At 39.3% G+C, this 57671-nt stretch carries 59 protein-coding genes and 1 other annotated feature (2 of these 60 cut by a window edge); of the genes, 13 read left to right on the forward strand and 46 right to left on the reverse strand.

Annotation, left to right across the window (positions count from 1 at the left end):
• From rny to yfmF, 7 genes are all read right to left on the reverse strand, one after another.
• Positions 1-170, reverse strand: partial view of a ribonuclease Y gene (rny, locus tag IGL70_RS12220; protein WP_002287336.1) — the beginning only. It extends 1387 nt beyond the left edge of the window; only the first 170 of its 1557 coding nucleotides appear in the window; it begins with the start codon at positions 168-170; its stop codon lies off the left edge, out of view.
• 410 nt (positions 171-580) lie between these two features.
• Positions 581-1627 (reverse strand): recombinase RecA, encoded by a 1047-nt coding sequence (gene recA, locus IGL70_RS12225; protein WP_002298208.1) that lies wholly within the window; start codon positions 1625-1627, stop codon positions 581-583.
• A 108-nt stretch (positions 1628-1735) separates the two neighbouring features.
• A complete protein-coding gene (locus IGL70_RS12230) occupies positions 1736-2977 on the reverse strand; it encodes a competence/damage-inducible protein A (RefSeq protein ID WP_002337397.1) in 1242 nt (413 codons plus the stop codon).
• A 239-nt stretch (positions 2978-3216) separates the two neighbouring features.
• The gene (pgsA, locus tag IGL70_RS12235) at positions 3217-3795 is read right to left on the reverse strand and encodes a CDP-diacylglycerol--glycerol-3-phosphate 3-phosphatidyltransferase (protein ID WP_002298210.1); all 579 of its coding nucleotides are present in this window, start codon (positions 3793-3795) and stop codon (positions 3217-3219) included.
• Positions 3796-4003: 208 nt separating this feature from the next.
• Positions 4004-4927: a RodZ domain-containing protein gene (locus IGL70_RS12240; RefSeq protein ID WP_002287423.1), complete on the reverse strand. Its 924-nt coding sequence runs from the start codon at positions 4925-4927 to the stop codon at positions 4004-4006.
• Between the two features lie 738 nt (positions 4928-5665).
• The gene (gene yfmH / locus IGL70_RS12245; RefSeq protein WP_002287425.1) at positions 5666-6952 is read right to left on the reverse strand and encodes an EF-P 5-aminopentanol modification-associated protein YfmH; all 1287 of its coding nucleotides are present in this window, start codon (positions 6950-6952) and stop codon (positions 5666-5668) included.
• A complete protein-coding gene (gene yfmF / locus IGL70_RS12250; protein WP_002287428.1) occupies positions 6945-8213 on the reverse strand; it encodes an EF-P 5-aminopentanol modification-associated protein YfmF in 1269 nt (422 codons plus the stop codon). The genes yfmH and yfmF overlap by 8 nt, the downstream gene beginning before the upstream one ends.
• Positions 8214-8464: 251 nt before the next feature.
• On the opposite strand from yfmF, the gene mscL reads away from it, so the two are divergent.
• Positions 8465-8926, forward strand: coding sequence for a large conductance mechanosensitive channel protein MscL (gene mscL, locus IGL70_RS12255; RefSeq protein ID WP_002287431.1), 462 nt, complete (start codon positions 8465-8467; stop codon positions 8924-8926).
• A gap of 58 nt (positions 8927-8984) precedes the next feature.
• Here mscL and IGL70_RS12260 read toward each other — a convergent pair whose 3' ends face one another.
• From IGL70_RS12260 to IGL70_RS12315, 12 genes are all read right to left on the reverse strand, one after another.
• Positions 8985-9431, reverse strand: a complete 447-nt coding sequence (locus IGL70_RS12260) for a GNAT family N-acetyltransferase (protein WP_002297374.1) — start codon at positions 9429-9431, stop codon at positions 8985-8987.
• A gap of 92 nt (positions 9432-9523) precedes the next feature.
• Positions 9524-9769 (reverse strand): Veg family protein, encoded by a 246-nt coding sequence (locus tag IGL70_RS12265; protein ID WP_002287434.1) that lies wholly within the window; start codon positions 9767-9769, stop codon positions 9524-9526.
• 114 nt (positions 9770-9883) lie between these two features.
• Entirely contained in the window at positions 9884-10462 is a 579-nt protein-coding gene (locus IGL70_RS12270) for a sigma-70 family RNA polymerase sigma factor (protein ID WP_002287436.1), read from the reverse strand.
• Positions 10463-10538: 76 nt separating this feature from the next.
• The gene (locus IGL70_RS12275) at positions 10539-11069 is read right to left on the reverse strand and encodes an NYN domain-containing protein (protein ID WP_002318843.1); all 531 of its coding nucleotides are present in this window, start codon (positions 11067-11069) and stop codon (positions 10539-10541) included.
• 3 nt (positions 11070-11072) lie between these two features.
• Positions 11073-11933 carry a 23S rRNA (guanosine(2251)-2'-O)-methyltransferase RlmB gene (rlmB, locus tag IGL70_RS12280; RefSeq protein WP_002318842.1) on the reverse strand — a complete coding sequence of 287 codons (861 nt, stop codon included), beginning with the start codon at positions 11931-11933 and terminating at the stop codon, positions 11073-11075.
• Complete coding sequence (locus IGL70_RS12285) at positions 11926-12321, reverse strand: Mini-ribonuclease 3 (RefSeq protein ID WP_002293091.1); 396 nt, start codon at positions 12319-12321, stop codon at positions 11926-11928. Before IGL70_RS12285 ends, rlmB begins: the two co-directional genes overlap by 8 nt.
• On the reverse strand, positions 12318-13730 hold the full coding sequence (cysS, locus tag IGL70_RS12290) for a cysteine--tRNA ligase (RefSeq protein WP_002287445.1): 1413 nt from the start codon (positions 13728-13730) through the stop codon (positions 12318-12320). The genes IGL70_RS12285 and cysS overlap by 4 nt, the downstream gene beginning before the upstream one ends.
• Entirely contained in the window at positions 13727-14263 is a 537-nt protein-coding gene (epsC, locus tag IGL70_RS12295; protein WP_002287446.1) for a serine O-acetyltransferase EpsC, read from the reverse strand. The genes cysS and epsC overlap by 4 nt, the downstream gene beginning before the upstream one ends.
• A gap of 85 nt (positions 14264-14348) precedes the next feature.
• Positions 14349-14588 (reverse strand) — a binding site (T-box leader).
• Positions 14585-16045, reverse strand: coding sequence for a glutamate--tRNA ligase (gene gltX / locus IGL70_RS12300; RefSeq protein WP_002293095.1), 1461 nt, complete (start codon positions 16043-16045; stop codon positions 14585-14587). It overlaps the preceding feature by 4 nt.
• 169 nt (positions 16046-16214) lie before the next feature.
• Entirely contained in the window at positions 16215-17372 is a 1158-nt protein-coding gene (locus IGL70_RS12305) for a PIN/TRAM domain-containing protein (protein ID WP_002287448.1), read from the reverse strand.
• Positions 17373-17405: 33 nt separating this feature from the next.
• Complete coding sequence (radA, locus tag IGL70_RS12310; RefSeq protein WP_002287449.1) at positions 17406-18776, reverse strand: DNA repair protein RadA; 1371 nt, start codon at positions 18774-18776, stop codon at positions 17406-17408.
• A gap of 62 nt (positions 18777-18838) precedes the next feature.
• Positions 18839-19366, reverse strand: a complete 528-nt coding sequence (locus IGL70_RS12315) for a dUTP diphosphatase (protein ID WP_002287450.1) — start codon at positions 19364-19366, stop codon at positions 18839-18841.
• A gap of 229 nt (positions 19367-19595) precedes the next feature.
• Between IGL70_RS12315 and proB the strand changes: the two genes are divergently transcribed.
• The 3 genes from proB to IGL70_RS12330 all read left to right on the forward strand — a co-directional run bounded on the left by proB (position 19596) and on the right by IGL70_RS12330 (position 22066).
• Positions 19596-20402: a glutamate 5-kinase gene (gene proB, locus IGL70_RS12320; protein WP_002287451.1), complete on the forward strand. Its 807-nt coding sequence runs from the start codon at positions 19596-19598 to the stop codon at positions 20400-20402.
• Complete coding sequence (locus IGL70_RS12325; protein WP_002298218.1) at positions 20399-21646, forward strand: glutamate-5-semialdehyde dehydrogenase; 1248 nt, start codon at positions 20399-20401, stop codon at positions 21644-21646. The genes proB and IGL70_RS12325 overlap by 4 nt, the downstream gene beginning before the upstream one ends.
• A 75-nt stretch (positions 21647-21721) precedes the next feature.
• Positions 21722-22066 carry a hypothetical protein gene (locus tag IGL70_RS12330; protein ID WP_002307733.1) on the forward strand — a complete coding sequence of 115 codons (345 nt, stop codon included), beginning with the start codon at positions 21722-21724 and terminating at the stop codon, positions 22064-22066.
• A gap of 254 nt (positions 22067-22320) precedes the next feature.
• Here the strand turns inward: IGL70_RS12330 and IGL70_RS12335 are convergent, their stop codons facing one another.
• Both IGL70_RS12335 and IGL70_RS12340 read right to left on the reverse strand, forming a co-directional pair.
• A complete protein-coding gene (locus tag IGL70_RS12335; RefSeq protein WP_002287453.1) occupies positions 22321-22647 on the reverse strand; it encodes a hypothetical protein in 327 nt (108 codons plus the stop codon).
• Positions 22648-23383: 736 nt separating this feature from the next.
• A complete protein-coding gene (locus tag IGL70_RS12340; RefSeq protein ID WP_002296013.1) occupies positions 23384-24586 on the reverse strand; it encodes an MFS transporter in 1203 nt (400 codons plus the stop codon).
• A 116-nt stretch (positions 24587-24702) separates the two neighbouring features.
• On the opposite strand from IGL70_RS12340, the gene IGL70_RS12345 reads away from it, so the two are divergent.
• A complete protein-coding gene (locus IGL70_RS12345) occupies positions 24703-25218 on the forward strand; it encodes a PadR family transcriptional regulator (protein WP_002325515.1) in 516 nt (171 codons plus the stop codon).
• A gap of 198 nt (positions 25219-25416) precedes the next feature.
• Here the strand turns inward: IGL70_RS12345 and IGL70_RS12350 are convergent, their stop codons facing one another.
• From IGL70_RS12350 to IGL70_RS12380, 7 genes are all read right to left on the reverse strand, one after another.
• Positions 25417-25863 (reverse strand): DUF2798 domain-containing protein, encoded by a 447-nt coding sequence (locus IGL70_RS12350; protein WP_002287457.1) that lies wholly within the window; start codon positions 25861-25863, stop codon positions 25417-25419.
• 46 nt (positions 25864-25909) lie between these two features.
• Complete coding sequence (gene msr(C), locus IGL70_RS12355; protein WP_104873685.1) at positions 25910-27388, reverse strand: ABC-F type ribosomal protection protein Msr(C); 1479 nt, start codon at positions 27386-27388, stop codon at positions 25910-25912.
• A 353-nt stretch (positions 27389-27741) separates the two neighbouring features.
• On the reverse strand, positions 27742-28371 hold the full coding sequence (locus tag IGL70_RS12360; protein ID WP_002287459.1) for a nitroreductase family protein: 630 nt from the start codon (positions 28369-28371) through the stop codon (positions 27742-27744).
• On the reverse strand, positions 28355-28819 hold the full coding sequence (locus IGL70_RS12365; RefSeq protein WP_002287461.1) for a MarR family winged helix-turn-helix transcriptional regulator: 465 nt from the start codon (positions 28817-28819) through the stop codon (positions 28355-28357). The genes IGL70_RS12360 and IGL70_RS12365 overlap by 17 nt, the downstream gene beginning before the upstream one ends.
• Positions 28820-29489: 670 nt before the next feature.
• Positions 29490-30758, reverse strand: a complete 1269-nt coding sequence (locus IGL70_RS12370; protein ID WP_104873686.1) for a glycoside hydrolase family 73 protein — start codon at positions 30756-30758, stop codon at positions 29490-29492.
• A gap of 230 nt (positions 30759-30988) precedes the next feature.
• Positions 30989-31726: an SDR family oxidoreductase gene (locus IGL70_RS12375; RefSeq protein ID WP_002287466.1), complete on the reverse strand. Its 738-nt coding sequence runs from the start codon at positions 31724-31726 to the stop codon at positions 30989-30991.
• Positions 31727-31792: 66 nt separating this feature from the next.
• Positions 31793-32362: a DapH/DapD/GlmU-related protein gene (locus IGL70_RS12380; RefSeq protein WP_002287468.1), complete on the reverse strand. Its 570-nt coding sequence runs from the start codon at positions 32360-32362 to the stop codon at positions 31793-31795.
• Positions 32363-32489: 127 nt separating this feature from the next.
• Between IGL70_RS12380 and IGL70_RS12385 the strand changes: the two genes are divergently transcribed.
• The 3 genes from IGL70_RS12385 (at position 32490) to nagE (ending at position 36531) form a co-directional block, all read left to right on the forward strand.
• On the forward strand, positions 32490-33362 hold the full coding sequence (locus tag IGL70_RS12385; protein WP_002287470.1) for a LysR family transcriptional regulator: 873 nt from the start codon (positions 32490-32492) through the stop codon (positions 33360-33362).
• 341 nt (positions 33363-33703) lie between these two features.
• On the forward strand, positions 33704-34576 hold the full coding sequence (locus IGL70_RS12390; RefSeq protein ID WP_002287471.1) for a PRD domain-containing protein: 873 nt from the start codon (positions 33704-33706) through the stop codon (positions 34574-34576).
• Positions 34573-36531 carry an N-acetylglucosamine-specific PTS transporter subunit IIBC gene (gene nagE / locus IGL70_RS12395; protein ID WP_002287473.1) on the forward strand — a complete coding sequence of 653 codons (1959 nt, stop codon included), beginning with the start codon at positions 34573-34575 and terminating at the stop codon, positions 36529-36531. The genes IGL70_RS12390 and nagE overlap by 4 nt, the downstream gene beginning before the upstream one ends.
• A 250-nt stretch (positions 36532-36781) precedes the next feature.
• Here the strand turns inward: nagE and IGL70_RS12400 are convergent, their stop codons facing one another.
• Positions 36782-37633 carry an SDR family oxidoreductase gene (locus IGL70_RS12400; protein ID WP_002287475.1) on the reverse strand — a complete coding sequence of 284 codons (852 nt, stop codon included), beginning with the start codon at positions 37631-37633 and terminating at the stop codon, positions 36782-36784.
• Between the two features lie 122 nt (positions 37634-37755).
• On the opposite strand from IGL70_RS12400, the gene IGL70_RS12405 reads away from it, so the two are divergent.
• The gene (locus IGL70_RS12405; RefSeq protein ID WP_002287477.1) at positions 37756-38223 is read left to right on the forward strand and encodes an Rrf2 family transcriptional regulator; all 468 of its coding nucleotides are present in this window, start codon (positions 37756-37758) and stop codon (positions 38221-38223) included.
• A gap of 141 nt (positions 38224-38364) precedes the next feature.
• On the opposite strand, the gene IGL70_RS12410 is transcribed toward IGL70_RS12405, so the two are convergent.
• Positions 38365-38847 carry a GyrI-like domain-containing protein gene (locus tag IGL70_RS12410; RefSeq protein ID WP_002287478.1) on the reverse strand — a complete coding sequence of 161 codons (483 nt, stop codon included), beginning with the start codon at positions 38845-38847 and terminating at the stop codon, positions 38365-38367.
• Positions 38848-38946: 99 nt separating this feature from the next.
• Positions 38947-39810 (reverse strand): AraC family transcriptional regulator, encoded by an 864-nt coding sequence (locus tag IGL70_RS12415; RefSeq protein ID WP_002301009.1) that lies wholly within the window; start codon positions 39808-39810, stop codon positions 38947-38949.
• Between the two features lie 597 nt (positions 39811-40407).
• On the opposite strand from IGL70_RS12415, the gene IGL70_RS12420 reads away from it, so the two are divergent.
• Positions 40408-41256: an SWIM zinc finger family protein gene (locus IGL70_RS12420; RefSeq protein ID WP_002287480.1), complete on the forward strand. Its 849-nt coding sequence runs from the start codon at positions 40408-40410 to the stop codon at positions 41254-41256.
• A 170-nt stretch (positions 41257-41426) separates the two neighbouring features.
• On the opposite strand, the gene IGL70_RS12425 is transcribed toward IGL70_RS12420, so the two are convergent.
• Positions 41427-41768 (reverse strand): FGGY-family carbohydrate kinase, encoded by a 342-nt coding sequence (locus IGL70_RS12425; protein ID WP_002301008.1) that lies wholly within the window; start codon positions 41766-41768, stop codon positions 41427-41429.
• An 85-nt stretch (positions 41769-41853) separates the two neighbouring features.
• Here IGL70_RS12425 and IGL70_RS12430 point away from each other — a divergent pair, with 85 nt between their 5' ends.
• Both IGL70_RS12430 and IGL70_RS12435 read left to right on the forward strand, forming a co-directional pair.
• The gene (locus IGL70_RS12430) at positions 41854-42561 is read left to right on the forward strand and encodes an AzlC family ABC transporter permease (protein WP_002287482.1); all 708 of its coding nucleotides are present in this window, start codon (positions 41854-41856) and stop codon (positions 42559-42561) included.
• Positions 42548-42871: an AzlD domain-containing protein gene (locus IGL70_RS12435; protein ID WP_002287484.1), complete on the forward strand. Its 324-nt coding sequence runs from the start codon at positions 42548-42550 to the stop codon at positions 42869-42871. The genes IGL70_RS12430 and IGL70_RS12435 overlap by 14 nt, the downstream gene beginning before the upstream one ends.
• Positions 42872-42959: 88 nt before the next feature.
• Here the strand turns inward: IGL70_RS12435 and IGL70_RS12440 are convergent, their stop codons facing one another.
• The 14 genes from IGL70_RS12440 to IGL70_RS12505 all read right to left on the reverse strand — a co-directional run bounded on the left by IGL70_RS12440 (position 42960) and on the right by IGL70_RS12505 (position 57202).
• Complete coding sequence (locus IGL70_RS12440) at positions 42960-43997, reverse strand: zinc-binding alcohol dehydrogenase family protein (RefSeq protein WP_002287486.1); 1038 nt, start codon at positions 43995-43997, stop codon at positions 42960-42962.
• 446 nt (positions 43998-44443) lie between these two features.
• Positions 44444-45427, reverse strand: coding sequence for a tRNA dihydrouridine synthase (locus tag IGL70_RS12445; RefSeq protein ID WP_002317460.1), 984 nt, complete (start codon positions 45425-45427; stop codon positions 44444-44446).
• Positions 45428-45839: 412 nt separating this feature from the next.
• Positions 45840-46610, reverse strand: coding sequence for an ABC transporter permease (locus IGL70_RS12450; RefSeq protein ID WP_002287492.1), 771 nt, complete (start codon positions 46608-46610; stop codon positions 45840-45842).
• Positions 46603-47538, reverse strand: coding sequence for an ABC transporter ATP-binding protein (locus IGL70_RS12455; RefSeq protein ID WP_002287494.1), 936 nt, complete (start codon positions 47536-47538; stop codon positions 46603-46605). The genes IGL70_RS12450 and IGL70_RS12455 overlap by 8 nt, the downstream gene beginning before the upstream one ends.
• A gap of 315 nt (positions 47539-47853) precedes the next feature.
• On the reverse strand, positions 47854-49503 hold the full coding sequence (locus IGL70_RS12460; RefSeq protein ID WP_002328243.1) for a MutS-related protein: 1650 nt from the start codon (positions 49501-49503) through the stop codon (positions 47854-47856).
• Between the two features lie 194 nt (positions 49504-49697).
• Complete coding sequence (locus IGL70_RS12465; protein WP_002328795.1) at positions 49698-50594, reverse strand: sensor histidine kinase; 897 nt, start codon at positions 50592-50594, stop codon at positions 49698-49700.
• The gene (locus IGL70_RS12470) at positions 50587-51267 is read right to left on the reverse strand and encodes a response regulator transcription factor (protein ID WP_104873692.1); all 681 of its coding nucleotides are present in this window, start codon (positions 51265-51267) and stop codon (positions 50587-50589) included. The genes IGL70_RS12465 and IGL70_RS12470 overlap by 8 nt, the downstream gene beginning before the upstream one ends.
• The gene (locus IGL70_RS12475; RefSeq protein WP_002287500.1) at positions 51268-52050 is read right to left on the reverse strand and encodes an ABC transporter permease subunit; all 783 of its coding nucleotides are present in this window, start codon (positions 52048-52050) and stop codon (positions 51268-51270) included.
• On the reverse strand, positions 52043-52960 hold the full coding sequence (locus tag IGL70_RS12480) for an ATP-binding cassette domain-containing protein (protein ID WP_002287502.1): 918 nt from the start codon (positions 52958-52960) through the stop codon (positions 52043-52045). The genes IGL70_RS12475 and IGL70_RS12480 overlap by 8 nt, the downstream gene beginning before the upstream one ends.
• 2 nt (positions 52961-52962) lie before the next feature.
• Entirely contained in the window at positions 52963-53178 is a 216-nt protein-coding gene (locus tag IGL70_RS12485) for a hypothetical protein (RefSeq protein ID WP_002295987.1), read from the reverse strand.
• Between the two features lie 528 nt (positions 53179-53706).
• Positions 53707-54099, reverse strand: a complete 393-nt coding sequence (gene rpsI, locus IGL70_RS12490) for a 30S ribosomal protein S9 (RefSeq protein ID WP_002287505.1) — start codon at positions 54097-54099, stop codon at positions 53707-53709.
• A gap of 15 nt (positions 54100-54114) precedes the next feature.
• Positions 54115-54543, reverse strand: coding sequence for a 50S ribosomal protein L13 (gene rplM / locus IGL70_RS12495; protein ID WP_002323724.1), 429 nt, complete (start codon positions 54541-54543; stop codon positions 54115-54117).
• 533 nt (positions 54544-55076) lie between these two features.
• Positions 55077-55544, reverse strand: a complete 468-nt coding sequence (locus IGL70_RS12500; protein WP_002297290.1) for a Dps family protein — start codon at positions 55542-55544, stop codon at positions 55077-55079.
• A gap of 119 nt (positions 55545-55663) precedes the next feature.
• A complete protein-coding gene (locus IGL70_RS12505; RefSeq protein ID WP_104873714.1) occupies positions 55664-57202 on the reverse strand; it encodes a gluconokinase in 1539 nt (512 codons plus the stop codon).
• A gap of 79 nt (positions 57203-57281) precedes the next feature.
• Here IGL70_RS12505 and IGL70_RS12510 point away from each other — a divergent pair, with 79 nt between their 5' ends.
• Positions 57282-57671: the 5' portion of a prepilin peptidase gene (locus IGL70_RS12510; RefSeq protein ID WP_002332239.1), read on the forward strand. 297 nt of this gene lie beyond the right edge of the window; the window shows 390 of its 687 coding nt (coding positions 1-390); the start codon lies at positions 57282-57284; its stop codon lies off the right edge, out of view.

Raw genomic sequence — 57671 nt, forward strand, 5'->3', positions numbered from 1 at the left:
AATGCTTCTTTTTTTAGAGTTTCTGCTTCTTTTTTTGCACTATCGATGATTCCAGCAGCTGATGATTGTGCACCAGCTATTTCTTTCTCGTGACGTGACTTTGCGACCATAAACCCTAAACCAAGACCGACAATTAAACCGATGATAGCGAGGAGAATGTTGAATACCATAAAATCCACCTCCATACTATCTTTTTCATTTTTATCATCTATACAGCTTCTATGATAAATTATTCTAAACTTGTCAATATGCATCTTCGCATATATGTGTACAAAAAACATGCACAACTTTATTCTAATGTTTGTACCCCGTAGTGTCAACTTTAAATAAACAAAGAAACGGCTTTCTACTTATTCATTAAACGATGGTTTTTAAAATGAATGACACTAGTTTCATATAGGTAAACCTTTAAATTGAGAAACTTTTCTATTAAATTATTCTTTGTAGATAAACAGATATTTTTATTTTATGTACCCACTCGTATAATTAAATAACTCACGATTTCTTTATTCAATAAAAAAACGGCAGGTCAAGGAGAGTACCTACTCTTCAGACCAGCCGTTTTTGTTTATCATGATTTTTATTCTTCTAAAGGCAATTCTTCTTGTCCTTTTTCATCTTCTGGGACAGCGACTTCTTCGCCAATACCATAAGCTGCTCTAACTAGAGCAGAAACTTCTGCCATCATTTCAGGATGATTAGCCATATAGATTTTAGCGTTTTCCCGTCCTTGGCCAATCCGATCTTCTTTATAAGAATACCAAGCACCACTTTTATCAACGATGTCTTTTTCTACTGCCATGTCTAGAAGTTCTCCTTCTTGTGAGATACCTAAGCCATACATGACATCTACTTCAGCGATTTTGAAAGGAGGTGCTACTTTGTTTTTCACGACTTTGATCTTTGTACGGTTACCAACAATATCTGTTCCTTGTTTCAATTGTTCTGCACGGCGTACTTCTAAACGGATCGTTGCGTAAAATTTCAATGCGCGTCCTCCAGGCGTGATTTCTGGATTCCCAAACATCACGCCTACTTTTTCACGGATTTGGTTGATGAAAATAGCGATTGTTTTTGTTTTGTTAATCGAACCAGAGAGTTTACGCAATGCTTGAGACATCAAACGTGCTTGTAACCCGACATGTGAGTCGCCCATTTCGCCGTCGATTTCTGCTCGTGGAACTAAAGCGGCAACTGAATCGACTACTACGATGTCTACAGCTCCACTTGATACTAAAGCATCAGCGATCTCCAGACCTTGTTCTCCTGTATCAGGCTGTGAAAGAAGTAGTTCATCGATATTCACACCTAATTTTTGTGCATATTGCGGATCTAACGCATGCTCAGCATCGATAAAAGCGGCAGTTCCGCCATTTTTTTGTACTTCTGCAATAGCATGTAGCGCCACTGTTGTTTTACCTGAACTTTCAGGTCCGTATACTTCGATAATACGTCCACGGGGATAACCGCCGACACCTAAAGCGACATCTAACGCAAGAGAGCCACTTGGAATTGTAGAGATTTGCTGGTCGATTTTTTCGCCCAATTTCATAATAGAGCCTTTACCATAGCTCTTTTCAATTTTTTTCAGTGCAGCATCTAAGGCTGCTTTACGATCATCTGCCAATACGATAATCCTCCTTATATTTACAAATCAGAGCAACATTTCATTATCCTTATCATATCTTTTTTAGTGAAAAAAAGCAAGAAAAAACCGAACAAATATTCGCATTTATCATTTTCTTAAAAGCTGTTTTCTCAAAAGATCAAATCCTTGCATAACCGCATTATATCTGATAGCAGCACGATCTCTGGCAAAGTGATATTTTTCCGAAACCACGCCGTCTTTAGATGAAATAGCGATCCATACTGTTCCTGCAGATTGACCTTCTAACGTGTCCGGTCCAGCCACTCCGGTGAAAGCTACACTGTAATCTGTTCTTGCTATCTCACGTGCTTGAATGGCCATCTGCTCCACACATTCTTTGCTGACTGTTCCATATTCTGCTAATAGCTCCGGATCAATCTCCAGAAAACCAGCTTTTGTTTGGAGCGAGTAGGTAACGAATCCGCCTGGAAATACTTCAGATACACCAGCAATGTCGCCTAATGCGGCTTGGAAGGCGCCGGCTGTCAAACTTTCCGCTGCTGTTACAGTCTGCTTGTTTTCTTTCAGTAGTTCCACTACGACTTTTGCTAGCGAATTATCATCGCCGTATCCATAAAAATATTCCCCTACTCGTTCTTGGATTTTTTCTTCTAATGCTAAAAGAGCTTGATTCCCTGCCTGAACATCATTTGTTTTCACTGTCAGTCGTAATGTCACTTCATTTGGTTTGGCATATGGTGCGATCGTTGGATTGATCTGTGTTTCAATCAGATCTTTTAGCTCAGTGACCAGTCGCGATTCACCAATCCCATAAAAGCGCAAAACTTTAGAAATTAGTTTTTCTTCAGAAGGAAAACGTTCCTCTAGTAAAGGACGTACTTGTTCCACAAACATTGGTTTCAACTCATTAGGCGGACCGGGAAGAAGGATATACGCATGTGTATCTGTTTGATAAAAAGTCCCTAAAGCAAGCCCTGTACGATTTGGTAGAGGAATCCCGCCTTCGATGATCTGGGACTGTTGCAGATTGTTTTTGGTCATTTTTCGATGGGTTGTTTCAAAATATGCCAATAATTTTTTGTATCCTTCCGTATTTTGTATGAGAGACTTACCGAGGTGAGCCGCAGTTGCTTCTTTTGTCAGGTCATCTTCTGTCGGTCCTAATCCGCCACATAAGAGTATGAGTTCACTTCTTGTTTCAGCTAGAGCAATCAACTCTTCTAAACGCTGCTGATTATCTCCTACAACTGTTTGATAATAAACTTCGATACCTAGATCAGCTAGCTGTTCTGACAAGAAAGTGGCATTCGTATTCACGACTTGTCCTAGTAAAAGTTCTGTTCCGACAGCTATTATTTCTGCTTTCATTACTTCCCGCTCCCTTATATAGTATACGCTGTATTTTTATATTTTTTTATTTAAAAAGAGGGCAAGGAGCTGTGACAAAAATCTTGTCACAGCTCCTTGTTCCAAATAAACAGTGTTCTCCTGCCAAAACCTCGGTCATAAGTCACAATATACATAAAACATGAAAAGCTGTTTTTTGAAATTATCCCTTGTGACTCAGAGTTAGACGGCAGGCTCACAACCTCTCCACTAAACGATACTTACATTGATCCTTTGAACACACCGCTGTTTTTGATGAAGTAATCCACACCTGAATAGATAGTAAAGATCAGACAAGCATAAAGCATGATTTGATCTACTGGAATACCGATCAGGCTGAATGGGATATTATTGATAAACAGCAAGATAATAGCAACCATTTGTGTAGCCGTCTTGACTTTTCCCGGCCAAGCTGCAGCCATGACTTCTCCATGTTCGACAAGTAGTAAACGCAAGCCTGTGACGGCTAATTCACGACAGACAATGATCGCTACTACCCAACCAGGGGCCTTTCCTTGGTCAACCAACATGATAAAAGCAGTCATAACTAGCATTTTATCTGCCAACGGGTCCGCAAACTTGCCAAAATTAGTGACAAGGCCTCGCGCACGGGCAATTTTTCCATCTAACCAGTCTGTGATACTAGCTAAAGCAAAAATAACTGCACCTACTAGCTGTGTGACAGCCAGTGTGGTGTCTCCTACGTTAAGTTGTCCCCAATCTAAAGGTAAACCTACAACCAAAATGAAAATCGGGATCATACAAATTCTAAGTACAGTTAATTTATTTGGTAAATTCACACTATCGACTCCTTTCTTCCCTATTCTACGTGACTATCAGCGAAGTTTCCACCGATATTATTTACTTTTCCAAATGAATTTATTCAAGGGAGTATTTTTATTGAAATTGATCTTTTTGAATTAACGAAGAAGGATCGCGACACAGATTTGTCACGATCCTTCTTTTTTATACCTGCAAGTAAACAGATGCGTAAACTAATTTATACGATCACTCTGCGTATTGAAGAGTAAGGTTCACATTTTTTGGACTCTGATTGTTTTCCCCTGGATTAACTGGTACGGATTCTCCATTCGCTTTGATCGTTGCATTGCTTGCTGCACCAATCGTGATGGTCGCATTTGTTGCTGTTTCCGGTAACACGGTACTCTGTGTTTCATTTGCTGCCAGTGTCCCTTGATAAACATAGGCATTGTCTACTAGCACACCTAACCATACACGATTGACAGCAGTAAATTCAAGGGTTACAGGCTTGGTAGCGTCTGTGATATTTACTGCGATGGCACTGCCAGAATCTTCTCCTGTAGCTATTGCCATTTTCTTTTCTTCACTTGATTTTGTTGTTGATTCTACTGTAGAAGACTCTTTGGTCTGCGTGCTTTGCTCTGAGGAAGAGGACTCCTCGACTGATCCTTCTACTTTAAGTGAAGAAGCTGTGTCTCCGATTATTGGATCAGCTTGACGATCTTGCCAAGTCATATAGCCCACGACAACGACAATCGCCAAAGCAACCAATCCTAATAAAATGACAGGAAGACTTGTCCAAAAGCGACTTGGATGCGATTCTTCCTGATGCATTGCTTTTCTAGAAGTACTTACTGTTTCAGGCTGCGGACGTTCAGGGACCGATCCTGTCAATTTGCTTTTCCCATCAAAAACATCGACTAAATGGTCTCCATCTTCTCCTACAGCTTCAGCGTATTGCCGAATAAATGCCCGCACGTAAAATTTACCAGGCAATTGGTCAAAATCATCATTGTCGATTGCTTCCAAATAACGTTTTTGAATTTTTGTAATCTGCTGTAATTCATCTAAAGATATTTTTTTATTCAGGCGTGCTTGCCGTAATTTTTCTCCGATGGTTTCAAAAGCCACTCGTTCATCTTCTCCAGTCTGTTTGATTCTCCGAAGCATCTGCTGTTGCAACGAAAGACGTTATGTTTGGGTGCTGTGACAAAAGTCATGTCACAGCTCCTTTTTTCCGAATAAACATTGTTCTCCTGCCAACTCCTCGGTCACAAGTCACAATATCCAATAAATATAAGAAGCTGTTTTTTGAACTTGTTCCTTGTGACTCGGAGTTAAACGGCAGGCTCACGACCTCTTTCTTAAACGGTGTTCAATCAGCTGTTCCTCGGTATTAGCTCAAAAACCGGCAAAATATAAGGAGATATTTTTCCGTATGTTTCTCTAATACTCAGGTCAAAACGCTGATTTCACAACCTCTTCCTTAAACGGTGTTCAAAAGCTTGCATCTGCGGTAATAAGTCCAACCAAGTTAAAAACATTAAGAAGCTGTTTTTACTTGGCTGTTCTTATTACTTGATGCAGGGCAGCTTTTTCACAACCTCTTGGTACACGGTGTTCCAGAAGTAGCTTCTTCGGCAATAAGCCGAAATATCACAAAAATTTGAGAAGCAATTTTCGTAAATTCCTTCTTATTTCTTGAAGCTGACCACTTCTGTCACAACCTCTTTGATTACTTCGTTTGATTTTATTTTAATATAAGTTGATTAAAAGAGAGCATGATTTGTTTTATTTTCTCACTAATTTTTCCAACACAACTAAGAATACCATAAAAGCTGATTTTGGAGGAGGTTCCTACTACAAGTCTAAAACGAAATTTAAGACTTTTCCTCATAAAATACTGGTTTATTTTGGTCTCATGTAAAACTCGCTGAAGGCCTCTTCACTTATAAATGCTTCCCCAGCTGCCAGTACGTCTTTCATTTGGATCGAATCGATGATTTCAGGAAGATCAAATAAAGTTCGATCGCCAAATAAACTTTGCGTAAATTGATTGGCAATATATTCGATCGAATTTAATGATTGGAAATATTGTCCAAGCATTTTCTTCTTCAGCAAATCGAGATTTGTTTCTGACACTTCCGGATCATCAGCGAATCCAAGAATGATTTCTTTGACTTTTTCTGCTGCTTTCTCTGGTTCGTCCGTATCTCCGCTGAAGTCCGCAAAGTGAAATTCACGATCCAAGCTGAATTCAAAACCAAAGCTGTCATCGATAATTCCTTGATTGTACATCGCTAGATAGTTTCGAGAAGTATTGCCTAAAATCATTTGGAACAACAGATTGATTGCTGTTTTATAGCGTAACAGTTCTGTTCCTTCTTGCGGCAATGTGTCTAATCCTTTAATACCAAGTACAAATTTATCTCGTGTAATGGCTGCTTCCAATGCACTTTGTTTGATGATTTCTTTTGTGTTTTCAGGGAAATAACGTACAATTTCTTGCTTTGGAGGGAAATTTTTTGCTTCTTGGTTTTCCCGAATAAGTTTCATCAATTTCTCAGGCTCCATCTTACCAACTACAAATAAAACCATATTGCTTGGCTGATAAAACGTCCGATAGCACGTATACAAGTCTTGAGCTGTGATTTTGTCGATACTTTCAACCGTGCCCGCAATATCGATATGCAATGGGTGTGTAGGATACAAGTTATTTAGTATGCCAAAAAACATCCGCCAGTTAGGGTCGTCTTCATACATTTGGATTTCCTGACCGATGATTCCTTTTTCCTTGTTTACAGTTTCTTCTGTGAAGTAAGGTGCTTGTACAAAATCGATCAGAGTCGTCAGATTCTTTTCTACCTGATCCGTCGTAGAAAACAGATAGCTGGTTTTCGTAAAACTTGTGAAAGCATTGGCGGAAGCTCCTTGTTTCCCAAATAATTGAAAGACATCACCATCTTCTTTTTCAAACAACTTATGTTCTAAAAAATGGGCAATTCCATCTGGAACTTTCACCTTTTCTTTTTCACCATAGGGAATAAATTCGTTATCGATCGAACCATAATTCGTACTGAACAAACCATATGTCTTGTGATAGTCATTTTTAGGCAACAAATACACGGTCAAACCGTTTGGCAGTACTTCATGATAAAGTGTTTCATTGATTTGCTCATATTCTGTTTTATTCATTTGCATTTCCTCCTGCTAAAAAGAAGATTGCCTGCAATTCGATTTGCTCAGCTACTTGTTGTATCTCTTTGATCGTTACGCTCTCCATACGTTTCAACCATTCTTCATCAGATAATTTTGTTTCCGGCAGCCAGCTGTCCAAAAAAGAAGCTTCGATTGCCGCTTGCGGAGAGTCTAGAGAAAGCAGATATTGGTTTCTCAGCATTGCTTTTGTCTGAGACAGTTCCAACTCTGTTATTTCACCATTTCGCAAACTTTCTAATTGCTCGTGAATCAGATGAAGTACTTGATTTCGGTTCTTTTCATCGATACCGGTTTGGACACTCATGAATCCTCGGAACGTATCCACGCTACTAGAGGCATAATAAGCTAGACTTTCTTTCTCTCTGACATTCATGAAAAGTTTAGAGTGAGGAAAACCGCCAAATAAACCGTTAAAGACCATTAGCGCAAAACGTTCTGGTTCATCGTAATACACATTTGTCTGATAAGCTAGGTTCAGCTTTGCTTGAACGATTGGCTCACGTACTTGTCGTTCCTTCACGATATTCACTTGAGGTTGGGTATAAAACAGATCTGGATAAACTGTTTCCCGCGACTCAAATGGTAATTGCCCAACTGCTTCAGCTGCTTTGTCCGGATCAACATCGCCGACAACAAAAATGTCGATTTGATCATTTGCCATCATTTCTTGATAGTAGGACGCTAGCGAACTAGCAGTGATCTTGTCCAAATCTTCGACTACGCCCAACCCTGGGATCTTTTGTTCCGGGCTGTTTTCAAAATAAAGTTCTTGCAAGGCATAGGAAGCAAAAGTTTGTTTATCTTCCTTCAAACTTTCCAAATATAGACGCAGATTGTTCTTTTCCAAGTCAAACGTCAACTGATCAAACTGATGATTTTTAATATTTGGATAAAATAAAACCTCTTTTAAAAAATCTACCGCTTGAGAAAAAAGGTTTGGATCATTGACATATTCACCATTCACAAAACTGATCCCTGCGTTTAGCCAATGTAAATTTCCTTTTTTTCTAACTGATAATCCAAAGCTTGCGCCATAAAGCTCTGCAAGTTGCGCACTTAACTTTGTCTGATCCGGATAATTCAAACTATTTGTTTCCAACATGCTGCTGAGAAGTGAACGTTTCGTGATGACTTCTTGTTGCAGACGCGCAGTAAAACGGATAAAAATCCGGATCGTTTTGTATTGTTTTGTTGGTAAGACATGAAGATTCACGCCTTCTGCCAATTGATACACCATATTTATATGCTCCTTTTCACAGTTGATTGCCCGCTTACTCTTTTAATGGGTCAACCTGCCTTTTTTACTTATTCCTCTGCTTGAAATTTATAAGTTCAGGCAATTCGCCGTTTTTTCTAAATGATGTTACACTTTATAGTATAGCATAGATGTTTTTTATCAAAAGAAACAGACGGCTAAAAGCGTATATTGTTTTTTTATTTTTTATTTTTCGATATACTAAAGACAAATAAAAGAAGGGAGGGTCATTCATGATCAAAGAATTCAAAGAGTTCATCATGCGTGGAGATGTCTTGGATCTTGCTGTCGGCGTTGTTATTGGTAGTGCGTTTACAAGCATCGTAAACCAAGTGGTGCAAGGCTTGATCACACCACTAATAGGTTGGTTTGTCGCAATGATCACAGGTACTTCTGATTTAGAAGGAGCACTTTCAATTCTTGACTGGTCGCCGACAAAAGGCGTCACATTTGCGTTTGGTAACGTTATTAGTGCTATCATTACATTTCTGATCACTGGTTTTGTCTTATTCTTAGTTGTCAAAGCGGCAAACCGTGCGAAGAATTTACGCTCCAAAGAAGAGCAAGTGGAAGTGGAAGAAACTCCTACTGCAGAAGATTATCTTAGTGACATACGCGATCTTCTTGCCAAACAAGTGGCAGAAGACAATACACATCCAGTAGAGCAAACAAATCTTTCCGATACTTCTAAATAATAAAGAATCTAAAAAAAAGAAAGCCGATTTTCAGTGTCGGCTTTCTTTTTTTAGATTCTTAACTTGCTACTTGTTCCTTTTTCATGTCGATATGTGGAATATCATCTTCCAAATACACATCTGAGATTGCCTTGAATCCAAACGACTCATAAAAAGCTTGTAGGTATTCTTGTGCGCCGATCACGATTGGTTTTTCTGGAAAATTTTTCTGGATCATGTTAATCGTTTCTTGAACAATCTTTCTTCCTAAACCATCTTTACGGTTGTCCTGATGAACAAGGACACGTCCAAAATGGATACTCTCCGCTTCTTCATATACTCGCGTGTAGGCAAGGATCTTCCCATCAGTATCTTGAAAAAACGTATGCCAAGCTTGTCCATCAATGTCATCAACTTCTTGATAAGGACACTGTTGTTCCACAACAAAAACTGCGATTCGTTCTTTGACGATCGCGTAAAACTCTGCTGTTGACAATTCTTCAAATTTCTTTACCTGATATTCCACTAAGCAAACGCCCCCTGCTTTTTTATTCTTAGCATACCGATTCGCACACAAAAAAGCAAACGAACCTTACGAATCTCAGGCTCGTTTGCTTTTTAAACTGCTTCAGTTAAAAATTCGATCTCAACTGTCCGAGTAAGTACATCTGAATAGCTGTAAGATACTCGTTCAAAAGAATTTTCTTCAGGATCCAAATCAACAACGAATACTGAAGGATAGGTTTCTGTTAAAACGCCGCGGCGTTCTGTTTGACGCTTTCTTCCTGTCTGAGCAACCAACATGATTGGGCTGCCGATACGACCTTCTAAATCTTTCTTGATTGAAGCTAAAGTTGTTGGCATACAGTTCACCTCTACTATCAACTATACCACATATTTTTAAAATTTTCAAGTTTACCATAAAAAAAAAAGAAATGCAATAAAAATAAATAAGAAGCTCATTAAGATTTTTCTAAATTATTCCTCATTATAAAATTTCAAGTGTTTTTTTATTTTGAGTTTTACTCTCCCGTAAGCGCTCATTACTTGCTTGTGATCCATTGCTAAACATTCAGCCATGTCTACAAAATCAACGCCTTGCATATAATAATGAAAAATTTTAGCTTCTATTTTTGAAAACTGGATTTCGCAATTTTCGATTGCTTCTTTTAATAAAAGATGCTGAATCGCTAAAGGTTCTTGCAATGTGATCTCTGCTAAAAAGTCTGGTCCTTCTGTCTCTATTTTTTGGTCGATTGAGACTTCATCTTTTTGATCACGACGCTTCAGCGCGTTCTGCTTCCTCAACAGAGAATAGATTTGATTGCTTATAATGCTTTTATAATAACTTCCAAAGCTAACACCTTTGCTTTTTTCGTAAGTTCTCAATGCCTGATATAAAGCGATCCTTGCTTCTTGTTCCCAATCCTCAGAAACATAATTTCTTAAATAATAGGTGTTTTTCAAACGTAGTAAAAGTGGAAAATATTTTTGATACAGGGCAGCAAATGCTTCTTCGTCACCATTACGTGCAGCGCGCAATAACTCCTCAGACATAAAATAATTCCTCCATAAATTCGTTTATGGAGGAATCTTATCATCAATGATTCATCGAACTGATTAGAACGATATGTTATTTATTTTTTCTCATTAAATCGTCCAATTTTTGGGACAATTTTTTTAACTGCTCTTCATTCCATGGAGAATTACGTCGGAAATCAATAAAATGCATATCTTTATTTTCTTGGGCTATTGTTTTTTCCGTTTTTTTTATCGTCTTATATAATTCATAAGCAGAAGTTCGTAATGCTCCTTGGGAAAAGATCATCCACTGTTCTGCTAAATCGCTTGTCGCCACTGTCACTTGTGTCAAACGGTCATTCAGCTGACCAGCGATTCTCTCGATATAACTGTCAGCCGTTTCGTCTTCTTTCGTAAAAACAACATCCAACTGGTATTTCTTATAATTTTGTTGGATGCCCGGAACTAATTGGGCATCGAAGACAACGATGACTTCTAGTCCTTCATATTTCGCATAATTTGATAAACGATGTAAAAGAGCTTCTCTTGCATCCGCCATTTTGTCCTGCTTTTTAAGCTGGACAAGTTCCGGCCACGAACCAATCATGTTGTAGCCGTCTACAATCAACAGCTGTTTTTTCATGGTCTACTCCCCCTGACGTTGGGAAAAAGCCTGATACATAAGCAAACCAGCAGCAACACTGGCATTTAAGCTCTGGACGTGCCCGGTCATCGGGATCGTCAGCAATTCATCCATTTCTTTTTTCAATCCTGGACTCATTCCTTTGCCTTCATTACCAATGACTAAAGCAATTGATCCTTTGGCATTCCATTTTTGGAAGTTTGTGCCGGTCATATCTGTGCCAAATACCCAAAATCCTGTTTCTTTGAGCTGTTGCACAGCTTGTACCAAATTCGTCACGCGTGCAACAGGGACATGTTCGACTGCCCCAGTGGAAGTCTTTGTTACGATAGGTGTGATTCCAACTGCTCGGTGTTTTGGTATGATCACACCATCGACGCCACTTGCGTCTGCTGTCCGTAAAATCGACCCAAAATTGTGTGGATCTTCGATGCTATCCAAAATCAAAAAGAAGGGGTCTTCTTTTTTCTCTTTTGTTCGTTCAATCAGTTGGTCAAGGGATAAATATTCATAAGGTGTAATCGCAAGAACGACTCCTTGATGCACGCCGTGATCGCTCAAAGTTTCTAATTTTTGTTTAGGAACCCATTTGACTGGCACAGCTTGTTCACGTGCGATTTCTTTCAGTTCTTCTACTTTTTCTCCTCGTGAATCTTCTTGAAGAAAGAGTTTATTCCCTCGCCCTTGTTGTAGCGCTTCTACTGCGGCATGGTGTCCAAAGACGAAATTATCTTCTAATGCTTCTTCATTTTGATCAGAAACTGACTGATTTCGTCCAGTTTGCTTTTTATTTGGATATCTATTTTGTTTTTTGTCTTCAAATCCACGTTTCGATTGATGTTTGTTTGTTCTTTCTTTACCCATTTTTTTCACCAACTTTCTGAATACACCAGCGGATCAATTCTTCCATCCGCTCGGTTTGTTTTGTCAAATGCAGATAGCCCATGAGCGCTTCGAACCCTGTTGCGACCCGATACGTCGTAACATCAGCATTTTTTGCGCTCGTATGGCTTTTAGCATTTCTTCCTCTGCGATAATAAAGTTCTTCTTCTTCTGTCAAAAGATGTTCTTCCAGCATTTGCTGAATCAAAAAGGCTTGTGCATTCGCAGAAACATAATTCGTTGCCGCACGATGCAGCTTGTTGGGTTTTGTTTCTCCTTGATCAATCAGGTGGTCACGAACATAGATTTCGTAAATCGCATCTCCAACATAAGCCAAGGCTAAACCGTTCAATTGTGTGTAATCTCTCATGCTTCTCTTCTCCATCGGGTTCCTTGCGGTGTATCTTCTAATAAGATCCCTTTTTCTTTCAACAAATCACGAATTTCGTCGCTTCGGACAAAATCACGATTGCTTCTTGCTTGATTTCGTTCTTCGATCAATTGTTCAATCTCTTCATCTAATAACTCTTCTGCTGTAAATAAAATACCGAAGATCGAAAGCCATTGCGAGAATAAAGCTTCTCCTTGTGCCAAGACAGCGGCAGAAACTTTCGGCTGGTCTAGATAAGTGTTCAGCCACTTAGCAAGCTCATAGACCACTGTGATCCCATTTGCTGCATTAAAATCATCGTCCATTTCTTCGATGAATCGCTGTTCTAAATTTTCTAACAAAGCGATTTTATCCGCATCATCTGCCAAATTCTCTGAGGCAGTTTCTTGGCGGAATTTCAAATTGTCAAACGTATTCTTCAGTCGTTGTAAATTGGTGGCTGCTTCTTTCATCGTCGTTTCACTGTAGCGGATCGGACGACGGTATTGTGTGGTCGCCATGAAGAAACGCAAGACTTGTGGATCAACGTTTTTGATCATTTCATGTACAGTGATGAAATTCCCTAGAGATTTACTCATTTTTTCATCGTCTTCGCCAATCGTTACATAGCCATTGTGCATCCAGTAATTAGCGAATTTTTTCCCTGTTTTCGCTTCACTTTGTGCGATTTCATTTTCATGATGAGGAAATTCTAAATCTTGCCCGCCACCATGGATATCGATCGTTTCTCCTAAATGTTTTGTTGCCATAACGGAACATTCAATATGCCAACCGGGACGTCCTTTGCCCCATGGTGAATCCCAAGAAATCTCGCCAGGTTTTGCTTGTTTCCATAAAGCGAAATCTAATGGGTCTTCTTTTTGCTGCTGTTCTTCCCCTGTACGCTGACTTGCTCCGACTTCCAGTTCATCGATGGATTGGTCACTTAATTTCCCATAATTTTCAAATTTACGGGTACGGTAATACACATCACCTGAAGATTCATAAGCATAGCCTTTTTCAACCAACACTTGAATAAATGCTAAAATATCTGGCATATGATCCATGACTCTTGGATGCAGTGTAGCAGGCTCGACATTCAACGCTTTCGTATCTTCTTCAAATGCTCGGATGAAACGATCAGCAACTTCTGGTGCTGTAATACCTAATTCATTTGCTGTACGGATGATTTTATCGTCTACATCCGTGAAATTCGATACGAAATCGACTTTATAGCCTCGATATTCAAAATAGCGTCGAATTGTATCGAAAGCAATGGTGCTACGAGCATTTCCGATATGGATATAATTATACACAGTCGGTCCGCAGACATACATACCGACATGTCCCTTTTGTATAGGGATGAATTCTTCTTTTTTTCTGGTCAATGTATTGTAGATTTTTATCATTCTGATCTCCTCACTTTTTCTCCTTTGATTCGAACGACTTTTGCTGGTACTCCTACCGCTGTAGCGTCGTCTGGAACATCTTTCAACACAACGGCACCTGCACCGATTTTGGCGTTTTTTCCGATCGTTACCGGTCCTAATATCTGCGCATTCGCAGAGAGCATGGCTCCTTGTTTAACAGTTGGGTGTCTTTTACCCGTTTCTTTTCCTGTGCCGCCTAATGTTACGCCATGGAATAAAATCACATCGTCCTCGATTTCTGCGGTTTCGCCAATGACGATTCCCATTCCATGGTCGATGAACACGCCAGTTCCAATCGTTGCTCCTGGATGGATCTCAACACCAGTTAGGAAACGCCAGAATTGAGCATTGATCTTCGCCAATAAAAAGAGCCGGTGCTGATATAAAAAATGAGAGAAACGATGCCAAAACAAGGCATGAAAACCAGGGTATGTCAAAACGATCTCAGCTGTCGAACGTGCAGCCGGATCGTTTCTCTTTGCTGCATCAATCGCTCGGGTAAACCAACTCATGACTTTCCACTCCTTTCGTAAGAATTTTATGTAGGAAATCATCTTCTTATAAAGAAAAGAAGCGCCTTTTAAATAAGTTTCCTTATCAAAAGACGCTTTCCGCGTGGTTCCACTTTTCTTCATAATCAATGATTATCTCTGACAGCTAACGCCTGTTATACGTTCTTGGCTACTTTGTTTCCTATAAAACAGTTTTTCCTGTTTTCTGTGTTTCGCCAAGACCACTCCCAGAGGCATTTCGGCAACCATTCATTGATACCTTGCACCACCCGGTATCTCTCTTGTAATGATCAGCTGCTTACTTTTTTCTGTTCATCGTGTTTAGTTCAGTACTTGATTTAAATGTGCTAATGATTTTTCACGACCAAGCAATTCGATCGTTTCAGGCAATTCTGGACCATGCATTTGTCCTGATACAGCTACACGGATTGGCATGAAAAGATTTTTTCCTTTTACGCCAGTTTCTTTTTGAACAGCTTTGATGGCAGCTTTGACAGTTGGAGCATCTACTACTTCCATTTGTTCTAGCTGTGCTTTGAATGCGTGGAGAACAGTAGGAACTGTTTCACCAGCAAGTACTTCTTTTGCTGCTTCATTCAATACAGGATGTTCATTGAAAAATAGCGTAGACAGATCAACGATTTCTGCAGCATAGCTCATTTGAGGTTGATACAGGCTAACGATCTTCTTCACCCATTCGATTGTCTTTTCATCTGGGTTTTCTGCTACACGTCCATCAGCGATTAGATAAGGCAGACACATGTCAGTAAATGCATCTAGATCCATTGCTTTGATGTAATGGTTGTTTACCCATTGCAGTTTTTTCGCATCGAAAGCTGCGGGTGATTTACTTAGGCGTTTTGGATCGAACATTTTGATCAATTCTTGGTGTTCGAAGATTTCGTCTTCGCCCACAGGTGACCAGCCCAATAATGCAATAAAGTTGAACATTGCATCTGGTAGATAGCCTAATTCGCGATATTGTTCGATAAATTGCAAGATTGATTCGTCACGTTTGCTTAGTTTTTTACCTGTTTCACTGTTGATGATCAATGTCATATGTCCGAAGGTTGGTGGTGTCCAGCCAAATGCTTCATAGATCATCAGTTGTTTTGGTGTATTGGCAATATGGTCATCTCCACGTAAAACGTGAGTGATTTTCATCAAATGATCATCGACCGCAACAGCAAAATTATAAGTTGGCATACCATCGCGTTTTTGGATGACAAAGTCGCCACCGATATTATCGGATTCGAACGAAATAGCGCCTTTCACCATATCTGTAAATGCGTATTCTGTATTGCGAGGCACACGGAAACGTACAACAGATTCTAGACCTTGTGCTTCTTTTTCTGCTTGTTCTTCAGGTGTCAAGTTCGCACATGTTCCTGCGTAATGAGGCATTTCTCCTCTTGCGCGTTGTGCTTCCCGTTCTGCTTCTAATTCTTCTTCTGTGCAATAGCATTTGTATGCTCGATTGCTAGCAAGCAGCTGATCAATCAGCGGTTGATAGATTTCTTTACGTTCAGATTGACGGTAAGGGCCGTATTCTCCAGGATTTTCAGGAGATTCATCCCAATCCATTCCCAACCAAGCAAGGTTTTCCAACTGGCTTTTTTCGCCATCTTCGATATTACGTTTTTGGTCAGTATCCTCAATACGAATAATAAAGTCTCCATCATTGTGGCGGGCAAACAAATAATTGAATAATGCAGTTCTTGCATTTCCAATATGCAGGTGCCCAGTTGGACTTGGTGCATAGCGTACGCGTACTTTCGTCATTTTCTTCCTCTTCTTTCAAACTAGACTTTGACTAACAGCAAAAATTCCGTCAGTTACGGCTTCTCAAATATCATTTATTTAAAGCCACTCAGCACAAATTTTACCTTTTCTAAGGTAAATAGTAAAGCCAACTGGTTGAATTTCCTTACCAGTTGGCTGAATTTCTTTTTTATTTTGATTGTTTAGTCTTTTTCTCTGTCTCTTTTTTATTGTCGATTCCTCGTCCTGCATGTGCAGGTTTAGCAAAGATCATGCGTCCAGCAGCTGTTTGAAGGGCACTTGTTACAACGACTTCGATACGTTCATTCATGTAATGCTGTCCATCTTCTACGACAACCATCGTGCCGTCATCAAGGTAGGCTACTCCTTGTTGGCGTTCTGTCCCGGCTTTTACTACTAGAACATTCATCGTTTCACCAGGGATGACGACTGGTTTTACGGCATTTGCCAACGCATTGATATTAAGAACAGGTACATTTTGGAATTCAGAGACTTTATTCAAGTTATAGTCATTGGTTACAATGACACCATCTAAAAGCTTAGCCAATTTGATCAATTTGCTGTCTACTTCACTGATATCTTCAAAGTCTCCATCGTACATTTCGACAGATATACCCTCTTCTTTTTGCAAGGCATTTAGGATATCTAATCCGCGACGACCACGCACACGTTTCAAACTATCCCCTGAGTCCGCGATGTATTGTAGTTCGTAAAGAACAAAATTAGGGATCATCAAGGTTCCTTCTAAGAATCCAGTCTTTGTAATATCATAAATCCGACCGTCAATGATCACGCTTGTATCCAAGATTTTATATTTATGGAAATTTTCTCCTGATTTTCGTTCTAACAGTTGACTCTCAACTTGACTAGCTGTTTCTTGCTCGATTTTTTTGCTTCGTGAACCAAAAACTTTCTTCCATTCTTCGATTCGTGTCGTTCCCATTCTCAATCCCAGATAGCCTAAGATGATCATCAGTAAAATCGGCAATACACTATTGACGAATGGAATTTCCATATTGTAAAGAGGGGTCGAGATCACAACACCTAAAGTCAATCCGATGATCGCACCGATCGCACCGAAGAGAAGATAAGTCAAGCTGACCTCACTTAGTTTTTGTTCTACTTGTTTGATAATAGCTGAGATATGTTTGGCCAACAGCAAAGATAATAAAAAGAAAATAAGTGCGCCTAACAGGCTGTTGGTAAATGTATTATTCAGCCATCCGTTTGACTGTTGACCGATTGCCTGCCAAGCTGAGGGTAAAAATGAAATACCCAAGCTTGCGCCGACAATGATCATCAGCAAAGTAATGACACGTTTTTGCATCGTTTTTCCTCCGTTTCGACAATCATTTATTAGTTAGCGGAACACACGCTTCAACGTTTCAGCCAAAGTTGCTACTCCAACTATCTCGATTCCTTTTGGCGCTTCCCAGTTACCTAAGTTGTTTTTAGGTAGGTATACTTTTGTGAAGCCGAGTTTTTGGACTTCTTTGACTCGTTGTTCAATATGACTGACACGTCTGATTTCTCCAGTCAGTCCAATTTCACCGATGAAACATTCCGTTGGCTGTGTTCCTTTTTCTTTATAGCTTGAAGCAATACTGACAGCGATAGCTAAATCAATCGCTGGTTCATTTAATTTTACCCCACCTGCAGCTTTTAAGTAAGCATCTTGATTCTGAAGAAGCAACCCAGCTCTTTTTTCCAGCACTGCCATGATCAGAGATACCCGATTGAAATCAAGACCTGTTGTTGTTCGTTTGGCATTTCCGAACATAGTAGGTGTGACTAATGCTTGGATCTCTACCAAAATTGGACGTGTCCCTTCCATTGCCACAACGATAGCAGAGCCAGTTGCACCGTCTAGGCGTTCTTCTAAGAAAATCTGTGAAGGATTAGCGACTTCTTCCAATCCATGCTCATGCATTTCAAAAATCCCAATCTCATTCGTTGAGCCAAATCGGTTTTTTACTGCTCGCAAAATCCGAAAACTATGATGTTGTTCACCTTCAAAATATAACACCGTATCCACCATATGTTCTAACATTCTTGGGCCGGCGATCGAGCCTTCTTTGGTAACATGACCGACGATAAAAATGGCTATCCCATTTGTTTTAGCGATTTTGAGTAGTTCTGCAGTGGTTTCTCTTACTTGGCTGACACTTCCTGCCACACTTGTGATGTCTGGCTGCGTCATCGTTTGGATGGAATCAATGATAACATAATCAGGGGAGATATGTTCGATGGCACGACTGATTTCGTTCATATCTGTTTCAGCGTATAGATAAAATTCTGTGTTGATACTTCCGAGGCGTTCCGCGCGTAATTTTATCTGCTCTGCGCTTTCTTCGCCGGATACATATAAGACTTTTCCGCCTATGGCTGCTAATTGCTGAGAAACTTGTAACAGCAAAGTGGATTTCCCGATACCTGGATCGCCACCAATCAAGACCATAGACCCTGGCACCACACCTCCGCCTAACACACGGTTCAGTTCTTCTAATTTTGTTTTGATCCGAGGTTCTTTTTTAGGGACGACGTCTGCGATTTTTGTTGGTTTTGCTTTTTCTCCTGTCAAACTTGTCCGAGTTCTGCGGTCCGTTGTATCTTGTTCGATTTCTTCGACCATCGTATTCCATTTTCCGCAATTTGGGCAGCGTCCCAAGAACTTAGGCGACACATACCCGCAATTTTGGCAAACAAATTGTACTTTTGATTTTTTTGCCATTGTACCGCCTCCTTTTATCCTAATCATGAGACATTAAATCAAGCTTAAGTATCTTTAACGTTTTATTTACTGGAAGAACCAAATCCGCCTTGACGTTGAGCAGTCGTTTGATCTTGATCTGCTTTTAAAAACGGCAAAAAGATCCCTTGGCCGATACGCTCGCCTTTTTTGATCACTACATCCTTGAAACCAAAGTTGGTGAATTGGAACATGATATGGCCTTCATTTGCCTCATTATTGTAATAATCACTGTCAATCACACCTACTCCGTTTGTCAACACTAAAAACCGCTTCAACGGATTGCTTGAACGGTTAGCAAGCTGCAAAAATTCATCTTCTCCCATGTAAGCTTTGATTCCAGTAGGCACGAGGGTTGGTTTCAATTGTTTTTCATTTTCTGATACATCTTTTTTCAATCCATCTGCGACTGTTTCCAACCCCTTTTTCCAGCCTGCTTTCCAGATACTTGGAATCACGACCTCTTCTGCTGCTTCAAAATCATAGCCAGCAGCATGATGTGTAGCGCGCTGCGGTAGATTGATATTTTGATCTTTATATTTAGAAATAACTTCAAATCCTCTTTTTCTCACCGGTTTTCCTCCCTAAATAAACTACTCCTATTCTAACATATCCGAGGCTGTAAAAGACTTTCTTTACAAATTCTTCAAGAAATTCTGCTATCTTAAAGTAAACCATTAATTCGTTCTTTTTCCAAACGACTGCAAGTTGTACAAAAAAACTATTTTTTACATGACTTTACTCGTCAAAACAAGTAGAATAGAACGAAATTAATGAGTGGATATTTGATTGAGGTGTCACATGCGTAAAGAAATTAAAAATGCAAAACGAATTATTGTCAAAGTAGGAACAAGTACATTGATTTATCCCAATGGAAATATCAATCTTGCGGCAATCGATCAGTTAGCTTTTGTCCTTTCTGATCTTAGAAATCGGGGAAAGGAAGTGATCTTAGTCTCATCAGGAGCTGTAGGCGTTGGTATGCATAAATTACATTTGTCAGAACGTCCGACTTTGATTCCTGAACAGCAAGCTGCGGCGGCTGTTGGTCAAGCCGAACTGATGAATATCTATAATCAAAGATTCAGTGTATATAATCAACAGACGGCACAGATCCTCGTGACAAGAGACGTGGTAGATTATCCTGAAAGTCGTAAAAATGTGAGGAATACATTGGAACAGCTTTTGATTATGGACACGATCCCTATCGTGAACGAAAACGATACTGTAGCAGTGGATGAATTAGATCATCTGACAAAATTTGGCGATAATGATCAGCTGTCAGCCATCATGGCAAAACTTGTCGCGGCAGACCTTTTGATCGTCCTTTCTGATATCGACGGGTTTTATTCAGATAATCCGACTACAAATCCCGAGGCTCAGATGTATCGCTATATCGATAAAATCGATGAAAAGATTCTGGCACAAGCAGGTGGTGCTGGTAGCACATTTGGAACAGGCGGTATGCAGAGTAAATTAAAAGCCGCTTCTAGGATATTTGAAGCAAACAGCGCAATGATTTTAGCAAATGGAAAAAATCCGGCAATTATTTTTGATATTCTTGCAGGAAAAGAAGTAGGTACTTTATTTAAGGAGGACTTGAAATGACTGACTTGATGCAATTAGGACAACAGGCAAAAGATAGCGCGCAACAACTAGCACTTATGCCTACAAACCGCAAAAATGAGCTACTTGTTCAAATGGCACAAACCATCAAAAAGAATCAACAAGCGATCATTGAAGCAAATCATAAAGACTTAGAAAAAGCAGTCGAAAACAATATCAGTGAAACGATGCAAGACCGCTTGCAGCTGACACCTGAGCGAATCAATGCCATGGCTACAGAGATCGAAAAAATTGCTTCGTTAGACGATCCTATTGGAAAAGTAGATGAGATGTGGACGAACACCGACGGATTGAGAATCGGCAAAAAGCGCGTGCCACTAGGCGTGATCGGCATCATTTACGAATCTCGTCCAAATGTCACGACAGATGCAGCTAGTCTAGCATTCAAATCAGGGAATGCCGTTATCCTTCGCGGTGGCAAAGAAGCATTCTTCTCGAATCAATTATTAGTCCAATTATTGCAGCAAGTACTGGTCAGTGCTGGCGAATCTCCTTATGCCATCCAGTTTGTCGATGATACTTCTCATGAAACTGCAGGACAGTTGATGCGATTGACAGAATACTTAGATGTGCTGATTCCTCGAGGCGGAGCAAAATTAATCCAACGAGTCAAAGAACAGGCAACGGTACCTATCATTGAAACAGGTACAGGAAATAATCACGTATATATCGATAAAGAAGCACAGTTATCTATGGCAGTGAACATCATCGTCAATGCAAAAGCTTCCCGTCCATCTGTCTGTAACGCGGCAGAAACATTGCTGATCCATTCTGAGATCGCACCTTTTTTCTTGCCAGCTATTGAAAAAGAACTGGTAGAACACGGGGTCTCTTTACGTGCGGATGCTCGTGCGTTAGAATATCTAGAGACGGCTGCTTTAGCAGAAGACACAGATTGGGATACTGAATATCTAGATTATATCCTTGCTGTCAAAGTGGTCGATTCTTTGGATGAAGCAATTGCACATATCAATCGGCATAATACTAAACATTCAGAAACGATCGTGACAGATAGTTATGCGGCTAGTCAACGTTTCTTAAATGAAGTGGACGCGGCGGCTGTCTATGTCAATGCCTCCACTCGTTTTACAGACGGATCGGTATTTGGTTTTGGTGCAGAGATTGGTATCTCTACTCAAAAGTTGCATGCCCGTGGTCCAATGGGGTTAAATGAATTAACTTCCACAAAATATATCATTTATGGCGATGGACAAATCCGCGAATAATGTTTCGTGTGAAACATTATTCCCGCCTTTTGCCTTTTTTCTGTAAAGGTTCTATCCAACTAGAAAGGTGTCAATATGTTTGAAATTTTAATGATTTTTTTTATTTACCTTATTTCTCTGAATATCGCTGCTTTTCTGGGAGTCGGTATTTTATCCCTTTTCTTTCAATTCAAAAAACGAAGCATAGGGAGTCAACGGGAAAAATGGTCGCAGTATTTTGACAAAATCGGGCCAAAAGGGCTGGTTACACGCTTGCACATTAGTTACATGGTTGCATTATGCTTATTAGCGACAATCAATTACTATTCTTTTTTCGATCATTCAATCGCTTATACGATTACGCTACTGATTGCTGGGATTTTTCACTTATCTTATAAATATCAGCTGAATAAAAACCACTTGAATCGGACTTTCCGCTAAAAAATATCCGTACGATAAGTAGAGTGCCTTGAAGATCGGCAAAAAACTGCCGGACTTTTTAGAGCGTGGGACAAAAGTAAAGAAAAACTTTTGTCCCACGCTCTAAACATGTATAAACGGCGGGAGCAGAAGCAACTCCTTCGGAAATAAGCTGAAATTCACAAAAATTTGAAAAGCAATTTTCGTGAATTTCTTCTTATTTCTTGGAGTTAAACGCTTCTGTCCCAGCCTCTTCCCATATAAACGGTGTTCGCCTACCAGCTGCCTGGTAAATCTGTTTCCTCTTCGTTAAGAAGCGAAAATCCGTCAAATGTTTCGCCATCATAATAACGAAGCAGCTCATCCATGGACAAGTTCATCGTTTTTTCTTTTTCTTCTTCCGCTGATTCAGCCAGTAGCTGTTCCCGATACACCTGATACATACCAGCTATTTTTTGCTGCATCGCTTTTCTAGTTTCACCTTCCGCATTGATTATTGGCAATTCTTTGATATAGCCACGATAAATCAACCGATCATCTGAAAATTCAATGGGTAATTCAACGAGTGTCAACCCGACTTCCTGAAAATATTCTTCCAGCATCTATTATCCCCCCATTCTTTTTCTTAAATGAATTTTAGCTTACCTACTGAAAATTTTCCAGTTTCATTATTTTGAGAAAAAAAGGGAATGTGACAAAAATCGTGTCACATCCCCTTTTTCCGAATAAATGGTGTTCTTCTGCCAACTCCTCAATCATAAGTCACAATATTCAACAAACATGAGAAACTGTTTTTTGAAATTGTTCCTTGTGATTCAGAGTTAAACGACAGTCTCACAACCTCTTGGTAAACGGCGTTCAATCAGCTGACCCTCGGTATTAGCTCAAAAAACGGTAAAATATGAGAAGCTATTTTTCCGTTTTGTTTCTCTAATACTTAGGATAAAACGCTGATTTTACAACCTCTGTTAAACGGTGTTCAATCAGCTGTCCTTCGGTATTAGCTCAAAAAACGGCAAAATATGAGGAACTATTTTTCCGTTTGTTTCTCTAATACTCAGGACAAAACGCTGATTTTACAACCTCCTGATAAACGGTGTTCAAAAGCCAGTTTCTCGGTATTAAGCCAAATTTATGCAAAAATGTGGAAAGTCACTTTCACAAAATTTTTCTTAATACTCGAAACTAAGCGACTTTTTCACAACCTCCTGATAAACGGTGTTCAAAAGCTTGCATCTGCGGTAATAAGCCCAACCAAACGAAAAATATGAGAAGCTATTTTTGTTTGGCTGTTCTTATGACTTGATGCAGGACAGCTTTTTCACAACCTCTGATTTCTTATTCTTCTTCATTTGTAGCAAAATAATTACGGTGATAAATGATACAACATACACTGATAAGAACAATGGCACCTGCAAAATAAAACGCATAGCTTTCACCAATATGTTCACCAATCACACCTGCAATAAATGGTGCTAAAGCTCCACCGAAAAAGCGGACAAAACTATAGCTGGACGAAGCAACGTTTCGTTGCAGACCTGGTATTTCCATAGCAATCGTCGTCAACAGTGTATTGATAATTCCTTGGAAAAATCCTGCTAACACAATGCTGATCGGTACAAGGACTGGCATAGAAGTTCCAGCTCCTAATAACAGCAAACAAATAATGAATAAGACAAATGCTGCTAAAATTGTCCGATAAGTCGTAAACTTCCGCTCAAGAGCCGGTGCAACGAAAATCGAAGCAATAGCCAGAAGCACACCCCAGCCAAAAAATACAAAACCGACTTCTAATTCAGAATAGCCAATCAATAAAAATGGCGCATACGCAAGTAAAGTAAAGAATCCGAAATTATATAACAATGCGATTAGTCCAACTGAACGAAGTTTATGATTGCTTAACGCTTTGACACCTTCCCAAAGGCCTACTTTTCTCTTTGGTTTCTCAGTTTCAGGTAAAAGTACCGCTAGGGCTATAAAACCGCAAAACATCAAAAATGCTACCCCAAAAAATGGATAACGCCATGAACCACTGCCCAAGACCCCACCGACTAGAGGGCCAACAGCCATTCCGCAGCCAAGTGCTGCTTCATACATCATGATTGCTTTTTCTGTGTTACCAACTAAAATACTGACGATCGTTGCTAAAGCAGTAGAGACAAATAAAGCATTCCCGACACCCCAGCCGGCACGTAACCCAATCAGCATTCCGATATTCCCAGATAATCCACCAAGACCAGCGAATACAACGATGATAAACAATCCTGTCATCAATGTTTTTTTCAAACCGATCCGACTAGATAAGAAACCTGTAAATAGCATCACCACACCAGTGACTAACATATAACTAGTAAATAACAGGGTCGTTTCAGCTGGCGTAGCGTTTAACTGTGCAGCAATCGTTTTTAAGATTGGGTCTACTAGACCCACTCCCATAAAAGCGATCATACAGGTAGCTGCTACAACTAGCGCTGAACTTTTCCCCTTTGTTTCTTCATTTGTTTGTTCTTGTATATCTATTTGATTCTCCAATATTTCCATCCCTTTCTCTCTATTAGCATCATACATGATTTATTTTACATGTCAATATGCACATGTAAAACATGGAAACTTTACTGTGATATAATAAAGAAAATAAGACGAGAGGTAGGATTTTTATGAATACTTTAGCCTATATATTATTATGCGTGCTTTTATCCAAACCACGTTCTGGGTATGAATTGAAGCAGCTGATCACAATTTTTTGGGAAGCCCATCACAGTCAGATCTATACAACGCTTGCCAAGTTAGACCAGCAGGGTTATGTGACCGTTTTGGACAAAGACGAGCACTCTCAAAAAAAGATCTACCACTTGACTGATGAAGGACGTGTTCTTGTAGAGGAATGGATCAAAGAGGAAACTCCCGCTCCTACGCAAAAAGATGAATTTCTAGCAAAAATCTATGCTTTTTCGACGCTCGATAAAACAACAGCTACTGGACTGCTATTCACTAGAGAACAACAGCTGAACAAAATCATGCAAAAAAATCAAAAAAAATTGAATGACCTCTCGCTAGACAAGAAACAAGAATTTGGACGTTATGTTGTGATCCAGCGCCGAATCATGCTTTGTCAGCAGGAACTCCAATGGTGTCAGCAAGTAAGAGAACAAATGCAGCAGTTTTTTGAGTAAGGGATAAACAGAACCTTTCTAGAAATATCTATTGAAGAGCAAATTATCTTCAATAAAAGAGCAATACAGTTGGAAAAGAAAAAGCGATCCGAACGACAGGCCAAAACCTATCGTTCGGATCACTATTTTTCTAGAACTGCATTCAAGAGACTATGACAAAAAGCATGCCAAGGCCTTTTTTCAAATAACAGTGTTCCATCATTCATTACTTTGAATTGCTTTTAGCACACTTCTTGAAAGCGGGCCAACGATGATCAACTGCAACGGTAAAGCGGCAATCACATTCATTTTCCAAGCATTCATATAAGCAGAGAATAATTGATCAGGTATTCCTTGTTCCATGATCACACCGAATAAAGACATACATGTCACCATTCCTAAAACCATCAAGCATGAAATAGTTAAGATCATTTGGACCTTGCTTTCTGGATTTACTGGTAGTTTAAAGGCAATTTTTTTCGCCAGCACACCGATGATGAAGACATCCAAAATGAAAGCCACCACGAATCCAGGCACTAGACCAATCAACAAACTTGATAAATGAAGGTCTTGATGCAACCATAAATTATACGCGCTCATTCCTAAGACCATCAAAAAACACATCATTGTTGTAAAAATTATTCCTTCTTTTTTATTTGTAGGCAATCTGTACCACTCCTTTAAATTTGTCACGAAAATCATCGTAGCACATTTAAAAATTTCTCGTAAGTACTTTTTTTATTTTCTGCCCTTTTATTTCATAAACTTCATCAGCCGTACGCTCGACAAAGTAAGAATCATGAGAAGTAAACAAAATCGTTCCCGGATATATTTGCATCAGCTTCTCTAAAGCTTCAATCGTTGCCATATCAATAAAATTAGTCGGTTCATCTAACAGCAACACATTACTTGGCTTAGTAAAAAGCAAAGCAATCGTCAGACGGGTCGCTTCTCCCCCACTTAATGTACATAACGGTTTCGTCAGAGTTTCCTGAGCAAACCCTAAGTGATTCAGCAAACTACGGACAAGCGATTCTGAAAACTCTGTTTGTCTCATGACAAAACGAATGATGGATTCTTCAGATGTCATTTGATAACCCTTTTGCTGATATACTTGAAAGCTTACTTTCGGAGAGAGAAGGATTCCTTCTCCTTGTTTGCGGATATGTTCTAATAAGGTTGTCTTACCTGAACCATTTTCACCGACAATCGCGATTTTTTTACCTAAAGAAAACTGAAAATCACCATTTACCAGTAATGTTCTCCCACTTCTTTCCAGTTGGACATTTTGTCCCATGATGGGATAGCGGCTGTGGAGTTCAAGAGATTTTGGTACTGGAAAACGGATTTGTTTCATCTGCTGCGGCTTGGTTGTTTCTCCTATTTTTTGGAGTTTTCTCTCTAATGTTTTCGCATTCTTTTGGATGGCTTTTTGTACACTGTCTTTTTGTTTAGAGGAAGACAACCGATCCGGTCTGATTTGTTGCTTTTTCTTTTTACTGGACACTTTTTCCAACTTTTCCGCTTGTTTTTTCTTTTCTTGGATCGATTTTTCCAATCGTTTTTTCTCTTTCATGATCGACTCTGCTTCTCGTAGCTGAGTCTTTTTCTCCAATTCCTTTTGAGTGAGATAGGCACTATAATTCCCCAAAAACTCTCGGATTTCTCCGTCTTTTACTTCCCAGATTTTCGTTGCCAGCTCATCTAGAAAATAGCGGTCATGACTAACAAAAACCAGCGTACCATAATAATAACGAAGCTCTTCAATCAGTCGATCAATACTTTTTCTATCTAGATGGGTTGTTGGCTCGTCTAGAAGCATCCCTTGTTCATAAGAAGAAAGAAGACGTATCAACTCGATCTTTCGTTCTTCCCCTCCGCTCCATTTCCGCTCTGAAGTTTCTTCCAGTCTTAACTGGAAATGACTGGCTAATTCCAAATTTAGGTCCTTTGCTTCAGCGAGATAGGTTAATTGAGGCAGGTAGTTGAAGGTGATCTCTGTTTGGATTTTCCCATGATCGGGAAAAAGTTCACCGGCTATTAGTTTGAGCAAAGTCGATTTACCGACACCATTTTCTCCTATGATCCCTATACGATCTTGCTGATAGACACGAAGAGAATCAATAGATAGTTCTAGCTGGTTGCCAAAGCTGACTTGTAGATTTGTTATATTTACTGCTAAATTTTCCATATGTTTTACACTCCTATTTCATGTAAAACAACAATTATCGATACTAAAAAAGAGCAGAAAAATCTGTTTGCAAAAAAACTGCATCACATCTTTTCCTACTCTGAACGAAATAACTATGACTAAATCACCAAATCTGTCATAGCTTTCACCTATTCTACTGTCGTTCGAAAAAATGGACATACTCCATCCATGAAATTGTTGTTTATACATGTCTTTTGAATTTATTTAGTTGTTATTCAAAAGTTCGAAACGTAATTTCATCGATGCAGTCATTTTTCCGACCTCCTTTTTTATTAGGTTACCACACACGATTCAAAAAAAGCAATAGCTACTGAATAGTAACTGAAAACCTTTTATTCGAACGTAGTGATCTTTTCTGGTGCTAAACGAACAGACTCGTAACCTTCTTCTACCGCTTTTCCTATTGATAAAATAATAACTGGAACATAACGGTCTTTATCCAAACCAAATGCCTCTGCCAACTGATCTGCTTCGAATCCACCAATTGGATTTGTTTCATAGCCATGATCACGCGCAACTAACATGAATTGCATAGCCGCTAAGCTAGAATCGACTTTGACTACATCGTTCATTTCTTCTCTTGAAAAACTCTTGTAATAAGGAATGATCGCAGCTAATTGTTGATCTCTGACTTCTTTTGGCATCTTCCCTGATTCGTAAGCTTGGTTATAGATTTCTTCGCCATATTCGTAACATTGCATATCGCCAAAAATCATGACCATTGCAGAAGAAGTATCATTTTGTCTCGTGTTGAAACGGATCAAAGGACGCAAGATTTCTTTTGCTTCCTCGCTTTCAGCGACCACAAAGCGCCATGGTTGCATATTGACAGAAGAAGGTGCAGTCGTCGCTTCTTTGATCATTTCCAGCATTTCTTCGTGTGGGATTTTGTATGTTTCATCATATACGCGAACGGATCTTCTACCAGTCATAATTGTTGAAAAATCATTTTTTTGTTCCATTATTATTAACCTCTTTCGTTTCTGTTGTTATATTGCAAAGTTGGGTATTCAATTTATCTAAAAGTGTTAGAAATTGTTTCATTTCTACATCGCTGAAAGCCGGGGATAGCACGGAACCTGTATCTTTATGGTCCATTTCACAATGCTCGATTTTCTTCTGGGCTTTTTCTGTTAGCGCTACATACACTTCCCGGTTGTTCTGAGGATTTCTCTGACGCGAAACATAGCCATTTGCTTCCAATACCTTCAGATGACGAGTAACTGCTCCTTGATCAATCTGCAACTTTTCTTGCAAACTGCTTTGTAGCAATGGATTTTCTTCTTTCAGTCTCATCATGATCTCGTATCTAGTAAGACTTATACCGATATTTTCTTCAAAGATCTGGACGATTTTTTGATCGGCTAATTTGATTTGATATAAAAGGTGGCTAATCTCTTCTAAAGACATAATTTCCTCCTCTCTAATAATTGACTAGTCAACGATTGACTTGTCAATAATAGAATAAAAAAAGAAAAAAGTCAAAGAATCAGCTGTGTAATAAAAAAAAACGCTCTCAATAGAAAAGTATAGAGAAAAGAAATTTTTTGTAGAATGAACGGAAAAAATGATAAAGAAAGCACAACGCTAAAACCAAGATTATTGATTCCTATCAAACTATAGAAGATAGCTCTTCTGCAGTAGAAAATTTTACACCGCCAAAAATTTCCGAAATCGCCTTTTGCAAGAATCCCGTCGAATATTAGAAATTGGATCAGTATGCTTAAACGGTAATAAAAAAGTTATGACAAGATGTTGTCACAACCTTTTTTGAGTAAACGGTGTTCAAAAACTTGCATCTGCGGTAATAAGTTCAACCAAACAAAAAACATGAAAATCTGTTTTTGTTTGGCTGTTCTTACTACTTGATGCAGGGCAGCTTTTTCACAACCTCTGATACACGGTGTTCAATCAGCTGTCCCTCGGTATTAGCTCAAAAAACGGCAAAATATGAAGAACTATTTTTTCGTTTGTTTCTCTAATACTCAGGTCAGGACGCTGATTTCACAAAAATTTGAAAAGCAATTTCGTAAATTCCTTCTTATTTCTTGAAGCTGACCACTTCTGTCACAACCTCTTTTTAATAACCATAAAATCCTATTCCTTCATATCTCCAGCCCATCGGTGTTAGCCAATCTCTTTCCTTAGCACTCAAGGTATAGTGATGGGTACCAGTTTTTTCATTTGGATTAAATAGTCGATAAATTGGCTTGGAACCACCAGAATAAAAACTTAGACCTTCATAACGCCAACCGATTTTTGTTAAAGAGTTGATCTCAGATTGTGCCATTGTGTAATGATGGTCTCCACTGTAAGGATTGTATAAACGGTAGACAGGTTGTCCGCTGTTTGGTGCTTGCCAAGCAATCCCTTCATATTCCCAGCCTACAGTTGGCAGATAATTTTTTTCTCCGGCATTCAATGTATATAAATGTTCTCCTGTATGACGGTTATACAGACGATACATCGGAGAAGTTGAAGTTGGTACTGTATCATACTGTGTCAGATTATAGGTTTCGATTACATTGTTCAATGTAGAACCATAATTAGGCGCAGTGGCATAACGACCTGTTAGCCAAGCCGTAGCATCTTTGTAAGAGTTCGTATTGCTTTTCCATGCACCGGAATAGTAGTAAACGCCTGGCTGAAAAGAAGTCGTCTTCAATACCGTTACGTTATCTTGCAATGATTCTTTGTACGAAGGATATTTTCTAAAAGCGGCATTCACCGTAATCCATTGCCCATTCACATATTCCGAAGTAGGCATCGTAACAGATTGGCCATTATAGCTTCCTTTAATCCCAAATAGATTGTAATTAGGGGCAGAAGCCAAAGTACTGTTCCCCCAGCCACTTTCAACGATGGCTTGAGCAATCATGACTGATGCATATAAGTCATTGGCACTTGCCAAACTTTGTGCAGTTGAGGCAATACTATCAATGAACGCTTGTTGAGAATTAGCAGATGAGCGAGCATAAAAAGCATAGCCAGTATAGTTTTCGAATTCAGACAAATCTGCTTGATGGGTATGTGTCAATGTTTGCCCATCTGTCAATTGGTTCGTGATTTCTTCTGCATTCTCTGGATTGTTCTGAGCTTCTGCTGATGTACTGTCTTCGGTTTGTGTTTGTTCTGTTGTTTCAGTTGTTGGTTCTTCGGTTGAAATTGTATTTTCTGAGACAGTAGCTGACTGCAAAGTACTCTCTGTATCGTTTTCAATTCCTGTTTCTGAAGAACTCGATGTCTGAGTTGCGACAGTTTCTGTCGATTCTTCAGCTAGCACTGTTGTGTTGGCAACTGCTAGATTTCCTAAAAGAATAACGCTAAATAATAAATTCTTTGCTTTCATCTTTTTTCTCCTTTGAATTATGAAACTTTTCCTAAATAACAGTGTAACTAAAAAAGTAAAAGCAAGTCAATGTCCATATTTAAATAACATTTGTTTCTTTTTGATAAATTTGCTTTTTCTACATAAAAAGACGTAAATGAAGAATATTCTTCTCCATTCACGCCTTAAATTGATGGTCGTTTGAATAACTATTTAACAAGTAATTCTCTTTGGATATTATCCGTTATGGATTATACTTCCTGTGTCGTCGGACGGATAATCATGTTACTGACAGACATCCGGTCTGGCGTTTCTATCGCAAATGCTACAGCAGAAGCTATATCTTCGGAGGTCAATCCCCATTCTTTTTGCGCTTCATGAAGTTCAAGAGCAGCCTTTTTGTCGCTGATGGTTTGATATAATTCAGTTTGAACAGCTCCTGGAGAGATGATCGTAGATTTGATGTTATTTTGCCGTTGCTCTTGACGTAATCCTTCCATGATTGCACGGACAGCAAATTTTGTTCCGCAATAAACGGCGGAATCAGGATAAACAACATGTCCCGCCACAGAATCAGTTGAAATGATATGCCCAGATTTTTGTTTTTCCATGATTGGAAGTACGGCGGAAATTCCATTTAACACACCCATGATGTTGATATCAAGCATATTTTGCCATTCATCACGGTGACCTTCAACTAATGGAGCGGTTGGCATGATTCCTGCATTATTGTACAATACATCGATTCGACCGAACTTTTCCATCGCTAAATCGATAACTGCTTGGACTTGTGCAAAATCTCTTACATCTGCTGTTTGAATATATAGCTCAGCTTCTGGTAAAGATTCTTTTATTGCTTTTAGGCGATCTTCTCGGCGTGCAGCTATAACTAGTTTAGCCCCTTTTTCTGCTAATAGCTTCGTTGTTGCTTCACCGATTCCGCTTGAAGCGCCCATGATGACAATCACTTTTTCTGATAAATCATTCATTCTATTCTCCTCCTGTTTTGAAAAATCTCTTGCTTATACTCACTATCTCTTATTTCATCTTACTGTTCAAATAATCCGTTCGACAGGTTTGACGATTTTGGCAGGGATTCCTGCAACGATGGTATTGTCTGGGACATCTTTCGTAACAGTTGCATTCGCTGCAACAATGGCATTCTCGCCAATCGTTACGCCTGGCAGAATAGTTGCTCCTGCTCCGATCCAAGCATTTTTCTTGATGTGGATTGGCTTTACTGACAAGCCTCTTCGTTCTTTTGGATCGGTTAGATGGTTCACCGTGATGAGGTTGACACGAGGACCAATCAATACTGAATCTTCTAAACAGATGCCACCTAAGTCAACGAACATCACTTGACGATTGATAAAGACATTTTTCCCTATACTAATATGTTTGCCGAAATCTGTATAAAAAGGCAGCAGAACAGTCACCGTATCATCTACTTTGTCACTAATGATATTTTCTAGCCGTTTGCGGATATCTGCTGGTTCATGGTACCCAGTATTCAGCGCTGCTAAAGGCTCTTCGTTTTCAGCTTGGATCTGATGGATCACTTCAAAGAGCGGATCCGTTACTCGAATCTCTTTATTGACGATTTGTTTTTCGATGAGGCTTGTCATTTTGCTCCCTCCTTTTATCCTTACTTTATAACGGACGGCTTATCATGTCTAATACTTATAAAACATACTTAACTATTCCTTTTAACTATACTTAGTGGTATGCTTTTTTAAAAACAGGAGGGAAAAAATGGATATTCGTATACTGACGTATTTTTTAGCAGTAGCTAGAGAAAAAAATATCAGCCGAGCAGCAAAATCTCTGCATATCACGCAACCTACTCTCTCAAAACAACTGAAAGATTTAGAAGAAGAACTTGGTGTGACACTTTTCACTCGGGGCTCCCGAGAGATACAGTTGACGGATTCTGGTCGATATCTTTATTCAAAAGGAAAAGAAATCTTGTCGTTGGTAGAAAAAACGGCGAACAATTTAACAAATGACGCAATCATCTCTGGAGAAATCTACATTGGCGGAGGCGAAACTAAAGCAATCTCTTTCATTTCTGATAGCCTTCATTCGTTGATCAAGGCGCATCCTGATATCCAGTTTCATTTATATAGCGGGAATGCAGATGATATCATAGACAAACTGGATAGCGGATTACTTGATTTTGGACTCGTAATCGAACCGACAAACAAACAAAAATACCAGTCATTTCGACTGCCAGCCCAAGATCGTTGGGGACTTTTGATACATCGAAATCATCCTTTAGCAAAGCAAACCGTCATCCATCCGCAGGAACTGAAAACTGTTCCTTTGATCATTTCCCGGCAAACGTCAGTGGACAGTCAACTAGCTGAATGGCTAGGTTTCAGCATAGATCAGTTATCGATCGTCGGAACATATAACTTATTGTACAATGCTTCTTTGATGGTCGATAACGGGACTTTTGGTGCATTAGCTCTAGATGGGATCATCAATACTTATGGGACGGAAAAAATATTCATCCCACTCGATCCGCCATTACAAGCTTCACTGAATCTCATTTGGAAAAAAGACCAGCCTCTTTCTCCTGCTGCTCGTAAATTTTTAGATGTCCTAACGGAGAAATACAGTTAAGTAGAGTTTTTTTCCTTCGCTTTCAGCTTTTTAACAACGAATAAGATAAGCAAAAGATCCAACGATTAAATAACATAAGTTTCTTAATTTATTTCTTCCTTTTATTTCTGATAATTCCAGTAAATTACTATAATTATAAAAAAAGAATTGACAAAACATAACTGTCTATATAAAATTGATTACGTTAACAATAATTCGTTTCATGTGACTAGATCATACTAGGCATGAAAAATCTCTGAGGAACATGGTTTCCCTAGGAGGTTTTTCGTGTCTATTTTTGTTTGGCCGCAATCAACTGGTCTAGCAAACGTGAAAACCAAATCTTCAAAAAGGGTGCGCGCATGAAAATCAAAAAGATCTTTAATCAAAATGCAGTATTGGTAGATGACGGTGGACAGGAAAAAGTAGCTATTGGAAAAGGGATTGGATTTGACAGAAAAAGAAATGATTTGATTTTTGATCGTGATGTCGAACGGATATTTGTCATGGAACCAGAAGGTCAAATCAAGTTGCAAAATTTACTTAATCAGATTGATGAACGCTTTTTATTTGCAGCAGAAACGATCATTGATCATGCGGAAACTGTTTTGATGGAAAAGTTGAATGAACATGTATTGATCGCTTTGACCGACCACATTGCTTTTTCTGCGGAGAACATTAATAACGGTATCGTCATCCGCAACAAACTTTTAAGAGAAATCGAAGTGCTTTACAGTGATGAATTCAGTATTGCTCAATGGGCAGTAGAGTATCTGACAAAAGAGCTTGGGATTCCATATACTTATGACGAAGCAGGATATATCGCAATCCATATTCACAGCGGACGAAGCGGTCGGAACAATAACCATCGCAGTATCCGTGAAGTGACGATTGTATCTGACATCATCCATTTAGTGGAATCAGAATTGGAAACAGATATCCATTCAGAACCATTTTCACTGAATTATTCAAGACTGGTGAATCATTTACGACTGCTTCTACAACGAACCCATGCGCAACAATATGCTGTTTTAGACACGGAAATCGTAGAAATGGTCAAACGAAAATACCCAGAAAGCTATAAGATTTCTAAAAAAATCCGTGTGTTGCTGACCAAAGAATACCAGCTCGCGATCACGAAAGAAGAACTGGGTTACTTGGCCATCCATATCGAGCGTTTAAGAAGCGCAATCGTACAAACAAATGTTAACAATCATGAGGAGGAAAAAAATTGAAAGCATATCTACAACGAATGGGACGTTCCCTTCAACTTCCAGTTGCGGTCTTACCTGCTGCTGCTTTACTAGTAGGGATCGGAAACTGGTGGGCATCTTATAGTAACGACATTGTCGCTCATTTTTTACAAGCTGGCGGTAACGCAGTTTTAGGTCAATTACCTTTGCTGTTTGCCGTTGGGTTAGCACTAGGGATGTCAGTGGACAAATCAGGTGCTGCTGCCTTGGCAGGTTTGGTCGCATTTGAAGTTCCAGTAAATGTTTTAAAAACTGATTCAGTAGCTACTTTATTGAATATCAAACCAGAATCAGTTGATCCATCTTTTGCTCAGATCAGTAACGTATTTATTGGTATTATTGCCGGATTGATTGCGGCAGCTCTTTATAATCGTTTCCACGAAGCAAAATTACCGATGGCTTTATCTTTCTTTAGCGGCAAGCGTCTAGTGCCAATCTTGGCTGCCTTTGTCATGTTGCTGATCAGTGCAGTGCTACTGCTCGTATGGCCTCCGGTTTACTCTGCTTTAGTTTCTTTTGCTAAATTCATTTTGAGTTTAGGCTGGGGTGGTGCAGGTCTTTATGGCTTCTTCAACCGTTTACTGATCCCTACAGGATTGCATCAAGCAATGAACTCCGTGTTCTGGTTTGACGTAGCAGGAATCAATGATATTGGTAAATTTTTGGCTTCTGAAGGAACAAAAGGCGTAACAGGAATGTATCAAGCTGGATTTTTCCCAATCATGATGTTCGGGCTTCCAGCAGGAGCATATGCTATTTACAGAAATGCACGTCCAGAAAACAAAGCAAAAACAGCTTCCTTGATGCTAGCAGCAGCTTTTGCTTCATTCTTTACTGGTGTGACAGAACCACTTGAATTTTCATTTATGTTCGTTGCTTGGCCATTATATGTCTTGCATGCAATTTTCACTGGGATTTCTTTAGCAGTGAGTGCATTCTTCCATTGGACAGCAGGATTTGCCTTTAGTGCCGGATTTGTCGATTACTTCCTATCTTTGAAAAATCCGATTGCGAATCAGCCATTGATGTTGATCGTCCAAGGATTAGTAACAGCAGTGATTTACTACTTTGGCTTTAACTTTGCTATCAAAAAATTCCATCTGATGACTCCTGGCCGCGAGGAAGCAGATCTTTCAGATGACGATACTGCAACGACTAATTCAGACAATAAATATGCGGCACAAGCAAGCAAAATCTACGCTGCATTAGGCGGAGCCGACAATGTAACTTCGATCGATAACTGTACTACACGCCTTCGTTTGCAAGTCAAAGATACAGGCCTGATCGATCAAAATAAAATCAAAGCCACTGGCGTACCTGGTATGAAGATCATCGACGGAAAAAATGCGCAAGTCATCGTAGGTACAGAAGTACAATTCGTTGCAGATGAGATGGCAAAACTACATGGTGGTGCTGCAGCACGACCTGCACAAACAAACACCGTGGTTAAAACAGAAACATTTGCCGGTGAAACGATCGAACAAGATATTTACGCTATCGCAAATGGGAAACTGATTCCAATCACTGAAGTTTCAGATGATGTATTCGCGGAAAAAATGATGGGTGACGGCTATGCTGTATTACCAGAAAATGGAGAAATCTTCTCTCCAATCGCTGGTACGATCACAAACATTTTCCCAACGAAACATGCTGTCGGAATCCAAACAGATGCTGGTATCGAAGTCTTGCTTCATATGGGCATCAACACTGTTGACTTAAAAGGCGAACCATTCACTTTATATGTAGAAGAAGGTCAAAAAGTCGCAAGAGGTCAATTGATTGCTTTAGTTGATCTTGCCGCTATTCAATCTGCAGGCAAAAACACGGATATGGTCGTTGTATTCACAAATGGCGACAAAGTCCAAAGCTTAGAAATCGAACCCGCACGTGATGTAAAAGCAAATGATAAAATCGGCTCTGTTTCCAACAAAGCCTGAGCCATCGTCTTCCCCAGACTTTTTTATCGATAAACAAACAGGAGCTGAGACAAAAATCTTGTCTCAGCTCCTTTTTCCGAATAAAAACGGCGTTCTCCTGCCAACTCCGCGGTAATAAGTCCAGCCAAACGAAACATATGAAGAGCTATTTTTTATTTGACTCTTCTTATTACTTGATGCAGAACAGCTTTTTCACAAAATTTTTCTTCATACTCAAAACTAATCGGCTTTTTCACAACCTCTTTATACATTATTCCTGATCCAATATTTCTTTTAATGCTGCTTCAAGAGAAGTTAATGGTTTTCCCAATACTTTTTCTAAATCATCAGAGGAAATAGCTAACTGATCCTTTTTAATATCATGTTGGATCGCTAAAAACATGTCAGCTGCTTCTTGAGGGAATCCGGCTTCTTTTAGATTTTCGACAAACGCTGCATCACTTGCTTCAATAATTTCTAACTCTTTACCTGTCGCACGCTCTAATGCCTTGGCTAATTCTTCATAGTCAGTTAGATTGCCGGATAATTCTAAGATTTCTGGAGAGTCACTTTCTACTAGTACTTTTGCTGCAGCTTCTGCATATTCACGTTTCAATGCCCAACCTGTTTTTCCATTTCCTGCAGCATAAACGAATTGACCAGTTTTTAAAGCCTGCCCAATGATAGGTAATTCATTCTCTACATACCAATTATTCCGTAAAAATGTATGGGAAATACCTGAATCCTTAATCATTTTTTCAGTGAATTGGTGATCTGGCGCTAATACACTGATCGAGTGATCGGCATCTGCAAAACTTGTATAAGCGATATAAGATACCCCAGCTGCTTGTGCTGCCTTCACTACATTCTTATGTTCGGCTTGACGATTTCCTGGAACGCCAGAGACAAAAAGCAATCGATCTATTCCTTTCAACGCTTCTTTCATTGAGTCTAAATCATCATAATCACCAATACGTATATTAAATCCAGCTTCTTTCAGTGCTTCTCCTTTTTCTTCACTACGTACTAGTACATAGATTTCATTTTGTGGAACCATCTTTTTTAAGAATTCCAGCGCATAACCACCAAAACCTCCAGTTGCTCCTGTTACTAAATAATGCATATTTGCCACTCCCTATTCTTTTTATTTGTTAAGATTTACAGCTGTACATTTATAAATTACACCTTTATCATAAAGAGTGTGGTAAGATAAGTCAAGCAAAAAAAATGAAAGGATGACAACTGATGAAGTATTCTCTGCAATTTAGTGATGCAATCCATGTACTTGCCTATATTGAAATGTTTCAAGATACCCGATCACTTTCTAGTGAGATGATTGCCAGTAGTATCGAAACAAATGCAGCAAATGTACGTAAAATCATGAGTCAGCTCAAAAAATCCGGTTTGATCTTTACAAAAACCGGAAAACCGCAGCCTTCCCTTGCCAAAAGTCCAGATCAGATTTCTTTACTAGATGTCTATCGCAGCATCGAAGGTAATACACAGCTTATCCAAGTCGATCCAAAAACAAATCCAAATTGCGTCGTTGGTGCGAATATCCAAGAAGCTTTAGAAGAAAGCTACGCTCGGCTGCAGAAAAAGGCAGAAGAAGAAATGGCTAAGATCACACTTGATAGTCTGATACATAAAATAGCCGTTTTGGAAAAAGAAAAAAGACCAGAAAACACAGGCCTCGTAGAGAGATTTTTATAATTCTCTCTACTGTGCCTGCATTTTTCTGATCGGAATCGTCTACATAAATTCTTTTATTCTCCGGGGGACAAAAGCCTTGTCATGCCCCTTTTTCCTCTCTAATGCTCAGGTCAAAGCGCTACTTTCACGACCTCTATATTATCATGGTTTATTGACTACCGGTATCCAGATTTCTCCCATATATTTCCCGTTGGTAACTCCCATTTCGACTACAGCATTTGGACCCCCAACATAGGCGTAATCTTCTACTTCTCTTAAAACATGCCCAAAGGCCGTATTCGTCAAATCATTTCTTAATTCTTCAGGCGATTCTGCTAAAGCGCTTACAACAAGATACGTTCCTTTTGGGAATGGGATGATTCGCGTAGTGTTTGGAACATCCTGACTCGTTTGAACACCGACATAGTACATCATTTTCCCGTTATAGGGTTCGTTGACTGTAAAGAAATAATGATTTTCAGCAGCTTGTTTCAATGCATCTATTGTTCCATTACCGATAACTTTTTGCTCAAATGCTTGTTTCTCTGCAGCCAAACCGACAAAATCCGTATTGCTACTCTTCAATTCCACACCAATACCCGTCACCGTAAAATCTGGTTTTTCTTCGATCCTATACTTTGCCATTTCTCCCACCCTTTCTATTATATTAAGTTCATCTTACATAAAATTAAAGGGAAATGACACGATTACGCTCTTTTTTCTAGGGATATTTTTATTTTTTAACTATTTTTTTGCTTTCACTGCAATCCAAATCTCACTGTAAACATTACTGAAATCCTCTCCCCATTTTGTAAAAGAGATCTCGGGAGCTTCGACTAACTCATAATCTGAAGAAGGAAGCCATTCTGCATAGATTTTCCCCCAAGTATCTTGTAAAGTTTGGGGAAATGGCCCTTTATTAGGAAAAATGGCCCAAGTGTGTTCTTCTATAGCAAGCATTTCTAAATCAGCGTACGGATTTTCTTTTGTCGTAGCAAAGCCAATCATGTGCATCAAACTGCCCTTTTCTTCCAAGCGGTCTCCATCAAATCCATAAGAAACGTTGATTACTTGATTTGGATATAAATCTCCTAACTTATGCATCTCTTCCCTTTGAGTCTCCGTGATCGTCTGCGCTAACTTTTGTATTTCTTGATTGACTCCTTCAAATTTGACAGGAACTTTTTTCGCCACACCTGCCACATAAAACTGTTCTTTCTTTTCGATACGAAATTCCATCGATTTTCCTCCTCTGACATCAATAAAAAATGTCAAGCGTGGAAAAGATTTTTGTATGCCGTATCTGCTGATTTCTGAAGGCAGATATCCTGACCAATCACGAAAAGCTCTTGAAAAACCTTCGACTGTTTCATATCCATATCTAAACGCCGTTTCTGTCACTCTTGATCCATCTAGAAGATCGCGATTAGCCAAAGCCAATCTACGGTTTTTGATATAGTCCATTAGCGACATCCCTGCAATAAACGTAAAGATGCGTTTTAATTGATATTCAGAGATTCCTGTATTTTCGGCTATTATTTTATAGGAAAGTCCTTCTGTCAAATGTTCTTCGATGTAATCGATCAATTGGTTCAGATCTTTAAGCATATTTATCTTCCTCCTTGCTTGCCTTTTTATCATATTATCAAAGAAAGTCAATTACTTGATGAATCAGGAACCAATTTAGTCAGATGTAGAAAATGTTGTATGGATCTAAAGAAAATTCTCAAGCAGCGTTTCGTAACGGATAATTGGTATTATCTGCCTATCTATGTTTTACCTTTAGAAAAATAAATTTTGGGGAAGACAGATTCTAAGTAAACAAAGCGGTAAAAATATCTTTTATTCCCTTAGTTAATCCGCTTACTACCTACTGTACAAAGCAAATTGTTGTTCAAACTGCTGATCAGAACGCTGCTTGGATTTTTCTTTGCGATACATCATACCTCTTTTATCAATTGGAACAATTATTTATTTCTAACAAAATCACTTCATTTTTGTCAGATAAATAAAAAACAAAAAAAGTTCCATCTTTAAAACACGCTATTCTTTTACTTTTTCTCACATTCTCTAAGAAAAGAAAAGGAGAATGAATTTTTGACAATTCGAGCAAAAGTGATTATCAAATATGTAAAATCAGCTACTTTTTTCTTAAACGTTTCTTTATACTAAATATAAATAAGTGTTTCATGAAAGGAGAACTAGATGAATAATTGGCTTGAGTATTTTCCTGAAAACGTTTTGGAACGCGGTTACAGCTATCATCTGCACGGTTTTGTCCGTCATTTGAACTATACAAGCAAGTACTTGTCCGCAACAGTTTCTGGCACGGAAGATTATAAGGTAGTGATCACTTGGGATGAAAAGACCAACATGACTTGTGATTGTCTATATGCCATAGAAGGAAAAAAATGCAAACACATGGCTGCTGTCTTATTCGCTTACGAAGAACGTCCAATAAAAAAATCCAACTACTCACTTTCCGAACTCTCGTCCCTTGTTTCCTCCGCTAGTTCCTCTCTTGTACGGGAGCTTTTAACAGAGATTCTTATAGAACATCCGCACTTTATCGAACGCTTCAAAGTTAAGATGCCATTTCATGCAATAAATTATTCAGATAAATTAACAACTATCATCCATAAATACGATCATATTATCAAGAAAAACAAAAACAGGAAAACAGCGAAGTTCATCATGGAGATGCGAAAGTTCATCCAAGAAGCAGTTGAATCGCTTATTCAGCAAAATGCCTATCTTCCCGCATTCGAATTGATCAATGAAGTGATTGCTACTCTCGAAACATTCTATTGGGAGCCTGAGGATGAACGAACCCTTCTTCTGATAGAGGACTGTTATTATTTATGGAAAGAATTATTAGCAGAAGCACCTCATGCAGAAAAAAGGCAAATGTTCTCTTGGTTCGTCTGCCAAGTCGATCATACTGACGCCTCTTATTCAAAACGCTACTCCATAAAAATCCTGAAAGAAGACTTTCGGGAAAAAGAATTTTCTAACCAAAAGAAAAAAATAGATAAAAAACTAAAGAAACGGTAAAGAAAGACGATTTCAATGAAAAATAGCAAGTAAACGATAACAACCATCCTAAATCCACAAGAAATACAGCAGACCTTGCTTTAAAAACACGAATCATGCAAAGGATGAAGTAAAGAAGACTTAACGCGTACCCAATATTAGTCATTTGACTATTAGGTACGCGTTTTGTTTTATAAGTCATGACAAATTTCCTTCGTTGCTGGATAGATTTTCCGGCATTGTTGATAGATTTTATGATACTTTTCTACATTTTGTAAGAGAGGTTCCACTGCATCTGTATATTGGATAAAATTCTGACAACAACTTTCAGGTGTGTCGAACCACCCTAACCCTAGTGCAGCAATCATTGTTGCGCCTAATGCAGGTCCTTCCTCCACACTTAAACAATAGACCGTTGCATCGAAAATATCAGCTTGGATTTGTAGCCATGCAAGATTTTTCGCGCCTCCTCCCACCGAAACAATACGTGTAAATCTGCGACCCGCTAGTTCTTTACGTTTCAATCCCACCATTGACAAATGCTCATTAAAAATTTAGAATATTCACAAGTTTAACGACAATTATGAAAATTTATGTCGTGCTAAAGGAGTTTTGTTATTGGATGAAAAGTTAGATATAAAAACTGCGATCAAAGACACGTTACCTACCGTTTTCGGTTATATCGGTATTGGACTTGCATTTGGTATCGTTGGGAAAGCTGCCGGATTTCATCCACTAGTCGTCACGTTGATGTCCCTGCTGGTCTATGCTGGTTCTGCCCAATTTATCACAGTCAGCATGCTTGCTAGTCACAGCCCATTGCTTTCCATCGTTTTCTCGACCTTTCTAGTCAATTCCCGAATGATTCTGATGAGTATGACGATTGCTCCTTATTTCAAGAAAAATCGGCTGCTTCAAAATCTGCTGATTGGCACATTGCTGACAGATGAAAGTTTCGCACTGGGAATGAATAAATTGAACTATACTGGACAAAAGTTAAACTTTCGTTGGATGAATACAGCTAATTGGATTTCTTATTTGACGTGGGTGGGTTCTTCTCTTGTTGGCGCACTTTTAGGGAATTTTATTACTGATCCGAAAAAGTTTGGTTTGGATTTCGCCATCGTCGCTATGTTTATCGGGTTACTTTATCTTCAAGTCATTTCTGATAGAAACACCTCTAAACGATTACAGTTGATCCTGATTGGTCTCACTTTGATTCTGGTATATGTCGGACTGATTTTTATCCCAAGCAACTTAGTGATTGTAGTTGTAACACTGATTGGGTGCGGATTGGGGGTGTGGATCAAACATGCCTTCTTTTGAGTTTACATTGCTGACTATTTTAGGTTGTACTTTAGCAACTTGGCTTTCTAGGGTCCTACCATTTGTCTTACTGAAAAAATTCGATTTACCGCAACCGTTGCTTGAGTATTTAAGTTTTGTCCCGATCGTCATTATGTCTGCTTTATGGTTCAGCAGTCTATTTACCCAAAATATCGGACATCTGCCGCAGATCAATCTCGAAAATGCTTTGGCTTCAGTTCCTACACTTTTAGCTGCTATTCTTTCAAAAAGCTTATTGGTGATCGTCTTGGCAGGAATTCTTTCCCTTTCGTTGATTCGCTTATTATAAATAAAAAAACAAGAGCTTATGGCAAATTACTGTCATGCGCTCTTGTTTTTATCAAAGTCAAATAAGAAAAAAATCGGCGTATTCTTGCTTATCCGTTGAACGGACCACTAACAACGACTTTTCCTAACATATGTCCTGTTTCTACGTCTTTGGTTGCTTGTTTCAAGTTCTTCGCATTCATCCCATCTGAATAGACCTTGCTCAATGTACTGCGGATAATCCCTTCATTTGCTAAAGCAGCAATGTGCGCTAAAGCTTCTCCTTGCGTTTCGATTTCATAGTTATAGTCTGTTTTAGCGAACATATACTCCCAGTCGAAGCTGATAGATTGGTTTTTCCAAACACCTATATCTAACGGCTCTTTGATCCCTACGATCGTTCCCACATGTCCAAATGGTCGGACAAGGTGCTTGATTTGATCAAAGTAGCGGGTAATATCGAATAATACAGCGACATACTCTACTTGATCGATTCCTAATTCACGAAAACTTTTACTTAAGTCGTGATGATAATCGATTGGATAGTCTACACCTGTTTTTTTCAGCCATTCAAAATTCTTCGGACTTGCAGTCGCGTAGACTTCTAGGCCAGCCCAATGCGCTAGTTGATTCAAAATCGAACCGACGCCCCCGGATCCGTTGATCACTAAGATTTTTTTCCCGCGATTGGCATTTTCTTCTGGAGTTAGACCAAATTTTTCAAATAACAATTCATAAGCGGTCAATGAGGTCAACGGCAAGGCTGCAGCTTCTTCATCTGAAAGATTTTTTGGTGCAAGAGCGACAATACGTTCGTCAACTAGTTGGTATTCTTGATTGCTTCCTGCTCTTGTTGTTGTACCTGCGTAAAAAACGCGATCGCCGACAGAAAATTTTTGCACTTCGTCACCTACAGCAACAACTTTCCCGACTCCATCAAAACCTAAGATACGTAAAGCATTTCTTATCCCGTTATCTTGGCGAAGTTTCGTATCGACAGGATTAACAGATACTGCGTTGACTTTTACCAGAAGATCCCGTGAACTGGGTACAGGTATCTGTTCTTTTTCATCAATAAAGCTTTTTGGATCATCGATCGGCAACCCTTCATAAAAACCGACTACCTTCATTAATTCCTTTTCTGACATACGAATTCCTCCTTAGCTTCATCAAGTTGGAGCATCCATACAGTGTTCATTTCAATATATATAGTATGCTATTTGTTCCACCTTTTTTATTCATCATAATTATTCTCTTACTTAAAGTAAACTATTTGCACTTTTTTGGTTAAAAAAGAGGTTGCGACAAGACTTTTGTCACAACCTCTTATAAACGGTGTTCTCCTACCAACTCTTCGGTCACAAGTCAAAATATTCATCAAACATGAGAAGCTGTTTTTTGAAATTGCTCCTTGTGACTCAGAGTTAAACGGCAGGCTCACAACCTCTGATATAAACGGTGTTCAATCAACTGACCCTCGGTATTCGCTCAAAAAACGACAAAATATGAAGAGCTATTTTTGTTTGGCTGTTCTTATTACTTGATGCAGGACAGCTTTTTCACGACCTCTAATTCACGGTGTTCAAGCAAGAAATCATTGTTCACTGAAAAGCGTTGGATGTTCTTTTTCAAAAGTGTCTAAGATCTCTCGTACTTCATCAGTAGATTTCGTATTCATCAACTGAACTCGCAAGTCATTTGCTCCTGGAAATCCTTTGATATAGATTTTAAAGAAACGATGTAGTCCTGTGATGGAACGCGGGATGATTTCTGAATAATGATCTTGCAGATCTAGTTGCAGACGAAGTAGTCCGATCAGTTCTTTTTCTGTATGTTCCCTCGGATCTTTTTCAAATGCATAAGGATTCTTGAAAATCCCTCGGCCAATCATGATGCCATCAACGCCATATTTCTCGGCCAATTCTTCTCCTGTCTGGCGATCGGGGATATCTCCATTGATCGTGATTAGTGTTTGTGGAGCGATTTGGTCACGTAAAGCAATGATTTTAGGAATGACTTCCCAATGTGCATCTACTTTACTCATCTCTTTACGCGTACGCAAATGGACAGAAAGATTGGCTATATCTTGATGAAGTAGGTGACTGATCCATTCTTCCATCTCAGACATTTCCGTATAGCCGATACGCGTCTTGACGCTGACAGGCAAACCGCCAGCTTTAGCTGCTTCAATCAATTGTGCCGCTACTTCTGGACGAAGGATCAAGCCACTGCCTTTTCCACGTTCTGCTACATTAGGGACTGGGCAGCCCATGTTGATATCGATTCCTTGGAAGCCCATTTCTGCCATAGCACTGCTCATTTCTCTAAAAAATTCTGGCTTGTCTCCCCAAATATGGGCAACCATCGGCTGTTCATCTTCTGTAAATGTTAATCTTCCTCGTACACTGTCTTTTCCATCTGGATGACAGAAACTGTCTGAGTTTGTAAACTCAGTAAAGAAGACATCCGGTGCTGCTGCATGCTTTACGACATGGCGAAATACAACATCTGTTACATCTTCCATTGGTGCTAAAACAAAAAAAGGCTTTGGCAGCTCTTTCCAAAAATTAGTAGTCATTTATTTGTTACTCTCCATTCTATCAAGCAGTGAAGTCGCAATCTTTCTCAAAAACATTGTCATTATACTAGGAAACAAAAAAAGAAGCAAAGTGAACAGCTCAGAAGGTTTGTCTGATTGAACAAAAAGAGGACTGTGACAAAAATCTTCACAGTCCCTTTTCCGGAATAAATGGTGTTCTCCTGCCAACTCCTCGGTCACAAGTCAAAATATTCATCAAACATGAGAAGCTATTTTTGTTTGGCTGTTCTTATTACTTGATGCAGAACAGCTTTTTCACAACCTCTCCACTAAACGGTGTTCAATCAGCTGACCCTCGATATTCGCTCAAAAAACAACAAAATATGAGGAACTATTTTTCCGTTTGTTTCTCTAATACTCAGGTCAAAACGCTGATTTCACAACCTCTTTTCTAACTTCTCAATCCTCTTCCTTTATTGATCAAATACCAAGTAACGGCGTACAAAACAACGATGAATAACACAAGTACGATCATCGATGTTGCTACTGGCACATCGATCGTTCCAAGGAATCCGTAACGGAAACCGGAGATCATATAAACGATCGGATTGACTTTCGAAACAGCTTGCCAAAAGGGCGGTAACATAGAGATGGCATAGAAAACGCCACCTAGATAAGTTAACGGCTGCAAGACAAATGTAGGTACGATCGATACATCATCATAAGACTGAGCAAAAATCCCGTTGAGCAGTCCTGCTAACGAAAACAAGATTGCCGTCATCAATAATGTAATGATGACCATGAACCATGAATACACATGAAGTGGTACAAAGAACAAGGAAATGATCGTTACGAGAGAGCCGACGAGAATACTGCGACCCACACCACCAATCACAAAGCCCCAAATAATCACATGCGTAGGAACAGGTGCTACCAAGATTTCTTCGATATTTTTCTGAAATTTTTGAGAGAAGAAGGACGAAGAAACATTGGCATACGAACTAGTGATAGCAGACATCATAATCAAACCAGGAACGATGAATTCCATATATGAAAAACCACCCATGTCACCGATCCGCCCACCGATCATTTTTCCGAAAATAACAAAATACAAGGATGTCGTGATCACTGGCGGAACCAGTGTTTGGACCCATATACGCAAATAGCGGTTCGTTTCCTTGATAGCTAAACTTTTTAATGCAGTAAAATAAAGATTAAACATTTTTCTCCTCCGTATGATTATTTTCTTCTGTGATTTTCAAGAACAGTTCTTCTAAACGATTCGACTTATTCCTCATAGAAAGAACTTTGATTCCTTGTCTTGTAAGCTGATCGAAGATTCCGTTCACCCCTTGATTTCGTTCAACTTCGACAGCGATTGTCTGCTCATCTTCAAATGTACAAGCATATCCTTCAATCACAGGTTTGGTATCATATGGCGCTAAATCAAAGATAAATGTTTCAAATTGCAGTTTTGACAGAAGCTCTTTCATACTTGTATTCTCGATCAGTTCACCCGATTGGATGATTCCGATGTTGCGACAAAGCATTTCAGCTTCTTCTAGATAATGCGTCGTCAAAATGATCGTTGTACCATTTTCGTTCAATTCTCGTAGAAACTCCCACATCTCGCGTCTCAACTCGATGTCAACTCCTGCTGTTGGTTCATCTAAAATCAGCAAACGTGGTTCATGCATCAGTGCTCTAGCAATCATCAGTCTTCGCTTCATTCCCCCGGAAAGCATACGTGCACGGACATTTCTCTTTTCCCAAAGATTGGACTGCTTCAAATATTTTTCACTGCGTTTCATCGCTTCTTTGCGAGAAACACCGTAGTAACCGGCTTGATTCACGACGATTTGCTGGACCGTTTCAAAAGGGTTAAAATTGAACTCTTGTGGAACCAATCCAATCTGTTGCTTTGCTCGAACTAGATCCTTGTCCAGATCATAACCGAAGACATTCACTTTTCCAGATGTTTTATTGACTAAAGAAGTAATAATCCCGATCGTTGTAGACTTCCCAGCTCCATTTGGCCCTAATAGCGCATAGAAATCTCCTTCTTTCACCGAAAGATCGATTCCCCGCAATGCTTCGACCCCACTTCCATAGATCTTTTTCAAATTATTTATTTCAAGCGCATTTGCCATTTATTTCCTATCTCCTTATAGACATGATTCTTTATTGTATCATGGAATACAGCAGATGAAAAAACAACTTGGTTCCAGCGAAAAATCAGGTTGCTGGGCTCAGGAAAATCTCCTAATGAAAGACATCAATCGGACGAAGTCAGACAACCTTTTCAGAAAAAACAAATCGAAGATAAAGGATTACTATTCATATGTGCAACAAAAGGAGCGTGAGACAAAAGTAAAGAACACTTTTGTCTCACGCTCTAAACACGTATAAACGGCGGAAGCATGAGCCAAGATTTTTGATCCAATAAATACTTTCGATCACTTCGCCTATCCCAATACATGCCACTGCCGCTTTTCATCAAATGACGCGGCTTCCGTTTTTGCGGTTTCTACTAAAGTCTCTGGGTAATCCAAAACTTTCAGCAAGGCAATCGCATTTCGGGTCCTTGAAGGTCCTTCTTTTAATTTGAAATCAAAACTGATTCCTTTTCCTTCTGTTACTTGTTCTTCAAAGTGGACATTCTCACAATAATTCTTTAAAATCTCTGTCAATTCGATATCATGTGTGGCGACAAATGCTAAAGATGGATACTCCGCAAGCCACCGAACGACTGAAGCGGAAGAAGCAATCCGTTCGATCGTATTTGTTCCTTTTAAAATCTCATCTACGAAGCAGTAGCAGCGTTCTTTGGAAGCCACTTGGTCCAGCAAACGTTTGATCGATTTGATTTCTGAAACAAAATAACTGTCGCCTTCAAATAAATCATCTTCGATTGCCATGGAAGTCAACACATGTCCAGGTTGCAGGGTAAACTGTTCTGCAATCGCTGTTTGGATCGTCTGTGCTAGAATACAGCTGATGGCTATACTTTTGACATACGTAGATTTTCCTGATGCATTGGAACCCGTGACTAATGTATTCTTCTGCCAGTTGACTGGATTCACTACCGCTTCTTTTAACAATGGATGATAGATATCTTTCGCTGTCACACCGCCCTCAGTAAACTCTGGTCGGCAAGTGATCGGCATATAGGTGCGATAATTCAAAACGGCTGCTGCAACTTCCAATTCTCCCAGCAATTCCCACAGCTTGATGGCTTCAGTTGAATGCTTTTCTAATTTAGTGAGAACGAAATGATAGGAGATAAATGGTAGCATGAACATGATGTTGACATATTCAAAAATCAATTCTGCTTCACTCCCGCTCTTCATTCGAAATGAAAAACCTAATTTAGGGATGTCTCTTAATGGTTTAGTTTGCTGTTTCAGCTCTTTTTGAAGTGGTGTCGTCATTTTTGCTAACTGATTGGCGGCTGAAATCGTTGAAACCAAATAACTCATGCTATTCAGCTCTGTTTCTAGTGTTTGTTTCTTCACTAGATAATAGACCGTATTGAATACTAAGCCACCGATTGCTAGATAGATTCCTAGTACTTGACCTAAAAGAAGCAAACCTACACCCACCAGCGGAAGCAAGCCAAGAAAAATAAATAAACCTACGCGTCCAATCTTTTTACTTTTTCCATCCGCTAGATATTGTTTTGCAAAATTATGATCTTTTTTTCCTAAACGAGCGAATTGATATTGGATTCTTTCTCTCAGTTGAGGATTTTCCTGATAAAAAGCAATTAGTTTTTCTAACTGATAATCTTCTCCAAAATCAAAGCTACGTAAACGCTGATACAACGCTTCTGAACCTACACTAGAATAGGTACTGTTGATCCCTTCAAATACTTCGAACATATCCAAGTCATACCAAGTAAGATCGTCGATTTCACTATCCCATGAACGGAATTTTTTCTCCGTGAGCCACGCATCCTTCAAACTTTCTTCTTTATCAAATCTCGGTTGATAAGGAATTTTTCCCCAATTACTACGAACTGTTTCCTTTACTTTCAAACGTGAAAAAATGTCTAAAACAACTAATAAAATAACAACTGCAATAATAATTAAAACGATAAATTCTCTTTGGCCCATATCCCTCTCCGTTCCTTGATTTGTTAGTTTTAGTATAGCACTGTTGCGCTATTTGAAAAGGGGGTACAAAAATAACTATCTTCGTTACCTAATTCGTATCAATCACACCAAAATAAAAACACCTTCCAAAAAAGAAGATGTCTTTAAAACGAGATACAATTTTTTGTCATTCACTTCAGGTAAATTAGAGCCAATTAAACCCTCCGTAACTTGACGGAGATGGAGAAGATGCCCCCGTCTAATCTAGCGGTCATCTCTCCTCCCATTCCTTCCACCAATTTTTTTGACAGGTAAAGCCCGATTCCGCTAGATTCCGTATTTGTGCGGCTGGTATTTTCGGTATAAAAACGCTGGAAGACTTTTTCAACAGAGGTTTGCGCTCCTGGTTTGATAGGATTGGCCACTGTTAATCGAATGAATGGATCCTCTTTTGAAAATGTCACCTTTGCTTGTCCATCTGCATAACGCAATAAATTCTGTATGATATTTTGCAGCACTCGCAGCAACATGAGCGGATCTGCTAATACAGTTGTATTTATCGAGTGTTCAGCGAACGCTACCTCGATATTTTTCTCAGAAAATTGTTCATAAAAAGAGAAAAATACTTCTTCCACCTCTTTAGAAAAAGAAAGCGTATGGAGATCCATTTCTTTTTGCTTCGTCTCTATTCGAGCAAGATCATAAAACTGATCCGTCATACTGAGTAATCTTGCAACAGATTGTTTGATGATCGTTAAATACTTCTCCCGTTTCTCCGTATCCTCTACCTGTTCCAGTAATTGTACATAACCGTTAATAGCAGTCAAAGGAGTTCTGAGATCATGAGAAAGGCCGACGATCGATAGTCTGATGTTTTCTTCCATTTCTTGAAATACTTGTCCTTTTTGTTCATTTTCATCCACCCATCTATTCAGTGCATCTACTAGGTCCATTAGATTCTTTTCTCGAAATTCGACTGAAAGACGACCACCATATTCTTGTCGTTCAGAAAGAGTGGCGATTTTCTTAGTTAATCGCTTGATTTCCCTTTGCAGGAAGAAAATAAAACTTCCCATAAAGATAACAACGAGAAGCAACAGCCACTTAATCAAATCTAAACCCCACTCCCCACACCGTATGAATATACACAGCATGTGCCTTTGCTAGCTTCCCTCGAAGATTGGAAATATGCATATTCACTGTTTTCTCACTATCAAAATATGGTTCTTGCCAAACTGTTTCATAAAGATTTGCTCGCGAAAATACTTTTTTCGGATGTTCTAAAAAAAGCTTCAGCAGATCGAATTCTCTTCCTGTCAAATGGACAGTCACACCATTCACATTTACATCCCTTGACTCTTTGTCCATTAAGATTTCCTTGTAATAGATGCGTTGCGACAGATCTTTTACTTGGACAGAAGTCTGATGACGAAGTTGGATGCCGATTCGTAACAACAGTTCTTCGATATCAAATGGTTTCGTCACATAGTCATCCACTCCTGCTGCCAACAAGGAAACTTTATCTCTTTGATCGCTTTTTGCTGAAAGAACGATGATCGGAACATTCGATGTCTGTCGGATTTCTGCTAACAATGCTTCACCTGAAAGCCCTGGAAGCATGAGATCTAGAAGGATCAAATCGACAGGATATGTGCTTAACAATAATTTTCCTTCCGTACCTGAATAAGCATCAAGAAGTTTGTATCTCTGTTCAAGAACCTCCTCCAGTAAAGAATGAACAGCTTCATCGTCTTCGATAATCAAAATAGTTTCCAGCAGGACCACCTACTTAATGTCAGATTTTTGGAAAATAAACATTCCTAGAGCTGATGATACCACGATTGTTACTAGACTGACCAGAATCATTTTCGGTGCTTGCGAATAAGTTGCTTGTTGCGCAAAGTCCGTATACATGAGCCACGTTTCCGTAAACCACTCCGTTAGAAATTCCAAGCCTTTGATTTTTGCGAAAACACCGGGAACGAAGGCCGTTCCCATGATATAAAGAAAAGAAAGAAGCAAACTGACACTGGTACTTCTAGTGATGAATGTCAAAGCCACTGGAACAGATAATGTCGCTAATATCAGCAGAAGCAATACAGGAAATACTTTTAGAACATAATTTCCATAGTTTTTGATTCCCTCAACTTCACCAAATCCGAAAGCAAGTGTGTAAGCAATCATGGCTAGCCCCGTAATCAAAACCACGCCAAGTGTTGTGATCAAAAGCGTAACGAGAAGTTTCGACACATAATAAGTCATTCGATTCCGTCCTAAAGATAACGTATTGCGAATCGTACCGTTTTGAAATTCTTCCCCAATATAAAAGCACGCAAATGCTGCGAAAGCCAGAAGAATCCATGCAGCCATTTTTTCCACCATTAAAATCCCTGTTGCACCGTTGATGACTGTATCCGTTGCTTGGTTTAATTCATTGCCGTATTTTGTATGCATATACCATTCGTTCCAAGAATAAAAAAGCGGAAGTACGACCATCAGTCCTAGTGAGACCCACATTTTACGGCTCTTCCATACTTTTATTTTTTCAGCAGTTAATAGATTAAACATGTGGATTGCCTCCAGTTAATTGTAAGAAATAATCTTCCAGTTTTTGCCCAACTAGGTGGATACCATCCACAGGAACTTTTGCCTCTACCAATGCTTGATTGATGGCTGCTACTTGGTCAATTCCTTCAAAAAGCTGGATAACACGGCTAGATTGGACAAAATAATCCCTATAACCAAGAGAGTCGAGAACCGTTACTGCTTGTTCCGTCGCCGAAGTGTCAATTTTTATAAATTGACGAGATTCTTGTGCCAATTCTTCTTTCGATAATTCTTTGATCAAGTGTCCTTCATGCAAAATACCGTAGTGAGTGGCGATCTGTGACAATTCATCTAGCAAGTGGCTAGAAAGCAAGACGGTGATGCCCCGTTCTTTTACCAAACGTTGGATGATTTCTCGCATTTCTGCCATCCCTGCTGGATCCATCCCATTCGTCGGTTCATCCAAAATCAAAAATTCTGGATTCGTGATCAGTGCATTTGCAATAGCTAAACGCTGGCGCATACCTAAAGAGAAATTCTTTGCTTTCTTTTTCCCTGTATTTTCCAATCGCATCATTTTCAGCAGGTCTTCGATTTCTCTATCCGACACACCGCCGTTCGCTGCTTGGATACGTAGGTTATCTCTTGCAGTTAATTCTGGATAAAGAGCAGGGGTTTCAATCGATTGACCCATACGTCGTCTTGCTGCCTGCAAATCCGTCGTTCCAAATAATTCGATCGAACCTTCATCAATCGAGATCAAACCCATAATAGTTCTCATAAAGGTAGACTTACCCGCTCCATTCTCCCCAATCAAACCATAGATCATTCCACGTTTGATTTCGATCGATACTTTATCTAATGCTTTGGCAGCACCGTATTTTTTGGTTATACCAGTTGCTTTCAAGACCGTTTCATTTCCAAAATCCATACTTATCCTTCTTTCTTATTGATAAGTGAAGTATAGTTGACGGGTATAAAGAAAGCAGCCAGAAATGTATAAAGAAAGTGTAAATTTTCCAATTGAATTTCAAGAAAAATCAGACTGTCTCGCAGACGTGGTTGAGTTGTCTGCCAATCAAAGAGCGCACCAAACAGTGCTAATCCAAGTGGACTGGCCACCATGGTAATCGTTGTTATCGTTGACATCAGACGTCCTTGTATATGCGTTGGAACTTCTCGCTGAAGCTAGACCATATAAAAAGCAAAAGAAAACATTAATCCTTAAAAACGGACTTATGAAAAATAATACATGCCGTTTGGGATTTACAATTAGCTACCAAATAAGAGGTTATGACAAAAGACTTTTCACAATCCCTTCTTCCGAATAAACGGTGTTCTCCTGCCAACTCCTCGGTCACAAGTCACAATCTTCATCAAACATGAGAAGCGATTTTTGTAAATTCCTTCTTATTTCTTGAAGCTGACCACTTCTGTCACAACCTCAGAAGCGGATAAATAATATTGTTTGAAGATACTTGATCTTTTTCCCGTTTGTTTATAGATCGAATGATATTATAGACCAAGAATCCTACCTATTAACATAGCTAAAAACACAAAAAAGGCACTTTCCAAATTGTGGAAAGTGCCAGAAAAGTTAGGATTAAGGTAACTGCGCTCAGCATTGCTTCGCCCAGTACGATTCTCGTAACTCGTGAACTCGAACGATAATCGCAATTAACGTTTTGAGAACTGTGAAGCTTTACGGGCTTTTTTAAGACCTGGTTTTTTACGTTCGACCATACGTGCGTCACGTGTAAGCAAGCCAGCACGTTTAAGCGCTAAACGGAAGTCAGGATCAACTTCTAGCAATGCACGAGCGATACCATGACGGATAGCTCCTGATTGTCCAGCGTATCCTCCGCCGTTTACGTTAACAAATACGTCATATGCGCCTTTTGTTTCAGTAACAGCGAAAGGTTGATTGATTACTTCACGCAAGTCAGCATGTGGAATGTATTCTTCAACATCTTTTTTATTTACAGTAATTTTACCAGTTCCTGGTACTAGACGTACGCGAGCAACTGCGTTTTTACGACGGCCTGTGCCGATATATTGAACTTGTGCCAATGAAATTCCCTCCTATTAGATTAAGTTTGTGATGTCTAAAACTTCTGGTTGTTGTGCTGCATGTGGATGTTCTGCTCCACCGTATACGTTCAATTTTGTAAATTGTTTGCGGCCTAAAGTGTTTTTAGGAAGCATACCTTTTACAGAAGTTTCGATCAAACGACGAGAATTTTTAGCACGCAATTCGCCAGCAGTGATTGATTTCAATCCTCCTGGGTAGTTGCTGTGACGGTAATAAATTTTGTCAGTCGCTTTTTTACCTGTTAATTTCACTTTGTCTGCATTGATGACGATGACGAAATCGCCAGTATCCAAATGAGGTGTGAAAGTTGGTTTATTTTTACCACGTAGTACAGATGCAACAACTGTTGAAAGACGTCCCAATGGAACATCAGTTGCGTCTACTACATACCATTTACGTTCTACTTCGCCTGGTTTGGCCATATATGTTGTACGCACGTTATTTTCCTCCAATTTAAGTTCTGATGTTTGACATACACTTCGAGTTTCCGGGGCTCTTTGTGGGGCAAACAATACCATTTAACATATTACCCGCTAATCTAGTCAATGTCAACGTTTTTCTGCTTGATTGAAAAATTTATATGAAACTTTACTTCTTTTCTTTCTTTTATATAAAAGGGTCGTTTCCTGTCAAAATGAAAAACAAAAAGAGGCTGTGACAAAAGTCTTGTCACAACCTCTTATTTTGAATAAACGGTGTTCTCCTGCCAACTCCTCGGTCACAAGTCACAATATCCATAAAACATAAGAAGCTGTTTTTTGAAATTGTTTCTTGTGACTCGGAGCTGAACGGCAGGCTTACGACCTCTTGGTAAACGGTGTTCAATCAGCTGACCCTCGGTATTAGCTCAAAAAACGGCAAAATATGAGGAACTATTTTGACGTTTGTTTCTCTAATACTCAGGTCAAAACGCTGATTTCACAACCTCTTTTTCGGTCAAGTTCAACAACAGTTTTTACGCGTCGATCTCTGGCGCTTTGCCCAAATGAGCTTGAATCATCCAGATACGTTTTTCTGTGGCTGTTTTGAATTCGATAAAGATATCTTGTGTTGGATCGTCGCCTTCTTCTCCAGAAACTTCGATTCCTTTTTGGTAAAGATCTGCTAGATAACGATAGCCTGCAACAAGTGTTTCCAAACGTTCTGGAATAGTACGATCCCAGCGGCCAATTTCATCAGGGATTTTTGTGTTATCTGCAAATTCACGCAATGTAGAATAAGGTGAACCGTCTAATGTGATCAAGCGTTCGGATACTTCATCTAACTGAGCGTTCAAATCATCCATGAACTCATCCATCATTGGGTGCAATGTAAGGAAACCTGGTCCTCTCATGTACCAATGTGTTTGGTGAACAACAACAGACATTTGGCTTAGATCTGCAACTAATTGATTTAATACTTCTTTGGTTTGTTGGAATTTCATCTTTCTTGCCTCCTAACATTTTCTTACACTTAAAATAATAGTAGACTTTCAATGAAAAGTACAACAAAATCATTTACCTGAGAACGATTTTCAGTTCGCTTTTTTATCCGTAAAGCCAATCATTTTTCAGAATCAGCTAATTCTTCTCGCAGTTGAGCAAATTGCTGATAAGTCTGTGCTAAATGCTTTTGTGTCGAAACAAATAATGGATAGATTTTCTGATATTTTTTATGATCAGTTTCTTGTACTCCGACTTGCTCTTTCAATTCTATCAATTCCTGTGCTTCACTAATACTTTGGATCTTTCCGATGCTTCTCCAGCCTAAAATCACAGCTCCTAATGCGGATGCTTCTGTGACAGTAGGGAAAACAAGTGGGTAACCCAGTACATCAGCCATCATCTGACGAAAAATCGGAGATTGAGCAAACCCGCCTGTAGCACGGATCTCTGTGAGCTGATTTTCCTGGCAAACTCCTTTTAAAATCCGATAAAGATTGAGACAGATCCCTTCTAGAATCGCCTTCATCATTTCTTTTTCTGTATGTTGCCGCTGTAAACCGATAAAACTGCCAAACGCATCTGCGTCCCAAAGCGGTGCTCGCTCACCAAGTAAATAGGGATGAAAAATCAGACCATTGGCACCCGCTGGCACAAAAGCGATAGCCGAAAGCAGTGCATCATATGGATTTTCTCCTTTTTCTTTAGCAGATTGAACGACTTCCTGTAAAAATGTATGCCCTGCCCAATCAAAGATGCCAGCACCATTGCTAGTCGCTCCTCCCACTACCCAATGTTTCTGATCCAGAACATAACAAAATGTCTCCATTTCTGGATGGAACTGAGGCTGAGTAGTAATAAAACGAAGTGCTCCGCTCGTTCCTACGGTCAAAGCGGCGATCGTATCACCAAAAGCACCTAACCCTAGATTAGAAAGCGGCCCGTCTGCCCCTCCCAAAACAAATGATATATCATTTGGCAAACCTAGTTCTGCTGCTGTTTTTGATGGTAGACCTGTTACTTGATAGGTGGAAGGAAAGACTTGCGGCAATTGCTCTATTCGAATGTTCAAGTAGTCAAGCACTTCTTCTGCCCATTGGAATTCATGGATATCAAAATATCCAGTTCCTGAAGCTGTTCCGTAGTCGCTGATCAGTTCGCCAAACAATCTATAAAAGATATAGTCTTTGATACCGACAAAATAAGCAGTTTTTTTGAATAATTCAGGTTGGCTGTTTTGCAGCCACTTGATTTTGTTCAATGGTGTCATTGGATGAATCGGTGTCCCAGTCTGCCGATAAAATTCTTTGCCAAGCACGGTATATTTCAGTTTTTCTGCTTCGTCCGCTGCTCGGTTATCTGCCCAAGTGATCATTCGAGATAACGGTGTTTTCTCTTCATCCAACAATATCAGGCTATGCATCGCAGAGGAGAAGGAGACAAATTGAATGATTGTGTCTGAAGGCAACTGTTTAATTACTTCTTTTATAACGGTGCAGACGCCTTGAAAGATCAATTCCTGATCTTGTTCTGCCATCCCTTGTGTTTCTTGGATCAAAGGGTAGCGAAAATAAGCGGATGCTGCTTCTTGGGCTTCATCTGTGAAAGCAACTGCTTTGGTTTGTGTGGTTCCGATATCTAATCCGATTGAAACGTTCATTTTTTCACCTCAAATTTTATGTATGTACAAAAATTTAGTTTCAGCTTGCGTATCTTGGTTTTGAAAAGGGGGAGATGGCGTGTTACTTTATTTTATCATTGGTTGCTGTATCGGGTCATTTTTATGTTTAACCGCCCAGCGGATTCCGTTAGGTCACTCTATTATTTATCCTAGATCTCATTGTGTCAAATGCTGTCGTTCGCTTTCTTGGTATGAATTGATTCCGATTCTCTCGATCATCGTCCAACGATTTCGCTGTCGCTATTGCCGGTGTCGGTTGCCCTTCTACTATTTGTTGGCAGAAGCCTTATGTGGTGGTCTTTTTGTCTGGTTCTTTACTTTTTCTTCTGCAAGAAATTATTCGACGTTCATATGGATGCTTTCGGCTTTGCTATTTTCGTTGATGGATTTATTTTACTTCATGGTCCATTCTCACACGCTATTCTGTTCTTGGGCAATTTTATGGATT

The organism is Enterococcus sp. DIV0901a, from assembly GCF_051711525.1.
GTDB lineage: Bacteria > Bacillota > Bacilli > Lactobacillales > Enterococcaceae > Enterococcus_B > Enterococcus_B faecium.

Coding starts and splice junctions, on each gene's coding strand:
- IGL70_RS12345 (WP_002325515.1), top strand. CDS start 24,703: ATGAATACTTTAGCCTATATATTATTATGCGTGCTTTTATCCAAACCA.
- yfmF (WP_002287428.1), bottom strand. CDS start 8,213: ATGGTGTATCAATTGGCAGAAGGCGTGAATCTTCATGTCTTACCAACA.
- proB (WP_002287451.1), top strand. CDS start 19,596: ATGCGTAAAGAAATTAAAAATGCAAAACGAATTATTGTCAAAGTAGGA.
- IGL70_RS12455 (WP_002287494.1), bottom strand. CDS start 47,538: ATGGCAAATGCGCTTGAAATAAATAATTTGAAAAAGATCTATGGAAGT.
- IGL70_RS12410 (WP_002287478.1), bottom strand. CDS start 38,847: ATGGCAAAGTATAGGATCGAAGAAAAACCAGATTTTACGGTGACGGGT.
- IGL70_RS12460 (WP_002328243.1), bottom strand. CDS start 49,503: ATGGGCCAAAGAGAATTTATCGTTTTAATTATTATTGCAGTTGTTATT.
- IGL70_RS12270 (WP_002287436.1), bottom strand. CDS start 10,462: ATGTCTGAGGAGTTATTGCGCGCTGCACGTAATGGTGACGAAGAAGCA.
- IGL70_RS12240 (WP_002287423.1), bottom strand. CDS start 4,927: ATGCTTCGGAGAATCAAACAGACTGGAGAAGATGAACGAGTGGCTTTT.
- IGL70_RS12420 (WP_002287480.1), top strand. CDS start 40,408: ATGAATAATTGGCTTGAGTATTTTCCTGAAAACGTTTTGGAACGCGGT.
- IGL70_RS12415 (WP_002301009.1), bottom strand. CDS start 39,810: ATGCTTAAAGATCTGAACCAATTGATCGATTACATCGAAGAACATTTG.
- IGL70_RS12400 (WP_002287475.1), bottom strand. CDS start 37,633: ATGCATTATTTAGTAACAGGAGCAACTGGAGGTTTTGGTGGTTATGCG.
- IGL70_RS12360 (WP_002287459.1), bottom strand. CDS start 28,371: ATGGAACAAAAAAATGATTTTTCAACAATTATGACTGGTAGAAGATCC.
- IGL70_RS12265 (WP_002287434.1), bottom strand. CDS start 9,769: ATGCCAACAACTTTAGCTTCAATCAAGAAAGATTTAGAAGGTCGTATC.
- mscL (WP_002287431.1), top strand. CDS start 8,465: ATGATCAAAGAATTCAAAGAGTTCATCATGCGTGGAGATGTCTTGGAT.
- IGL70_RS12330 (WP_002307733.1), top strand. CDS start 21,722: ATGTTTGAAATTTTAATGATTTTTTTTATTTACCTTATTTCTCTGAAT.
- IGL70_RS12375 (WP_002287466.1), bottom strand. CDS start 31,726: ATGAATGATTTATCAGAAAAAGTGATTGTCATCATGGGCGCTTCAAGC.
- rlmB (WP_002318842.1), bottom strand. CDS start 11,933: ATGGGTAAAGAAAGAACAAACAAACATCAATCGAAACGTGGATTTGAA.
- IGL70_RS12425 (WP_002301008.1), bottom strand. CDS start 41,768: ATGGTGGGATTGAAACGTAAAGAACTAGCGGGTCGCAGATTTACACGT.
- IGL70_RS12480 (WP_002287502.1), bottom strand. CDS start 52,960: ATGGATTTTGGAAATGAAACGGTCTTGAAAGCAACTGGTATAACCAAA.
- IGL70_RS12335 (WP_002287453.1), bottom strand. CDS start 22,647: ATGCTGGAAGAATATTTTCAGGAAGTCGGGTTGACACTCGTTGAATTA.
- IGL70_RS12405 (WP_002287477.1), top strand. CDS start 37,756: ATGAAGTATTCTCTGCAATTTAGTGATGCAATCCATGTACTTGCCTAT.
- epsC (WP_002287446.1), bottom strand. CDS start 14,263: ATGAGTTGGTTTACCCGAGCGATTGATGCAGCAAAGAGAAACGATCCG.
- cysS (WP_002287445.1), bottom strand. CDS start 13,730: ATGATAAAAATCTACAATACATTGACCAGAAAAAAAGAAGAATTCATC.
- IGL70_RS12500 (WP_002297290.1), bottom strand. CDS start 55,544: ATGAAATTCCAACAAACCAAAGAAGTATTAAATCAATTAGTTGCAGAT.
- IGL70_RS12445 (WP_002317460.1), bottom strand. CDS start 45,427: ATGACTACTAATTTTTGGAAAGAGCTGCCAAAGCCTTTTTTTGTTTTA.
- gltX (WP_002293095.1), bottom strand. CDS start 16,045: ATGACGAAAGTACGCGTACGCTATGCACCAAGTCCAACTGGGCACCTG.
- IGL70_RS12485 (WP_002295987.1), bottom strand. CDS start 53,178: ATGTCAACGATAACAACGATTACCATGGTGGCCAGTCCACTTGGATTA.
- IGL70_RS12325 (WP_002298218.1), top strand. CDS start 20,399: ATGACTGACTTGATGCAATTAGGACAACAGGCAAAAGATAGCGCGCAA.
- radA (WP_002287449.1), bottom strand. CDS start 18,776: ATGGCAAAAAAATCAAAAGTACAATTTGTTTGCCAAAATTGCGGGTAT.
- IGL70_RS12365 (WP_002287461.1), bottom strand. CDS start 28,819: ATGTCTTTAGAAGAGATTAGCCACCTTTTATATCAAATCAAATTAGCC.
- IGL70_RS12285 (WP_002293091.1), bottom strand. CDS start 12,321: ATGAGAGATTACACACAATTGAACGGTTTAGCCTTGGCTTATGTTGGA.
- IGL70_RS12380 (WP_002287468.1), bottom strand. CDS start 32,362: ATGACAAGCCTCATCGAAAAACAAATCGTCAATAAAGAGATTCGAGTA.
- IGL70_RS12340 (WP_002296013.1), bottom strand. CDS start 24,586: ATGGAAATATTGGAGAATCAAATAGATATACAAGAACAAACAAATGAA.
- IGL70_RS12505 (WP_104873714.1), bottom strand. CDS start 57,202: ATGAACGTTTCAATCGGATTAGATATCGGAACCACACAAACCAAAGCA.
- yfmH (WP_002287425.1), bottom strand. CDS start 6,952: ATGAATAAAACAGAATATGAGCAAATCAATGAAACACTTTATCATGAA.
- IGL70_RS12230 (WP_002337397.1), bottom strand. CDS start 2,977: ATGAAAGCAGAAATAATAGCTGTCGGAACAGAACTTTTACTAGGACAA.
- IGL70_RS12450 (WP_002287492.1), bottom strand. CDS start 46,610: ATGTTTAATCTTTATTTTACTGCATTAAAAAGTTTAGCTATCAAGGAA.
- IGL70_RS12305 (WP_002287448.1), bottom strand. CDS start 17,372: ATGCAAAAACGTGTCATTACTTTGCTGATGATCATTGTCGGCGCAAGC.
- IGL70_RS12370 (WP_104873686.1), bottom strand. CDS start 30,758: ATGAAAGCAAAGAATTTATTATTTAGCGTTATTCTTTTAGGAAATCTA.
- IGL70_RS12475 (WP_002287500.1), bottom strand. CDS start 52,050: ATGTTTAATCTATTAACTGCTGAAAAAATAAAAGTATGGAAGAGCCGT.
- rplM (WP_002323724.1), bottom strand. CDS start 54,543: ATGGCCAAACCAGGCGAAGTAGAACGTAAATGGTATGTAGTAGACGCA.
- IGL70_RS12385 (WP_002287470.1), top strand. CDS start 32,490: ATGGATATTCGTATACTGACGTATTTTTTAGCAGTAGCTAGAGAAAAA.
- IGL70_RS12440 (WP_002287486.1), bottom strand. CDS start 43,997: ATGTCAGAAAAGGAATTAATGAAGGTAGTCGGTTTTTATGAAGGGTTG.
- IGL70_RS12275 (WP_002318843.1), bottom strand. CDS start 11,069: ATGAAAAAACAGCTGTTGATTGTAGACGGCTACAACATGATTGGTTCG.
- IGL70_RS12435 (WP_002287484.1), top strand. CDS start 42,548: ATGCCTTCTTTTGAGTTTACATTGCTGACTATTTTAGGTTGTACTTTA.
- IGL70_RS12390 (WP_002287471.1), top strand. CDS start 33,704: ATGAAAATCAAAAAGATCTTTAATCAAAATGCAGTATTGGTAGATGAC.